This window comes from Arthrobacter sp. UYEF20 (genome assembly GCF_040546335.1).
Lineage (GTDB): Bacteria > Actinomycetota > Actinomycetes > Actinomycetales > Micrococcaceae > Arthrobacter.
On record NZ_JBEPNP010000014.1, the window covers coordinates 1 to 55,574 of the forward strand.

Below are 55,574 nucleotides of genomic sequence, written 5' to 3' on the forward strand. Positions count from 1 at the left end.
GCAGCCCTCACAGCCCACCAGATCCGCGACCAGGAATCCCTGGCAGCGTAACCGAAATAAAACGATGAAACTGTCTCAGAAACTTGACGTGCGCATATGGAGCAAGAAACATACGTCGGGACACACTAACGGTGTATCCGGCGGTTTCATCAGTAGCTTTCAGCTGCCGGGAATCGGTCGCTGAAAGTGATGGCGAATACGTTCAGAGCGGGCTTCCAACGCACGGCCATCGGGTTTTGCCGGCTCCGGTCGAATCGAGTGATTGCCGCAGGCATCATGCCTTTCATAACCGAGATGCTCGCTCATTTCCTCATCAAGCGCCGTCTCGAAAACCGTCTTGGTCAGCTGTTTCAACAGCCCGTCAGGACCGGTCAGGGGACAGCCCCTGTTCCTTCGCTATCCTGACCAGCTCGCGAGCAGCATCAGCCTCGGAAGTCTCTTTCTTTTTCGTGGCGGTTGCCGTGTGTTTCACAGCATCCAGTGTCGCCGTCACATCGGCTCCTTCCCGCCAGGCTCACAGCCTGGCGTGTTGGGCGCCGGATACACCGTTATTTACACAGTCCCGTGGCCTACTATCGGGTGAGTTCGAGGGTGTTGAAGAGGAGGGTGAGGAGCTCGGCGAGTGTGCGGGTTTCAGTTGGTTCGACCCACGTGGTGAGGGCGATGTCGAAACACCCCAGGCTGGCGCGCACGAGAGCTTGAGCCCGTAGCAATGCGTCGGCGCCTTCAATTCGCTCGGCCACTACTGGGGTGAGCGCTTGTTCCCACAGAAGCTGTTTCTCGAGGTTGCGTGCGCGGAGGGATGGGGTGCCGGCGATAACGCGCATGATGCGTTTGCGCCGTTCACCTTGGCCTTCGGCCAGGTCAAGGAGCGCCAGGTAGGCGCCCTGCAGTGATGCCCAGGCCGGTTCCTTGGCCGGGCGTGATGTGAAAGCTTCTGTCAGGAATTTGCCCCAGGGTCGGACGTCTCCGAGGATCGCGTCTTCTTTGGTGGGGAAGTACCGATTGAAACTGCGGGTCGAGATCCCAACTGCAGCGGCAATTTGTTCGACGGTGACCTGATCGAACCCGTGCTTGGCGACTAGATCGATGACGGTCTCCGAGATCTGAGTACGCACGGCGTCACGCGTCATCTCGCGAAGGCTCCGGGTCTGTTGAGGTGCTGTCTGTTTCACGGTTTCCATCTTATATGGCCTAACCTGTCTGAATCAGACACTTTGGGCGTATAGTGACTGAAAGAGTTCCGTCGAGCGGCGACCACATAAAGCGCGCGCTTCGACTGGCTGGGCCGCGCTTTGACGGCGGCCATCACACGACCGGATTACTGACCAACGCAGGGAATGGAGATCGCATCATGACGGAGATGACACGGGGGGTATACAGGCTCGGAGATGACGCGGTCTCGTTCTACGCCCTCGTAGAGGAGGGCGAGGTAACCCTGGTGGATGCCGGTTTGCCCATTCACTACAGGCAGCTGACTGAGTTGCTCGGTGGTATCGGGCGATCAGTACAGGATGTACGCGCAGTGCTGCTCACTCACGCACACCTAGACCACGTCGGGCTGGCCGAACGCTTGCGGCAGGAGGCCGGCGCGATTGTCTGGGCACACGCCCGCGACGTTCCGGCGCTTGCAAATCCCCGCCGGACACCACCGGAAGCAAAGCCGGAGGCGAACCTTGGGGCCTATCTCCTTCGACACCCCACGGCGCTCCGAGCACCACTGCACATGGCGCGATCCGGCGCGCTGCGCACGCCGGGGATCACCACGGCCAGTTCCTTCAGTGGCGGCGAAACACTCGATGTTCCAGGCCGGCCGCACGTCGTCGCGGTCCCTGGACATACCCCCGGCAGCGTCGTGTTCCATTTGCCCTCGCAGGGAGTCGTTTTCACCGGGGACGCGCTGGTGACCCACGACGGGCTGATCGGCCGCACCGGGCCGCAACTCATCGGACCGGTCTTCTCGCACGACACAACGCAAGCCCGTGTTTCGCTGGAGAACCTGGTGGCATTGGACGCGGATCTGATACTCCCCGGCCACGGCGAACCGTTCCGTGGACCCATCACCGACGCCGTCCAGCAGGCACGACTGACCTCGTTCTGACTTCCAGGGTAGGCTCGATAGGCCTAGCTGTACTGCCCAGGGACGTTGGTTGCAGGAAGGCAAGAGGAATCGGGCAGGTACGCCTGACAAACCGCGTAGCAGCTACCGCGGCCCGCTGATCGGGACCGCCTACGTGCACACCGTCATTGATGACCATTCCCGGGTCGCGTACGCCGAGATCCATGGCGACGAAACAGCGGCCACCGCTGTGGGAGTGCTCAAGCGGGCCGTGTCGTGGTTCTGCGCACGTGGCGTCACCGTGGAGCGGGTTCTGTCCGACAACGGCTCAGCCTACAAATCCCGCCTCTGGCGGGACACCTGCCGGGAGCTGGACATTAAGGTCAAAAAAGACCCGCCCCTACCGGCCACAGACCAACGGCAAGATCGAACGGTTCCACCGAACACTCGCCGAAGGACGGGCATTCAAGCGCTTCTACGCCACAGAATCAGCCCGCAGAAACGCCCTCCCGGCCATGGCCACACCACTACAATCACCACAGGCCCCACAGCGGGAGGCTGTCGCCAACGGCCCTGTTGATTTCGCTACCTCTCCTTCCCTTCCCGACGCCATAGAGGAGATCATTTACACGGCCGGGGACGGACATCAGAAAGCCATCAACTCATTGTTGGAGATGGCTGACATCGGCAAGTTGGTCGAAGTGCTCATCCGCGGCGGCCTCCAGCAGCGCCTCCGAGACCGGGCCGAACAGGAAGCGCTCGTCGCCCAATAGGACAGCTGACCCTATAGCATCTCCAACGCCTCCATCTCGGCGGCGTCGAGCAGCGCGGCAGAGTCGACCCCGGTGGCCCGGGCCAGATCGTCCAGGGCTTTGAAGTGGACCCGGGCGAGGGCGATGGCCACCAGTTCCAGGTAGGCCGGGCCGTTGCGGTGTTCGAGGCCGGCCAGGTAGTCGTGCATGCGCCCGTCCAGGCCGCCGGGTCCTTCGGACTCTTCGGCGGCGAGCCGCGTCAGAGTCAGGGCTGCCAGGTCCGGATTGTCGTAAAGAAGTCCCATGGGCCAACGCTACGCACGTCACCGGATCGGTCAAGAGGGCTGGCCTACCGCCGGCCGAAGGCTTCCAGAGCTCGAAGCAACGGGGCGGGGTTGTTCTTGAAGAGGTCCACGGGGCGGGCGCCGGCAAGTTCCCGGGACGGGGTGACCATCCAGGTGGTGAAGCAGTTGTGCGGGATGTTCAGCTCCAGCGCCCGCTGGAACAGGATCATCACCGTCGGGTGGAGCCGTCCGCCGGGGAGGAACTGGAATCCGGGGCAGAAGGTGCCGTCGTCGATAAAGACGCGGATGAGCTGCTGCATGACCGGTTCGGGGTCCTCCATGAGCTCGGCGAGCCGGCGGTGCACCTGCTCTAGGGCCGGGAGGGTGAATTCCGCCCTGATCTCTTCCCACGTCTGGTTGCTGACCGGCTGTCGGTTAATGGTCACCTAGCCGGCGTCGCTGATGGACTCCAGGAGCCACCAGGTGGAGAGCGGGTTCCGGCGCAGCGTGAACGTCCGCAGCGCCGAGTTCGAGGACCCGGGACGGACCTGGACCCGCCAGTATTCGACGCTTACCAGGTCACCGCTGCCCACGGCCGCCGTGCGCCGGGTCTCCCACCATGCGTCCCGGGCGTACCAGTGCACCGGATCGGCCGCGACGGCCCAGATCCGGCCGTTATGCCGGACGGCCAGGGGAGTGCCGGCCGGGGTAAACCGGACATCCACGGTGGCGTCCAGAACTGTTTCATTCGCTGTTGCTGTCACAGTCTGCGCGTTCTCCCAGGTTCCTGTTCATCATTTCTTCTCGGCGGGTGACCGCCGAACTCCACACCCACGTCCGGTACGTCACCGGACCGTCCCTCCACGTCACTTCCACGGCCCTGGCGGTCCAGGCATAGACCTCCCCGTCCACCAGCTCTGCGCAGTCCGGGAAGCGGATCCATGCCTTCACCGGGATCCCGGGGAACCCGTTTTTCGCCGGGAAATGCGCGAAGTCCAGCTCCTCCACGGTGAGCCCGATCGGGCCGGCACGCCGGGCGTACCGGGCCTGCAACCGGGCCGCCTGCTCCGGGTTCATAACACTATTTTAGGACTTATATTTGAGTTCATATTTCTAGTCTAGAAAATGTATTCGGATTGGTGGGCTGAAGAAAGCGGCCGGCCGGCCGCTGTGAAGTACTCTGCACGAGGGCACCGACATTACAGCCCGGTTGCACCCGGTGTGGACAGGGCGGTTTCTCACAAACGTCGCAACACCAACTGAAAGTGGTGTTGATTTATGCGCAGTTCGACGTGCCGGTCAAGGAAAATGGGCCCAGAGGGCTTGGTTGAGAAGAAGCCTTTGTACGTTCAGCTCATGAAAAAAGGGCACTCCAACTCAGCAGCATGCAGGATTCTTGGTATCCACAAGAACACGGGCCAGCGTTGGTTGCATGGACGCAACGGGGTTGAGGGCTTGGTACAGCAGGGCTTGGATCCGCGGCCCCGTAAAGCGGTTCCGATGGCAAGCGGGTCCAGCCGCTATTTGTCAGAGGACGAACGCATCTACATTGCCGACCGGTTGCTGGTGCGGGCGAGTCTTCAATCCATCGCTCGTGATCTTGGGCGGTCGCCGTCCACAATCAGCAGGGAGTTGGCCCGGAACCGCCCCGACTCACGTCGCTATCATCCGTTCCGAGCCCAGAAAATGGCACAAACGAGAAAGCCCAGGCCAAGGCTGGCCAAGCTTGCTATAGATAACGAGCTGCGGCATTACGTTGTGGGGTGTCTGTCGAAGCGCTGGAGCCCTCAGCAGGTCTGCCGAGCCCTGAAGCAAAGGTTCCCAGAGCAAAAGCACCGGCATCTCGCCCATGAAACGATCTACCGGGCGCTTTACCATTTGAGCATCCGTCCAGTTCCAACTGGATCTGCCCGGCTGCTGCGTTCGGGCAAGTTCAGCAGGCGGCCGAGGTCCCGGACCAAGGTCAAGCCACGCCAGTACATTACCGATGCTTTAAAAATCGGTGACCGCCCAGCCCACATCGCTACCAGGGAAGAAGCCGGCCACTGGGAAGGTGACCTCATCATGGGGAAGGGCAACAAATCAGCGATAGTGACGCTCGTTGAACGCTCTTCCCGACTCCTCGTCGCCTTTGCCCTCCGCCCGGGAAACAGGTCCGATAACATGCGTGACCAGCTCATTGAGGCGCTCGGGGTTATGCCGGTCACCTTGCGAAGGACGTTGACCTGGGACCGGGGATCAGAGATGGCCAAACACGCCGAGGTCACCGCCGCCCTGGGGACGCTCGTGTACTTTTGCGATCCGGCCAGCCCGTGGCAGCGTGCATCGAACGAAAACGCCAATGGCTTGCTCCGTCAGTACTTCCGGAAGGGAGATGACCTAAGCACGGTTGAACCGGCAGATGTCTTGTTCGCCGCTCAGGAGATCAACAGCCGGCCACGGGCTGTCCTGGATTGGTCAAGCGCGTCCGCAAAGTTCGCGGCTTATCATGCCGCCGCGGCCAAGTTAGATGACCCTCCACGGGTGCAGAATGTGGCTGAGCCGGCAGACACATCGACCCTCCCCGCCAGGAGGGCAGTCTTGGAAGGCTAGGGTTCCGAGGCAGTGAAGTTTCGAGACGGGTCCAGAGGCTGAAAATAGAGATAACCGATTGAAGACGGCGCCGGAATCTTGCCCGGGCCGTCGCAGGTCCCTTCCTCGGCCGTTTCAGTCGGTGCAGTTCTCGATACAACCTTCTTGCGATCCGTCGTTTGCAAGAACAAGAATCTTCGGAATGATCAGTCCACCATTTCGACACCGGTGAGGCGTTGTTCTTCGACATCGAGCCTGGTCTGGATTCTCCGGGCGACGGTGTCATCGACCGTGCCCGCCAGCCGGAGTTCGAGAAGTACCTCCCGCTTCCGCTCGAGGACGGCTTGGCGGAGGGCTGTTTCTTCCTGGCGCGACTGTGTAGTCCCCAGCGGATCGGATCCTTCCTTCAGCGCCTGCGTGACCGATAGGTGGGACCGATACTCGGCCGCCACGCGGCCGTGGATGTCCGCGCTGGTCCCCAGTTCCTGGGCGATTTGATCGACGGCGGTAACGGCGGCGGAGGCAATGGCAAGTTCGGCCACGCGGAGCTCTTCCTCCTCGGGTTCGTCGGGAAGCTTGGCCCACCGGACGACTATGGGAAGCAGGGGGCCTTGGACGAGCATGGTCAGCACGATCACGCCGGCGCTGATGAAGATGAAGTCGTCGCGGCCCGGGAGTGGAGTGCCGTCATCGAGTGCCAAGGGCACGGACAGGGCTATTGCCAGCGAGACTGCTCCGCGGAAGCCGGCGATGGAGCTGACGATTCGTGCCCGGTAGGTCATCCTGCGTCCGCGTTGGGATGGGCGCCGGTCCAGGACCCGGATGACGGCGACGCTCACGGTTTGGAACACGAACCGGATGATGATGAGCGCCAGCCACACGGCAACTGTGGTCAGCAGAAGCCGGCCCACATCGCGGGCATCGATCTCGTGCATGGCGGCCTGCACCTCGAGGCCGATGAGGACGAACAGGGCACCGTTGAGGAGGTAGGAGCCCAGAGGCCATGCAGATTCGGTTTGGCGGCGCGATGCTGCCGTGCTGATCCGGCCGGAGGTATAGGAGATGATCAGCCCCGCAGCAACAACGGCTAGCACTCCGGAAGCGTGAACGGCTTCGGCGAGCAGGAAAGAGGCAAAAGGGGTGATCAGCAGGGCGATGTTAGTAATGAGCGGGTCGCGTACCCGGACCAGGAGCAGGTAGGCCGCAGTCGCCACCAGGATGCCCGCGACCGCCCCTCCAACATAGGAGAGGGCGAATAGGCCAGCGATATTGACCGGGGTGTAGCTACCGCCAAGGGTCGCGCCAACGGCAATTGCGTAGAGCACCAAGGCTGTGCCGTCATTAGTCAGGCTCTCTGCCTTAAGCAGCATAAAATTCCGGCGTGGCAGCATCCGGCCCAAAGCCGCAACGGCTGTCGCGTCCGGAGGAGCGAGGGCGGCACCGAGGATAAGGGCAGTGTTCCATGGCAGGCCGAGGAGGTGTGCCACTCCCGCGACGGCGAGGGCGGAGGCGACAACCAGCAGCGTGCTGAGCAACACGATGCCACGGAGGTCACGCCGGATGGACCGGAGCGAGGTGGTCAGGCTTTCCCAGAACAGCATCACCGGCAAGAAGACCAGCAGCACCGTCTCCGGTGGCAGCTCAATCTGCCGCACCTGCGGAACCAGGCCGAGGAGGAGGCCGAAGACCAGCAGCAGTAACGGTGCGGCGACTCTGAGCCGGGGAGCCAGGATCGCGCCGGCCAGCACGGTCATGCCCAGGAGTACGACGGTTTCCAGGCCCTCCATGGCATCTCCTTTCAATATGGTGGTCTATTGCCCGCGTCTGAACGCGGGTGTGTCCTGTTACCAGGTTGATGCGACCGTGCGTGTGATGACCCAAGTGTCTCCGCGGGGCTCGAACCAGGAGCGCAACGTGAGGCGCCAGGTGGCTCTGGAACCCCAGATCGTGGCGTCGGTAAGCGTTCGGGCGCTCAGCGCGGGCACGGTCCCATCCCTGCTTCGGGTGGCCTCGACCGTTTCCATCCGGTGGTACTGCATCTCGCCGGATTCAATCGCTTCCAGCCATTCCGACCTCGACTGCACATATCCGGTCATGTGGGTGAGGGTGAATCCGCTGGCAAGGATGGAGCCCAGTTCTGCCAGGTCCCCGGCTACCATCGCCTCGAACATGGCCTCATGAAGGGCTTCAATGGCCTCATTGGTCATGGTCGTGTCTGTCGTCGTGCCTGCGCTGTTAGTTCGTGCGCGCCGTAGCTGTTGTCGTCCGGGTTGACGGTCACACCGGGGGCGACGAGCTTGTCGATGCGGTCCAGAACGTCGCTGGACAAAGTGATGTCGGCCGCCGGCAGGTAAGACTCGAGCTGTTCCATGGTGCGTGGTCCCACGATGGCGGAGGTGACGCCGGGGTGGTTGATCACGAACGCGATCGCCAGTTCAATCAGTGTCAGCCCGGCCTCTTCGGCCAGAAGAGCCAGGTCCTCCACGACGTCGAGCTTGCGCTGATTGGCCGGGCTTGTCAGGTCGAACCGGGCACTCGGGCGAGCGGATGAGGTCGGTGCGGATGCGGAGTCCTTGCGCCAGCGGCCGGAGAGCCAGCCGCCGGCCAGCGGGCTGTAGGTGAGGGTGCCCATACCGTGCCGTTGGACCGTGGGGAGGATGTCTTCCTCGATGCCGCGGACCAGGATCGAGTAGGGCGGCTGTTCTGTGACGAACCGTTCCAGGTTCCGTTCCCGTGACGCCCATTGGGCTTCGACGATCTGGGATCCGGAGTAGGACGAGTATCCGATGTACCGGACCTTGCCCTGGCGGACGAGGTCGGTGAGCGCGCCGAGGGTTTCCTCGACGTCGGTGTCCGGGCTGGGCCGGTGGACCTGGTAGAGGTCGATGTAGTCGGTGTTCAGCCGACGCAGCGAGTTCTCCACCTCCCGGATGATCCACCGGCGGGAGCCGCCGCGCTGGTTGGGGTCATCCTGGTTCATGGGCATGAAGAACTTGGTGGCGAGGAAGACGTCATCACGCCGGCCTTCCAGCGCCTGCCCGACGATTTCCTCGGATACCCCGCCGGAGTAGACGTCCGCGGTGTCGACGAAATTGATCCCTGCATCAAGGGCACGGTGGATGATGCGGATGCTGTCAGCGCGGTCCTCGTTGCCCCAGGGGCCGAACATCATCGCACCGAGGCACAGGGGACTGACTTTGACTCCGGTGCGGCCAAGCGGGCGGTAGTCCATGCCGGTTCCTTCTCTCTGGTCTGGTTCTGCCGTGCTTAGGCTTCGGGGATGGACACGTCGAACCACTGGTCGCGGGAGAGGTCCGGGTCCGGGCCGTTGCGCACGCCGGTGTCCAACGCGTCGATGGCCGCAAGCTCGTCCGAGGACAGGTCGAAGTTGAAAACGTCGAAGTTCTCGGCGATGCGTGCCGGGTTGGTCGATTTCGGGATGGCTGAGCGGCCCTGCTGGCGGTGCCAGCGGAGCATGACCTGCGCCGGCGTCTTGCCGTGGCCTTCAGCGATCGCGGCGATGGCGGGGTCCTGCATGACGTTCTTCCGGTCCTCGCCCCAGCCGGGGTAGAAGGTGATTCCGCCGATCGGTGACCATGCCTGGGTGGTGATGCCGTGTTCGGCGTCCGCTGCCCGGACATCCGGTTGGCTGAAGTACGGGTGCAGCTCCACCTGGTTCACGGCCGGGACGATGTCGGTCGCAGCGAGCAGCTGCTTGAGGTGGTGCGGCATGAAGTTGCTGACACCGATGGCCCGCACACGCCCGTCGGCGAGCAGGGTCTCCAGCGCCTTGTACGCGGCGATGGTGTTCTCGAACCGGCCCGGCACCGGCTGGTGCAGGAGCAGCAGATCCAGGTAGTCCACCCCGAGCTTCCCGACTGCCTTCTCCCAGGCGTGGAGGGTTTCGTGGTAGCCGTAGTCGCTGACCCAGACCTTGGTCTCGATAAACACGTCGGACCGGTCGAGCCCGGAGTTGCGGATGCCGTCGCCGACTTCGCGTTCGTTGCCGTAGGCGGCGGCAGTGTCGATGTGCCGGTAGCCGGCAGCCAGGGCGGCTTCGACCGCGGCTGTTGTTTCTTCCGGTGGGCTTTGGAAGACGCCGAGCCCGAGGGCGGGCATGATGACGCCGTTGTTGAGTGTGATGTCCATAAGGTCCTGGTCCTTTCGTTAGGGGCGGACGAGCACTTTGAGTGCTTCGCGGTCGGCCATGGCCTTGTAGCCGGCCGGGACGTCGTCCAGGCCGATGGTGCGGTCGAAGACCTTGCCGGGTTCGATGGTGCCGTCGAGCACGAGCGGCAGCAGCTCCTCGATGTAGGCCCTGGCCGGTGCGACGCCGCCGGTGAGCGTGATGTTGCGCATGAACTCGCTGAACCCGAGCGGTACGTCGGAGAACTGGGGCGCCCCGACGCGGCTGATCACGCCGCCGTCGCGGACGACGCCGATCGCCATCTCGATCGCCGGCTTGAGGCCCACGGCTTCGAGCACGGCATGGGTTCCGTCGCCGTTGGTGAGTTCCCTGACCCTGGCGATGCCTTCCTCGCCGCGCTCGGCCACCACGTCGGTGGCGCCGAATTCGCGGCCGAGGTCGGTGCGGGCCTGGTGGCGGCCCATGAGGATGATGCGTGAGGCGCCCATGAGCTTGGCGGAGAGAACCGCTGAGAGGCCCACTGCGCCGTCACCGATCACGGTGACCGTCTGGCCGGGCTGGATACCGGCCTTTTTGGCTGCGTGGTATCCGGTGGACATGACATCGGAGAGGCTCAGCAGTGACGGGATCAGCTTCTCGTCGAAGCCCCCCGGCACCACGACAAGGGTGCCCGACGCCTGCGGGACCCGGGCGAATTCGCCCTGGCCGCCGTCGTCGTGGCCGCCCCAGTGCGCGCCGTGGCGGCAGGAGGTCTGCAGTCCTTCCTTGCAGAAATCGCAGGTGCCGTCGGAGGCCACGAAGGGCGCGATGACAAAGTCACCCACGGACAGGCCGATCACCTCGGAGCCGAGTTCTTCGACGATGCCGACGAACTCGTGGCCCATCCGGGCCCCTTCGGAGGTCTCGGGCTTGGAGCCGTAGGGCCACAGATCGCTGCCGCAGATGCAGCCGGCGAGGATGCGCACGATAGCGTCAGTGGGCTCCTGGATGGTGGGGTTGGGGACGGTTTCGACGCGCACGTCTCCGGCGCCGTACATCAGTGTTGCTCGCATGGTCAGGGTTCCTTAGTGGTTGTTGCCGGCTTCCAGTCAACACCGGTCACGGACCGCTTGGGAGTGCATGTCAGTACCCCCATGAAGTGCAGGTGTGTTGGTTCAGCGGGCGGTTTCGGTGAGAGTCGGGGCTGGCCAATTGTCGGCGCCCCGGGGGGGGGGGTACCGATGATTGGCCAGCAGTTGACCCTGGGGTTAGCGGTCGCGGTCGATGGCGGCGTCCAGCCCTGCCGAAAGCGGTGCGCCGACGAGGTCGAGCGCGGCGAGGGCTTCGTCGATCCGCTGCAGGTCGGATGCGGTGAGTTCGAGGTCGGCCGCGGGCAGGTTGTCGTCCAGGTGGGTCAGGCGGGTGCCGCCGGGGATCGGAACGACCCACGGTTTCTGGGCCAGGAGCCAGGCCAGTGCCAGTTGCGCCGGGGAGGCGCCTTTTTCGGCTCCGAAATTCTTGAGGAAGTCGACGAGGGCGAAGTTCGCCTCAAGTGCCTCAGGCGTGAAGCGCGGGAAGTCCGCCCGGAGATCATTTGGGTTGTCGAACTTCATGTCCCGGGTGATGCCGCCGGTGAGGAATCCCTGTCCGAGCGGGCCCCAGGCGACCAGCCCGATCCCCAGTTCTTCGCAGACCCCGAACTTCTTGGTTTCCGGTTCCCGCATCCACAGTGAGTAGTGGTCCTGGATGACGGCGATGGGTTGGACGGCGTGGGCACGGCAGATGCTTGTCTCGCTCGCCTCGGACAGGCCAAAGTGGCGTACCTTGCCTTCGGCGATGAGTTCCTTGACGGTGCCTGCGACGTCCTCCATCGGGACGTTAGGGTCGACCCGGTGCTGGTACAGCACGTCGATGTGATCGGTGCGCAGCCGGCGCAGTGACGCCTCAACCACGTCCCGAATGTGTCCGGGGCGGCTGTTGAGTCCGACGGTTTCCCCGTCGGCGTTGATGTCGAACCCGAACTTGGTGGCCACTTGAACGCCGTCGCGGATGGGCTGCAGCGCTTCGCCGACCAGCTCTTCGTTGACGTAGGGGCCGTAGCCCTCGGCGGTGTCGAACAAGGTGACGCCGCGTTCGGCGGCGGAGCGGATGGCGGCAAGGGCGTCGGTCCGGTCGGTAGCGGGGCCAAGGCCAAAGCTCAGTCCCATGCAGCCGAGGCCGATGGCCGATGTTTCAAGGCCGTCGCCGAGCTTACGTGTTTTCATTGCATTTTTCCTTTGTGGTGTTGAACGCTTGGGTTGAGGGAAATGAAGGGCTTGCCCTTCAGGAGGTAGAGAACGCGGACAAGTTCTGTCCGTGGAGCCCAGAGGACCGGGTCTTAGACAGTTCAGCGGGCCGGCTCAGCCTCCGGTGCGGGTACCGTCGACCGTGTTTTCCCGGCTCGCCGGACCGCGAGATCTGCGGGCAGGATGAGGGCCGCTGTGGTGACCCGGGCCAGGAAGAGGAGGACGCTGCCCGTGGTGAGTGCGGCGCTGACCTGCGCGGCCAGGTGCTCCGCAGCAGGGTCTCCGGTGGGGACGGTGGCGGCGGCCGCGACCGCGATGCCGAGGCCCAGGCAGGTACCAACCTGGTGGAAGGTGTTCACCAGGCCCGAAGCCGCGCCGGCGTCGGCCGCAGGGGCACCGACGATGCCGAATGAGGTCAGCGGCGCGAAGGCGAAGCCCTGGCCGGCGCCAATGAGGGCCATCGGCAGGGCGACTCCTGTCCAGTAGCTGGAGTCGGCACCGGCGCGGCTGAGCCAGAACATCCCGGCGAGGGTGATCAGGATGCCGGCCAGCAGGGCAGCCGAGCCCGGTATCCGCCTGAGGAGCGGCGGAATGCTCATGGCGACGGCGAAGTTTACGGCGGTCATGGGCAGGAATCCGATCCCGGCCTGCAGCGGGTCGAATCCAAGGACTTCCTGCAGGAACTGGGTGGTGAAGAAGAAGAACCCGATCATCGCACCGAGGTAGAGGAACCGTGCCACGTAGGCGCCGGTGCGCCGGCGGCTCGCGAACAGGCGCAACGGCATGATGGGCTGGGCCGCTTTGCGTTCGATCATCACGAACAGGACCAGGAGTACGACGCCGGCGCCCACGGCCGTAACGGTGACCGGCGAGGTCCAGCCCACTTCCGCGGTGTTGATGATCCCAAATACCAGTGCACCGACGCCGAGGGTCGCAGTCAGCGCTCCGGCCACGTCGAAGCGGCCGCTGGCACGGCCGGTTTCCGGGAGGAATCGGGGAGCAAGGGCGATCATCGCCGCGCCGATGGGTATGTTGACGAAGAACCCGGCGCGCCAGGAAATCCAGTGCGCCAGTGCGCCGCCGATGACCAGGCCGAGGCTGGCACCGATCCCTGCGGTCGCACCGTAGAGGGACACCGCCCGGGTGCGCTCACGGCCTTCCGGGAAGCTCGCCGTGAGCAAGGACAGGGACGCGGGGGCCACGATCGCAGCCCCGATACCCTGCACGGCCCGGCCGGCGATCGCCCACCAGCCCGCCGGGGCCAGTCCGATCAGCAGCGACGCGAGTGAGAACACCACCAGCCCGAACACGAACACGCGCCGCCGGCCCAGCAGGTCACCGGCCCGTGCGCCGAGGAGCAGCAGGCCGCCGAAGACCAGCGTGTAGGCATCCTGGACCCAGGAGAGCTCACTGGTGCTCAGCTGCAGGTCGGCTTGAAGGCTGGGCAGTGCGGTGAAGATGACCGAGTTGTCCAGCAGGATCATGAAGTAGCTGGCGAGGATGATCGCCAGGATCGCTCCCGGATGAGGGGCGGTGGTGGGTGCCGGTTTCATGCTTTCCATGCAACCGTGAATTCTTAGGGTCCGGGAGTCACTGTCGTTCCGGGTAATGACAGTCCCTCCCTCGCCTTCGGACGGCGGCGTAGCGTGGCTGCCATGACACACAGCGAAGACGTGCGGAAGTTCCTCAGCTCCCGCCGTGCAAGGATCACGCCCGAGGAAGCCGGGCTTCCGGCCTATGGCGGCAACCGCCGCGTCACGGGCCTGCGCCGCGAGGAAGTTGCCATGCTCGCCGGGATGAGCATCGATTACTACATCCGCCTTGAGCGCGGAAACCTCTCCGGCGCCTCCGACAGTGTCCTCGAGGCCCTCGCCCGCGCCTTGAAACTTGACGACGCCGAAACGGCCCACCTTTTCGACCTGGCCCGCGCCGCGACCGCTTCCCCTCGGGTCCGGCGCAAGCGCAGCCCGCACACAGTTCGGCCGAGCGTGCAACGCGTCATCGATGCGATCGCGACGGCGCCCGCCTGGGTACGCAACGACCGCGGGGATGTCCTCGCCGCCAACGAGCTGGGCCGGGCACTATATCTGGACATGATGAAAGAGGGGGACTCTCCGCCGAACAGCGCCCGGTTCACCTTCCTGAACCCCAAAGCACGCGAATTCTTCATCGACTGGGAACGCAGCGCCGACGACGTCGTCGCTGTCCTGCGGTCCGCCGCCGGGAAAAACCCCTACGACAGAGACCTCACCGACCTGGTCGGTGAACTCTCGACCCGCAGCGAAGAGTTCCGCACCCGGTGGGCCCGGCACGATGTGAAGTACCACCGCACCGGCCGCAAACGCCTGCACCACCCAATCGTCGGCGACCTGGACCTGAGCTACGAGGCAATGGAGCTCCCCGCGGATCCGGGACTGCGCATCAACGTCTACACGGCCGATCCCGACACGCCGTCCGAAGACGCCCTCAAAGTCCTCGCCAGCTGGGCAGCTACCCAGCGTGAAACGACCGAAACCTCAGTCAAGGAGAAAAAGTGACAGACCGACCGTCAAAGGTATTGATTGCCGGTGCCACCGGCAGCATCGGCCGCCACGCCGCGGCCGAAGCGCTGCGGCAGGGCTACACCGTGCGGGCCCTCGTCCGCGACAAGGCCCGCGCCGCCAAAATCCTTCCCGACGGCGTCGAACTCGTCGTCGGCGACCTGACCCGTCCCGAAACCCTTGCCGCGGCTGTCCAGGAGGTGGACGCGATTGTCTTCACCCACGGGTCCACCACCAGCGAACGCGACGTCCGGGATAACGACTATGCCGGCGTCGCCAACGTCCTCAAGGCTCGGCGTGGCCGGCGGGTCCGTATCGCCCTGATGACAGCCATCGGCACTACCCGCCCGGGAGTCGCCTATGCTACTTGGAAGCTCCGGAGCGAGCGGCTTGTCCGGGCGAGCGGAAACCCGTACACGATCGTGCGCCCGGGTTGGTTCGACTACAACCAACCCGACCAGCGCACCATCGTCATGCTCCAAGGCGACAAACGCCAGGCTGGCTCACCCGCAGATGGCGTCATCGCCCGGGACCAGATCGCCCGCGTACTCATCGATAGCCTCCACATCGACGCAGCCAACCACAAAACACTCGAACTCATCGCCGACCACGGACCCGAACAAGACGAGCTCACCCCCGTCTTCGCCTCACTCACGCCAGACTCGGGCGAATCCCTCGACGCGGCCGAAGACGATGTGAATCTGCCGGTCACCAATGAGCCCGAAACATTCCGCCATGACCTCGCTACAATCACAGCAGGAAACCACAAAGTTGGCGGCTAGAGTCCGAGCTTCGACCGCCCCGCGCCGGACGCGACGCGCGGACACGGCGCGCACCCGCACGCGGGCGCGCCTCCGGTTATCAGTAGTCCGCTTTTTTGTCCTAGTGTCTACTCCTATGAGTGATGTTCTTGAAATGGCCGCCGTCAGCGTTGTACGTGGGGCGAAAACGCTCCTGGACAAGGTGGACTGGCAGGTCAAGGAAGGCGAGCGTTGGGTGATCCTGGGCCCCAACGGTGCCGGTAAGACCACACTGCTGCAGATCGCCGCCGCCCGGATCCACCCCACGAGCGGCATGGCCGGCATCCTGGAGGAAATCCTCGGCGCCGTCGATGTCTTCGAGCTCCGGCCCAGGATCGGCCTGTCCTCGGCAGCCCTGGCCAACCAGATCCCCGAGCAAGAGAAGGTCCTCAACGTCGTCGTGACGGCCGCCTACGGTGTCACCGGCCGCTGGCGCGAAGGCTATGAGAGGGACGACGAGCGCCGCGCCTTCGGCCTGCTCAACGAATGGGGCATGGGCCCGCTGCTCAACCGTCCTTTCGCCTCGCTGTCCGAGGGGGAGCGGAAGCGCGTCCAGATCGCCCGGGCCCTCATGACGGACCCGGAACTGCTGCTCCTCGACGAACCCGCCGCCGGACTCGACCTCGGCGGCCGCGAAGACCTCGTCCACCGTCTCAGCGAACTCGCCCGCGACGCGGCCGCCCCGGCGATCGTCCTCGTCACGCACCACCTCGAAGAGGTCCCGCCGGGATTCACCCACGCCATGCTGATGCGCGACGGCGGCGTGGTGGCCCAGGGTCCGCTAGCGGAGGTCCTCACCGCGGAAAATCTGAGCGAGACGTTCGGGCTGCCGCTGGACGTCAGCGTCACAGCCGGACGCTACACCGCCGCAGCCCGCCGCTGACCGGCCCCTGACAGCGCGTGGAGTTCCTCAATAGCGTCCTCATCTTCTTCGCCGGGCTCTGGGCAGGCACCATCAACAGCGTTGTCGGGTCCGGAACCCTCGTCACGTTCCCGGTGCTGATCGCCCTCGGCTACGCGCCCGTCACGGCGTCCATCAGCAACGCGATGGGGCTAGTGGCCGGCAGCGCCGCCGGGGCCTGGGGCTACCGGAAGGAACTCACCGGTCGGGGCAGGCAGTTGCTCCGGCTCCTGCCCGCCTCGCTCCTGGGCGGCGTCAGCGGAGCCTACCTGCTGCTGCACCTGCCCGAGAAGGTCTTCCACTACGCCGCCCCGGCCCTCATCGTGGTGGCCCTGCTGATGGTGGTGTTCCAGCCCAAGCTCCAGCAATGGGTGCGGAACCGGGAAGAGAACCCCGAACACGCCATCCGGGACCGGCGCCACAGCATCCTGCTCGTGGTCCTGGTGTATCTGGCCGGCGTCTACGGCGGGTACTTCGTCGCGGCCCAGGGCATCCTGCTGGTCGGCATCCTCGGCGTCTTCATGACCGGGACCATCCAGAACGCCAATGCCATGAAGAACATCCTGGTCCTGGGTGTGAACGTCGTCGCGGCCGCCTCGTACCTGCTCTTTGCCTTCGGCCGGATCAACTGGGCCGTCGTGGGGCTGATCGCCGTCAGCTCGCTGATCGGCGGCGTGATCGGCTCCAAGGTGGGCCGCCGCTTGTCGCCGGGGGTCCTGCGCGGGGTCATCTTCGTCCTCGGCCTCGTCGCCCTGGGCTTCATGATCGCCAACCTGCCGAAATGACCTGCCGAAGTGACCGCCCGTGACCTTCCACTATCTTGAATCGGCCGACGACCCGCGCGTCTCCGATTACACCCAGCTGACGGACGTCCACCTGCGGAAGCTGCGCGAACCCGCCGAGGGCATGTACATCGCGGAGTCCTCGCGCGTGTTGCGCCGGGCGCTGGCGGCAGGGCACCGGCCGCGCTCCTTCTTCCTCGCCGAGAAATGGATCCAGGACCTCGCGGATGTCTTCGAGGAGTACCCGGATGTGCCGGCCTATATCGGCTCCGCCGGGCTCCTCGAGGACATCACCGGCTTCCACCTGCACCGCGGAGCCATGGCGGCCATGCACCGGCCGGCTCCGGTCCCGTTGCCCGAACTGCTCGCCGGTGCCCGCCGGGTTGCCGTGCTGGAGGACATCGTGGACCACACCAACGTCGGCGCGATCTTCCGTTCCGCGGCCGCACTGGGCGTGGACGCCGTCCTCGTCTCGCCGCGCTGCGGGGACCCGCTCTACCGCCGCAGCGTCCGGGTCAGCATGGGGACGGTGTTCCAGGTCCCGTGGGCGCGGCTGGAGGACTGGCCGGGGGACCTGGCCATGCTCCGGGACCTGGGCTTCACCGTGGCGGCCATGGAGCTCACCGAGGATGCCGTCTCCCTCGAGGACCTGGCGGTCCGGAACCCGGAACGGCTGGCGCTCGTGCTCGGAACGGAGGGCGCCGGCATGAGCGAAGGCACGCTCGCCGCCGTCGACCTCGCCGTGAAGATCCCGATGCGCGCCGGCGTCGATTCCCTGAACGTTGCGGCGGCGTCGGCCGTCGCGTTCTGGGAGCTGCGGCCCCGGGACTAGGTGTTCGGCAGTGGCGCTGACTTTCGGCTATGATTGATAGCTGGCCGTCCGGTGCATTCCGCAAGCCATCCCATTCATACCTGGCAGCTGGCAAAATCCAGCTGTGCGAACAAAGGTCCAATTATGAAGTCTGATACCCACCCGAAGTACGAAGCTGTTGTTTTCAACGACCTGGCTTCCGGCGTCAAGTTCCTGACCAAGTCCACCGTGTCTTCCAAGAAGACCATTGAGTGGGAAGACGGAAACACCTACCCGGTTATCGACGTCGAAATCTCCTCGGAGTCCCACCCGTTCTACACGGGCAAGCAGCGCATCATGGACTCTGCTGGCCGCGTCGAGCGCTTCAACGCTCGCTTCAAGGGCTTCGGCGGCAAGAAGTAGTAACTTCTTCTCCCCAAGGTCTTTTGGAAAAGCCCGCACCGTTTACGGTGCGGGCTTTTTGCGTCCGGCGTAGGGCACTGGACGCAGCGGCGTCGTGGCAGGATTAAGCGCATGACAACCATCCCCTCGGCTCCCGCATCCGAGAACGCGAACGACGGCGGCGCCCGCCACCACGGGGAGTACAAGGTGCCCGGCGGAAAGCTCGTGGTGGCCGACTTCGACGTCGTCGACGGGCTCCTCGCAAATGTCTCGGTGAGCGGGGACTTCTTCCTGGAGCCGGACGAAGCGCTGCTGGAGATCAACAGGGCCCTGACCGGCCTGCCGGCGGACGCCGGCGCCGCGGACACTGCCGCGGCGGTGGAAGCTGCCCTCCCGGCCGACGCGGTCCTGTTCGGCTTCTCCGCCGACGCCGTGGCGGTCACCGTCCGCCGCGCCCTCGCGAAGGCCACCGGCTGGGCGGACCACCACTGGAACATCATCGGCCCCTCCGTGCTGCCCACCCACGTCAATGTCGCCCTGGACGAGGTCCTCACCGAAGAGGTCGGCGCCGGGCGCCGCAACCCGACGCTGCGCTTCTGGGACTGGGAAGAGCCCTCCGTGGTGATCGGCAGCTTCCAGTCCGTCCGCAACGAACTCCACCCCGAAGGCGTGGCCCGGCACGGCATCAGCGTGGTCCGCCGGATCAGCGGCGGGGGAGCGATGTTCATGGAGGCCGGCAACTGCATCACGTACTCGCTGTACCTCCCGCAGACCCTCGTGGACGGGATCAGCTTCGCCGATTCCTACCGCTTCCTGGACGCCTGGGTGATGGCGGCACTCGAGAAAGTGGGCATCAGCGCTTTCTACGTCCCGCTCAACGACATCGCCACGGAGCAGGGCAAGATCGGCGGCGCGGCCCAGAAACGGCTCGCCAACGGCGGGATGCTGCACCACGTGACCATGAGCTACGACATCGACGCCGACAAGATGGTTGAGGTACTGCGCATCGGCGAGGAAAAGCTTTCCGACAAGGGCACCAGGAGCGCCAAGAAGCGGGTGGACCCGCTCCGGCGCCAGACCGGCCTGGCCCGGGGCGAGATCGTCGCGGCGATGATGGAGGTGTTCACCGAACGCTACGCCGCGACGCCGTCAGAGCTCACCGAGGCCGAACTCGACGCCGCCCGCCGGCGTGTCGCGGACAAGTTCGGCACCGCGGAGTGGCTGCACCGGGTGCCCTGACACCTGGACCCCGCGCCCAGCTCCGCACGTCGCTCCCTCGTATGCTCAGCCGAACGTGCAGTTGACGATGACTTTTCTCAGGGCGGTCTCGAGGACGGCGAGTTCCTGATCGTTGAGCCGCTCGACGAACAGTTTCGACACACCGCGAAGATGGACCGGCACGGTTTCAGTCACACGTACGACACCGGCGTCGGTCAAGGCGACAACCACGCCGCGCCCGTCCTCAGGGGCGTTCGCCCTGCGTACCAGGCCCTCATCGACTAACCTCGCGACGCGGCGCGTCAGCCCCGAGCGCGAGAGGAGCGTGCGGGCAGCCAGGTCAGTCATCCTCAGCTGCCCGCCTGCCTCGGCCAGCTGAGCCAAAACGTCGAAATCGGCCAGGCGCAGGCCGGTGTCCGCCCGGAGATCGGTGTCGAGCTGGCGCAACAGCGTCGCCTGTGCCTGCAGCAACGCCCGCCAGGCACCCTCACCGCGCCCGCCCGGGAGCGATTCCCCGACAAGCCGGGCGAAGGGAGGAGCTACATCACCAGGTGCGGAATTTTTGTGCACATCCACCAGTTGACCCCTTAGGTGCTTGCAATCGCAAGTACATGGGAGCGGTGGGGAGGACCGTCTCATGAGTGAAGTCCAACCCCTCGACAGGGCACTCCGCCGGGGATTCCCGGTTTCGGCGGAGGAAGCGCGCGTGCCGCGAACCGCCGCCGCGCTGGAAGCGAACGGGATCACCGTCGTCCCCTGCGATGAGGCACTGGGGTTCTAGCCATGCCTCAAACGATGCTGGGTGTCGGGATCCTCGGGGTCAGCCCTGCCCGGGGCTGGGCCGCCACCGCCCACATCCCGGCACTGCGCGCACTGCCGAACTACGAGATCCGGGCGATCAGCGCGCACAGCGCGGAATCCGTGCACGCAGCAGGCGAAGCGTTCGGGGTGCGTGCGGTGTTCTCCGACCACGCACAGCTGCTGGCCCGGCCCGACATCGACGTGGTCGCTGTGACGGTCAAGGTCCCGCACCATCGGGAGCTCGTCTCCGCCGCACTTGCCGCCGGCAAGGCCGTCTACTGCGAGTGGCCACTTGGCCGCGATGTCGACGACGCCAGGGCGATGGCCGCACTCGCCGCCGGGCACAGGGTGCATACGGCCGTCGGGCTGCAGGCCCGCCAGGCCGCCGCGATCCAGTTCCTCCAGGAGCTGCTCAGCGGCGGATACGTCGGCGAGGTCCTCTCAACGACCATGGATCGGCACTCTCACGTCAGGAGCGACCGCTAGTGTCCACATCCGTGAGGGAGTGGCCGGCGGCACCGGGTTCCTCTGGGAAATCAACGGAACCGACGGAACACTCCGGATCACCGCCGACGCCGCATACCCCGAAATCTACCCCTTGTCCGTCCGGGGAGCGCAAGGGCGGAACGAGCCCGCCGAACTTGACGTCCCGGCGCTGGCACAGAAATGGCCAGCGCTCAGCAGCATGGAAGGATCGCCGGCATATAACGTCGCGCGCGCCTACGCGGCGTTCGCGGCCGACATCGAGAACGGGACCCACGCCGTGCCGGACTTCGCCGACGCCGTCGCCCGCCACGAGACAATTGCCGCCATCGAGAAGTCTGCGGCATCAGGGGAACGCGTCAAGACATGACCCGCTGCGCCACGCCGGGCCGAACTATCACGAGATTTCATGAAAGGAGTCGACCATGAGACTCAACCACATCCCTCTCCGCCTGACCACGGGAGCATTCATCCTGAATGCCGGTTGGGGCAAACGCCACCTGGACAAAGACACCGCGGCCGGGCTTCAGGCCATGGCAGCCAGGGTTATTCCGCCGGTCAGCAGAATCGGCGCCGAGAAGTTCGGCAGGATCCTCAGCTACGCGGAAATGACCCTGGGTGCGGCACTGCTGACACCCTTCCTGCCCAGCCGCCTGGCCGGGATCGGTCTCGGGATCTTCTCCGGGTCCATGTTCACCATGTACCTGAGGACACCCGGCATGACCCTGGAGGATGGCATCCGTCCCAGCCCGCAGGGAACTGCGCTGGCAAAGGACATCTGGATGCTCGGCATCGCCGCGGCCCTGGTGGTGGACCGCAAGCCCAAGCCTGGAAAAGCAACCCGGCGGATCCCTTTCTGAAGCGTCGCTAAGACCGGCCCTGCGCGAGCGGCTGTGCTGTCAAGGCCTGTGCTGTCAGGGCCTGTGCTCTTAAGGCACGGTGCAGCTGGCTGCGCTGTTCAATGATGATGCGGCGCAGCGCACGGGGCGCGTCCGCGTGTTCGGCCAGCCAGTTGTCGCTCCGGACAATTACGGCGTGGGTATCTGGATTCCCGCCATGCCCGTCGAGGTCCTGCGCGGCCGGGTAAAGGCCACGGACGATCCGGCCGGCAATCTCGATGCTGCGTTCCGCCCACACCTGGCCCAGGCACTCGAAGTAGCGGTCGATGAAGTCCCCGAGCAGTGCCGCCGGCCCGGTGTTGAAGCCGGCGATGGTGGCGCTCAGCAGCTGGTTGGACAGCGCGGTGCCGTGGACCGCCGCATTCCAGGCAGCTTCCTTGACGGCCGCTTCGGGGCGGGCTGCCAGGGCCGTGGCGTGGCCGGACTTGCCCGCCGCGGTGTTGTCCCGGACCAGCTCGTCATCGAGCTGAGCGGGGGTCGCCTGTCCGTTGGCCGCCAGGGCGTGCCAGAAATTCCAGCGCAGTTCGGCGTCGACGGCGAGGCCTTCGACGACGGTGCTGCCGGCCAGGATGCCGCGGAGCAGGTCCAGCCGGCCGGCGTCGTAGCGGCTGGTCGCGGCCAGGGTGCGGGCCCAGGCCAGCTGCCGGTCGGAGCCCGGTGCGGCCGTGAGCAGCTCGGTGGCTGCCACGGTGAGGAATTCGTGGCGCACGTCGTCGCGCTGCGCTCTCGGAACGTAGCGTTCGATCGCGGTCGCGGCATTGCCCAGCACGTTGAGCAGCACCCCGATGCCGGTCTCGGCCGGGCCGAAGCGCTGCACGGCCTGGACATACAGCGTCGACGGCGTGACGGCGTCGCGGGCGGAATCCCACAGCGCGGTCCAGCACAGGGCCCGGGCCATCGGGTCGCTGAGCTTGTCGAGGGAGCTCCGCACGGTGGCTTCGGAGCGCGCGTCCAGCCGCACCTTGGCGTAGCTGAGGTCGTCGTCGTTCACCAGCAGCAGGGCCGGCCGATTCTTGCCGGCCAGCTCAGCCACCTGCGTGCGGGGGCCGCTGACATCGGTCTCCACACTGTCCCCGCGGACCAGGGCGCCGGCGTCGTCCATGTCGTAGAATCCGATCCGCAGCCGGTGCGGCCGGGGTTCCTGCCGGCCGGTGATCGGATCCTCGGCGTCCTGCACGAGCGTCACTGTGGCCAGGACGCCGTCGTGCTCGTCGATCTCGCTGGAGAGGGTCGAGATGCCCGAGGTCTGGAGCCACTGGCGGGCCCAGTCCCCGAGGTCGCGGCCGGAGGCGGCGCCGAGCGCTGCCAGCAGCTCGGCCAGGGTGGTGTTGCCGTAGGCGTGGTCCTTGAAGTACTGGCGTGAACCGGCGATGAAGGCCTCGAAGCCCACATAGGCGACCAGCTGCTTCAGCACGGAGGCACCCTTGGCGTAGGTGATCCCGTCGAAGTTCTGCTTGGCCGCCTCGAGGTCGGGGATATCGGCGACGATCGGGTGCGTCGTCGGCAGCTGGTCCTGCACGTACGCCCAGGCCTTGCGGTTGTTGGCGAAGTTCACCCACGCCGTGTCCCAGTCCGTGGTCCCATCCACTCCGAGGGTGCCCATGTAGTCCGCGAAGGACTCCTTGAGCCACAGATCGTCCCACCACGCCATGGTGACGAGGTCGCCGAACCACATGTGCGCCATCTCGTGCAGTAGCGTGTTGGCGCGGGCCTGGTACTGCGAATCGGCGGCCCGCGAGGTGAACACGTAGCTTTCGGTGAAGGTCACCAGCCCGGGGTTCTCCATCGCGCCCAGGTTGTACTCCGGCACGAAGGCCTGATCGTACTTGCCCCAGGGGTACGGGAAGTCGAAGAGCGCGTTGAAGAAGTCCAGGCCGTTCCGGGTCAGGCGGAAGAGGGCGTCGGCGTCGAAGGAGGACGCCATGGATGCCCGGCAGTACAGCGCCAGCGGCACCTCCAGGACCGTCCCGTCCCCCAGCGTCCCGTGCCAGGAGTCTGCGGCCTTGAAGTACGGACCGGCGAGCACGGTGGTGATGTAGGTGGACATCGCCTTCGTGGGGGCGAAGTCCCAGCGGCTCGTGGCGGGGTCGCTGGTCAGCCGGGTGCGCTGGGTTTCGACGCCGTTGGAGGCGACCTGCCACTGGGAAGGGGCCATGACGTGGAAGGTGAATTCGGCCTTGAGGTCGGGCTGCTCGAAGTTCGCGAAGACCCGGCGCGCGTCGGCCGGCTCGTACTGGGTATAGAGGTAGCACTGCCCGTCAGCCGGGTCGAAGAAACGGTGCATGCCCTCGCCGGAGGTGCTGAACAGCGCCGTCCCGGTGACCGAAACCTGGTTTTCGGCCTGCAGGTTGTCGAGCCGGATCCGGGCGCCGTCCGCGATGTCCTCAACGGCCAGCCCCTTGCCGTTGAGGAAGACGCTGTGTACCTCGCTGCTGATGAAGTCCAGGAAGGTGGAAGCCCCGGGCTCGCTCGCCGAAAAGTTGACGACGCTGCGGCTGGTGTAGCCGGCAACGTTCGGATCCGCCGCCTGCCGCACGTCCAGGGACACGTCATAGCTGTGCGTGGTGATCAGGGCTGAGCGTGTTGCCGCTTCATCGCGGCGCAGGTTCTGGTTCGACACCCAGCTATCTAATCATGATGACGGCGGCGCCCAGCCCCAGCAGGGCAATCAGCAGCCAGGAAGCCAGCGCGGCCAGCAACGGCCGGACCCCGGTATGCAGCAGCTGAGCGACCCGCACAGCAGAACCGAGGCCGAAGAGGGCCATGCCCAGCAGCAGGTCCTGGAGGACGGCGGCCGCCTCCAGGACGGCCGGGGACAGCCAGCCCGTCGAGCGCAGGGCGGCCAGCGCCAGGAAGCCGACGACGAACAGCGGGACGATCGGGGGCCGCCTGCCCCCGGCAGCTGCGGAGCCGTTGCGGTGCTGGCCGTTGCGGTGGTGCAGTCCCGCGGCGGCCACCATCGGCGCCAGCAGGACCACCCGGGTGAGCTTGACGACGACCGCCACCGCGAGCGCCGAGGCCCCGGCCGTCTGCGCGGTGGCCACCACCTGACCGACGTCGTGCACCGATGCCCCGGCCCACGCCCCGAAAGCTTCCGGGCCCAGTCCCAGCGGCTGCATCAGCAGCGGCAGCACGCCGATGGCCAGCGTGCCGCACAACGTCACCAGCGCGATCGGCAGCACGGTGTCCTGCTGCCGGATCCGGCGCACCGCGGCCATGGCACCGATGGCCGAGGCGCCGCAGATGGAAAAGCCGGTGGCGATCAGCAGCGCAACCGGGGGCGGCAACCGGAAGAGCCTGCCGATCCCGTAGGTCCCGGCGAATGCGGCCAGCACGACGCCGGTGATCAGGAGCAGCGCTGGCCCGCCCAGGCCCAGCACGTCCACGAGGCTGACCTTCAGGCCCAGCACCACGATCCCGCTGCGCATCAGGTGTTTGCCGGCGAAGTCCAGCCCCGGCCGGGCACGCCCGGCGCTCCAGCCGGCCACTCCCGGCAGGTTCGCGGACAGCAGACCGAGCACCACGGCCAGGGTCATCGCCGGCAGCACGGGAACAAGGGCATGGATGGCAAGGGCCACCCCGACGGCGGCCGCGGCCGCCAGCAGGCCGGGCGCTGCTCGGTAAAGGGCTGTTTCATACATCGCTGCTGGGGACTTCGGGCTGAACAGGGGCACGCCCTCAACCATGCCGTATGGCCCCCGGAATCCCGTAACCGCCACCGTAACCGCCACTGCAACCGCCACCGCCGCCGACCCCGGCCCGCACGCCGCGCCGACTCCGCCCGGCAGGCGAACTCGACACGCACCCCGGAAATGATTTCGTAACAAAAAGGTGGTTGGCTAGTGGCCATGTCTGACCTTTTCCAGGATTACGCCGAGGCCGCCGGACGCACCGGCGCCTACGACGAGATGTTTACCCCCGGCCAGCTGGCCAGGAAGTCCTACGGGCAGGTTGCCGGCGCCCTGAGCGAACTCTCGCTGGCCGACGTCACCGCCCGCGCCGATTCCATGGCCCGGACCTTCCTAGACCGCGGCGTCACCTTCGACTTCGCGGGGGAGGAGCGGCCCTTCCCGCTGGACATCGTGCCCCGGGTGATCCCGGCCGATGAGTGGGCCGTCCTGGAGAAAGGCGTGGCCCAGCGTGTCCGGGCCCTCGAGGCTTTCCTCAACGATGTCTACGACAAGATGACCGTGGTGTCCGACGGCGTCATCCCGCGCCGGCTCGTCACCACCAGCGCCCACTTCCACCGCCAGGTGCACGGCTTCGAGCCGGCCGGCGGCGTCCGGGTCCACATTTCCGGCATCGACGTCGTCCGCGACGCCGAGGGGACCTTCCGTGTGCTGGAGGACAACGTGCGCGTACCCTCCGGCGTCAGCTACGTCCTGGAGAACCGCCGCGCCATGGCCAAGGGCCTGCCCGAGGCCTTCGGCCAGCAGCTGATCCGGCCGGTGGAGGAGTACCCCCGCCGGTTGCTGTCGGCCCTGCGGAAGACGGCGCCGTCCGGGGTCGATGATCCCACGGTGGTGGTCCTGACCCCTGGCGTGTTCAACAGCGCCTACTTCGAGCACACCCTGCTCGCCGGCCTGATGGGCGTCGAACTCGTCGAGGGCCGGGACCTCATCTGCCGCGGCAACCGGGTCTACATGCGCACCACGGCCGGCGAACAGCGCGTTGACGTCATCTACAAGCGCATCGACGACGAATTCCTCGACCCGCTGCAGTTCCGGGCCGACTCCATGCTCGGCTGCCCGGGCCTGGTTAACGCGGCCCGCGCCGGCGGCGTCACCATCGCCAACGCCGTGGGCAACGGCGTCGCCGACGACAAGCTGGTCTACAGCTACGTGCCGGACCTGATCCGCTACTACCTGAACGAAGAGCCCGTCATCGCCAACGTGGACACCTTCCGGCTGGAAGAGCAGGAAGCCCGGGAATACGTCCTGGACAACCTGGCCGAGCTCGTCGTCAAGCCCGTGGACGGCTCCGGCGGCAAGGGCCTGGTCATCGGCCCCGACGCATCCAAGGACGAACTCGTTGCCCTGCGCAAACGCGTCATCGCCGACCCCCGCGGCTGGATCGCGCAGCCGGTGCTGCAACTCTCCACCGTCCCCACGCTCAGCGGTGACAAGTTCGGCCCCCGCCACGTGGACCTGCGGCCCTTCGCCGTGAACGACGGCGACGACGTCTGGGTCCTGCCCGGCGGGCTGACGCGCGTGGCGCTCAAGGAAGGCTCGTTGATCGTGAACTCCAGCCAGGGTGGCGGCTCCAAGGACACCTGGGTGCTGGCGGATTCCCCGCAGGTTCCGGTGGAAGTGGTCCCGCGACCCACCATCGCGGTCCGCGAGCGGGTTTCGGTCTGGCCGGTGGAGAGCAACTGGCGCGACAGCCAGAAAGAGCAGCAACAGCAACAGCTACTGGTTTCGGACGCGCAGGAGGTAACCGCGAATGCTTAGCCGTATCGCCGAATCACTCTTTTGGATCGGCCGCTATGTGGAACGGGCCGACGGTACCGCCCGCATCCTGGACGTCCACCTGGAGCGGCTGAACCATCTGCCGATGGAGGAACAGCGCAGCGTCGCGCAGGAGCTTCTCGCGGTGATGGGCGCCCGCCCGCAAAGTGACGAGTTCGGCCTCAACGAGCTCCTGAATGCGCTGGCCTATGACAAGCACAGCGCCACCTCGATTGCCGGTTCGCTGGGCGCGGCGCGTGAGAACGCACGCCGGGCGCGGGAGACCGTCTCGTCGGGGCTCTGGGAGAGCCTGAACACGACCTACTACGGGCTGAACCAGCACCGCAAGGATGTTGTGGGAACGTACCGTTTCTGCAACTGGGTGCTGGAGCGCACTGCCATGGTCAGCGGGCTCGCGGACACCACCGTCAGCCATGACGAGAGCTGGCTGTTCCTGGTCCTGGGCCGTTCGCTGGAACGCGCCGACATGACGGCACGGATGCTCTCCACCCGCGATGTCCTCTCCGCCGGGATGTCCTGGGTGAACATGCTGCGCTGCGCCGGCGCCTACGAGTCCTTCCTGCGGACCCGGCGGGCGGCCTTCGGCGACCAGCACGCGGCCGAGTTCCTGCTCCTGGACCGGCTCTTCCCACGCTCCATCGTCTACGCCCTCAGTGACGCCGACGAGTGCCTCGCCAAGCTGGACCCCTCGGCCCAGCGCGTCGGATTCATCAACGACGCCCGGCGGATCGTGGGCCAGGCCCGCACCTTCCTGGAGTTCCACCGCACCGACGACCTGATGTCGGAACTGCCGGAACACATGGAACGGGTGCAGAAGGCCGTCTCGCAGGCCTCCGACGCCATTTCCCGTAAGTACTTCAATCAGGCAGACGAACTGGCCTGGGTGGGAGAAGTTTCATGACCCGGCTGAGCATCATCCATAAGACCGCCTACAAGTACAACAAGCGCGTCACGCTCTCCTACAACGAGGCCCGCATGACGCCGCTGACGGATCCGCAGCAGGTGGTGCTCGAGTCCTCGATGAAGGTCTCGCCGTCGCAGGCCGCGCTGAGCAGCTACCGCGACTACTGGGGCACGCGCGTGACTGCTTTCGACATGCAGATGCCGCACGAGCACCTGGAGGTGCTCTCCACCACCACCGTCGAGGTGCACCGGGTGGAGAAGATCCCGGCCGAGGCGGACATCGTCGGCTGGGATGTCCTTGACGCCCCGGAGACCCACAACAAGTTCAGCGACTGGATCCCGCAGTCCCAGCTCACCGGGCCGGGCACCCAAGTGCTGAGCATCGTCCCCGGCGTCGTCGAGGGCCGCAACCCGCACGAGGCGGCCCTCGCCGTCGTCGAGTGGATGCGCGGTGAGATGACCTACATGAAAGGCAGCACCGGGGTCACCACCAACGCCGAGGAAGCCTGGACCCAGCGCCAGGGCGTGTGCCAGGACCTCGCGCACCTCGCCATCGGCGCGCTGCGCAGCTGCGGGATTCCCGCCCGCTACGTGTCCGGATACCTGCACCCGCGGGCGACGGCGGAACTCGGCGAGACGGTCGCCGGGCAGTCGCACGCCTGGCTCGAGTGGTGGGACGGCGAATGGCGGAGCTGGGACCCCACGAACCACAAGCCGGCCGGTGATTTCCACGTCACGGTGGCACGGGGGCGGGACTACCGCGATGTGCCGCCGCTCAAGGGCATCCTCTCCGGCGGCGGCGGCTCAGCCCTCAGCGTCAGCGTCGAGATCACCCGGCTCGCCTGAGGCCCCAACCAGCTGGCAATAGTTGCCGTTCTCCGCCCCGAAAACGACAACAAATGCGAGCTACTTGGGTGCACACGGCTGCCCCGGTTATTCGAGTCCGGAGCTATTCGAGTCCGGAACGGGTGGCGTCGTCCAGCGGCGTCCACCAGGTCAGGGGCGGGGCCACCTTGAAGCGCCGGCCGGTGACCGCGTCCGGGGTGATCCGCACGAAGTGCTCCTTCTTGCCCGGCTGCCAAGGGAACAGCTGAAGCCCCACGGTGTCCAGGACCTCCTGCTGGTTCTGCACCGGCGCGGCCTGTCCCTTGACCACCACACTCCAGGCGATGCCGCTGTCCGCGTCGACGCCGTCGGCCTCCACCGCCACCGGGGTGTCGCCCGTGGCCGCCTGGAGCTTGGTCCCGTCTGCCGTGCGGAACACCAGGGAACCGTGGTCCACCGTGTAGTTGATCGGGAAGATGTCAGGATGATCGTCCACCCATACCGCGAGCCTGCCCACGCTGACGCTGCGCAACAGCCGCCAGCATTCGTGGGCGTCAAGGTTCTCGACGCTATGGGGGTTCTGGGCTGGGGAGGGCTTGCCGGCCTGGCTGGGATCAGTACTCATGGCGTCGAGCCTACGGCCCGCCTGCGCCGCGGAACTAGGGCCCAAGGTCACAAGGGGGCGACAGGCCACGGCATCAAGGGGCGTTCGGCACCGGCGCGGGGTATTCTGGCATCACGTCGTCAGCGCCGATGCGCGGGGTACTGAATTGGGGCCAGAACATGCAGTCAATGGGTGAAAGTCCGGAGCAAGCCGAAGCCGAGCCACAACCCAGGATCGACGGTGTGTTGAAGGGAATCGTGTCCCGCGCCGAGGAGCTGCTCCAGTCCCAGGCGCGGATGGCAGGCCTGCTGGAGGCCGTCGTGGCCGTGGCCGAGGACCTCAGCCTGGACGCCGTCCTGGAGCGCGTCGTCCAGTCGGCCTGCCGCCTGCTTCATGCCCGCTACGGCGCTCTTGGTGTCATCGGCGACGACCGCGCGCTCAGCCACTTCATTACCATCGGCATCGACAATGGGCTGGCGCATCAGATCGGCCCGCTGCCCACCGGCCATGGCGTCTTGGGTCTGCTGATTTCGGAACCCAGGCCGCTGCGCCTGCATGATCTGCGCAAACACCCGGAATCCTATGGCTTTCCTGCCCACCACCCGCCGATGAAGTCATTCCTCGGCGTCCCCGTCCGCGTCCGGGACGTGGTGTTCGGCAACCTGTACCTGACCGAGAAGGAAGACGGCAGCGACTTCACCGTCGAAGACGAGGGCCTGGCCGTCGCGCTGGCCGCCGCTGCCGGCGTCGCCATCGAAAACGCCCGACTCTACGACGACGCCCGCCGCCGGGCGCGCTGGCTGGAAGCGTGCATGGACGTTTCCGGGCTGATGCTCAGCAGCGACCGGGACTACACCGCCGGCGGTCTCGACCCGATCGCGAGCAGGGCGCTGCAGGAGTCCGGATCACAGCTCGCGCTGCTGGTGGCACCCGCCGTCAATGGCCCAGGCTACATTGTGGCCGGCGTCGCAGGTGAGCGCCGCTCCGTCTTTTCCGGCCGGTCCTTGACGTTGGACGCGCCGCAGCTCCAGGACGTCCTCGACGGCGGCGAGCCGGTACTGCTGGACGACGCCGCCGCGCTCTTCGGTGAGATCGACGGCGGGATCTCGGGCCCGCTCCTGGCGGTGGCGCTGAGTACGCAGGGTGCGCACCACGGGCTCCTGCTGCTGGTCCGGGAACCCGGCGAGGTCCAGTTCGCCCGGACGGACATTGAAATGGGCGCCGTCTTCGGCTCCCACGTGGCCCTGGCGCTGGAGCTGGCCCGCGTCCACCGGCTGCGCGAGGAACTGCTGGTCTTCACGGACCGCGACCGGATCGCCCGGGACCTGCACGACCTCGTCATCCAGCGGATATTCGCGGCAGGACTGAGTGCGCAGAGCCTGACCCGCTTCACCAAGGACGAGCTCGCCCTGGAACGGATCCGCAACATCACCGGCGAGCTCGATGAAGCGATCCGCAGCCTCCGCGACACCATCTACTCGCTCAAGAGCAGCAACGGGGAAACCGAGCTGCTGAGCGGACGGATCCGCCGCGTGGCCCGGAGTTCCGCAAAGTCCATGCCGTTCACGCCCCGGCTGACCATCACCGGCCCGGTGGACGCGGTCACGCCGGACAAGGCGGACAACGTGGTGGCCGTCGTGTCTGAAGGTCTCAGCAACGCCATCCGGCATTCCGGCGCCGATGCCATCTCGGTGTCCGTTGCCGTGATCAAGGGCCGCGTGACCGTGGTCATCACGGACAACGGCTCGGGCTTTGCTGATCCGGAAAAACGAAATGGGCTGGCCAACCTCGAAGACCGGGCGCGGATGCTCGACGGCGAGTGCACCATCACCAGCGCGCCCGACGCCGGAACCAGCCTGGAATGGTCCGTCCCGCTGTAGCGGACGCTGTCCTTAGCGAATACTGTGGCGGCTTCCCTCGCCGGCGTGGCTTCCGGGGGCCACCGGCGAGGCGGGGCTCGCGATGAAAACGGCGGCCTGGGTGCGCCGCTCGAAGCCAAGCTTGGCCAGCAGCGAGGACACGTAGTTCTTGACGGTCTTCTCCGCGAGGAACATCTCGGCCGCTATCTGCCGGTTCGTCAATCCGCCGCCGACGAGTTCCAGCACGCGGCGCTCCTGCGGTGTCAGGGACGCCGTCCGGGGGTCCACCTCTTCGGCCTCGACCAGGCTGTCGACGATGCCCGCCGCGACGCCGTCCTCGAACAGCGATTCTCCGCGGGCCGCCCGCCGCAGCGCCCCGATCAGGTCCGTGCCGCCGATTTCCTTCAACACGTAGCCGCTCGCACCCGCCAGCACGGCGCCGCGCAGTGCTTGTTCGTCGTCGAAACTCGTGAGAATGATGCAGTTGAGCGAGGGGTCCACGGAACGGACGTCCCGGCAGACCTCGATGCCGGTCCCGTCCGGCAGCCGGGCATCCAGGACACAGACGTCCGGATGCAATGCGGGGATGCGCCGTGCCGCTTCGACCGCGGACCCGGAGCTGCCCACGACGAGGAAGCCTTCGCCCTCCAGGAGTTCCTGCAGCCCCCGCCTGACGAGTTCATGGTCGTCGAGAATGAAGACGCGGATGACGGCCGGAAAGCCGCCGTGCGCAGAGAGACCAGCGTCTGCCCAGGCCATCATGATTCTCCCGTCCGGCCGCTGACGCTGCCTCGTGTGATGCGGTGCTCCCCAGCCTGCCGTGCCGATCGGGTCTGCGGACTGCGCGTGCTGCTGACTTTGCCTGCCGAATGATTGTCGCCGATTTCACTGTGACTGCTCGAATTGTCACTGACTCCATTGTCACAGACTGCATTTGTCACCGAATCCATTGTCACTGTCCGACGGCGTTTTCCGTCAGCGGACTCTGCAATTCTTCCCCCCACCCTGATGCCGGACAAGGGCCGTTGGACCCAGAGGGCGGCGCCGCCACCGCTTCGGCGGGAACCGCTACCGGACTGTGGACCGTGACTTTCGGCCCTAGCTCTACCCCGGCGCTGGCGGGATGCTGGGGCAGGACGCGCCACCAGCACGGGAAAGGGATCCGGCATGAGCGACGCCAGGGTTGTCAAGACCATCGTGGTCGGCGTTGACGGGTCCGATGCCTCCATCGCGGCGCTCCGCTACGCGCAGAACCTGGCCGGCCCGCTCTCGGCCTCGGTGATCGCGCTGGCCTGCTGGGACATCCCGGCGGTCTATGACGGCTATGTTGCGATGGGGATCGACCACTTCGACGTCCGGGCCGGTGAAATCCTGCAGGAGGCCGTCGAGAAAGCCCTCGGCGCGGAGATTCCGGCCAACCTGGACACCCGTCTCGTGCAGGGCCACCCACGGCACATCCTGATCGAGGCCAGCCGGGACGCGGACCTGCTCATCGTGGGCCGACGCGGGCATGGCGGCTTCGGGGGACTGCTGCTGGGCTCGGTGAGCTCGGCCCTGGTGGCACATGCCCATTGCCCGGTGCTCGTCGTCCACACCCCGGAAGCCAAATAGGCAAGGACACCGCAACGGCCCCTCAGGCCCGATTTACTCGAAGGAGGCCCGGCGCGGATCCGAGAGACGCGTGGTCCAAAGATCCGGCTTGTTGACTTTGAACCGGCGGCCGGTCAGCGCCTTGGGCGAGAGCCGTACGTAGTAGTCCTTGTCGCCCGGCTGCCATGGCTCAAGCAGGAGGGCATCGACTGCCTGCTTTTCCGCCAGGCTCTCGATCAGTTCGATCTCGCCGCGGGCCACGACGCTCCACGCCATTTGTTCGTGCACGTCATAGCCGTCGATTTCAAAGGCGGCGGGCTTGGCGGTCACGGCACCCCAGAGCTTGGTGCCCCCGGCGGAGCGGAACACAATCGCCCGGCGCTCCAGCACGAAATTAACCGGGAAGATCTCCGGATGGCCGTCCACGATCAAGGCGACCCGCCCGACGACTTCGGTGTCCAGCAGCGTCCAGCATTGGTCCATGGACAGTTGGCCGTGTGGCGGCGTTGCGATCGTGTTCATACAGACCCACGTTACACGGACCGCCCGGCAGGTCCATTAGGGCCGTAAGGCCTGTACCCCAGCCCCAGAGGCCCTGTAGCCCGGGGATGCCTTACCAGGGGCTGGGCTTGTAATCCTTGAGGAAGACGCCGTACTGGTCCTCGCCTGACTCGCCCATAACGATCGGATCGTAGACCCGGGCGGCACCGTCGACGAGGTCCAGGGGAGCGTGGAAGCCCTCCTCCATGAGCCGGACCTTCGTGTAGTGCGGGCGTTCATCCGTGATCCAGCCGGTGTCGACGGCGGTCATCAGGATGCCGTCGGCGTCGAGCATTTCCTGGGCGCTGGTGCGCGTCATCATGTTCAGCGCGGCCTTGGCCATGTTGGTGTGCGGGTGGCCGGGGCCCTTGTAGGCGCGGGAGAACTGGCCCTCCATGGCGCTGACATTCACGATGTACTTGCGCTTCGCGGTGGAGCGCTTCATGGCTCCGCGCAGGCGGCTGACCAGCAGGAACGGAGCGGTGACGTTGCACAGCTGCACCTCGAGCAGCTCGAGCGGATCCACCTCGTCCACCACCTGGGTCCAGCTGTTGATGGTGGCCAGGTCCGGTACCAGGCCGCCGGCGTCGATGGCGGTGCCGGCTTCGATGCGCTCCAGCGACGCGGAGCCGGTGGACAGCGCGAGCGAGGTGACGGCGTCGCCGGCGAGGACGGGATGCTCCAGCACGCTGCTGGCCAGTGCAAGCGGGTGCTTGTCGTGGGCGTGGCCGAAGGTCACGAGTTCGGGCCCGCCGTTGGCCGCCTCGAGGGCAGCGGGCAGCGGCTCGTCCTCGGCATCGACGAGGGGCTTGTAGGCGTTCCCGGACCGGCGAACGGTCTGGGCCGCGTTGTTGATGATGATGTCCAGCGGGCCGGCCGCATCCAGGGTGTCCGTCAGCGCCAACACCTGGGAGGGATCTCGGAGGTCGATCCCGACGATCCGGAGCCGGTGCAGCCACTCGCTGCTGTCCTCCATGGCGGCGAAGCGGCGGGCGGCGTCCTTGGGGAAGCGGGTGGTGATGGTGGTGTGGGCGCCGTCGCGGAGCAGCCGGAGCGCAATGTACATGCCGATCTTTGCCCGGCCGCCGGTCAGGAGCGCGCGGCGGCCGCTCAGGTCCGTGCGGGCATCTCTTTTGCTGTGGCTGAAGGCGGCGCACTCGGGGCAGAGCTGATGGTAGAAGGCATCGACCTGGGTGAAATGCTGCTTGCAGATGTAGCAGGGGCGCGGCTTGATCAGGTGCCCGGCAATCTCGCCGGTGGCGGACGGTGCGAGTTTGTTGCCGCGGGTTTCGTCGTCGATCCGGTCCGGGGCCGCCGTCGCGGTCTGGGCGATCACGGCCCGGTCCGCGTCGGCAATCAGATCCCGCTTGCTGACGCGCCGGTGCCGCTTGACCGCCTTGAACATTTTGCCGGTGGCGCGGCGCACCGAGACGTAGTCCGGGTGCTCCTCGTCGTAGACGTGGATGCTGTTCAGGACCTTGAGGCAGGCCTGGATTTCCTCGGCGGTCAAATCGGCGGCCGTCAAATCGGCGGCGGCCAAGTCAACGGCCGCCAAGTCAGCGGGGGTCAATTCAGCAGAGATCAGTTCGGAAGGCAGATCGGGGGAGCTCATTGCTCCAATTTTACAGCCTGCAGGGAGCCCGGCCCGCCGTTGCCGCCGGCCGGGCTCCCGCTCCGGCAGATCCGGCTCAGCGCGTCTTGGTTGACTGCGTGCCGGGCACGCCGACACCCACGGCCGCAGCCTGGACGCCGCGGACCTTCTCCACGGTGTCCCGGATGGCGGGCCACTTTTCCGTGGCGGTCCTGACCGCATCCGGCACGAGGTGCAGGTTGGCGGCCGACAAGGCCCGCTCGGCGTCGTCCGGTTCCGGGACCAACTGACCCTTGGACAGCACGGTGATGCCCGAGTCCGTGACCTTGAAGCCGCGGGCCCGGTCCAGCTCGTGGTCCAAGCCGATGGCGGCGCCGGCCGGGACCTTGACGTTCTTGTCGATGATGGCGCGCTTGACCACGGCGCCTTCGCCGATGTTCACCTTGTCCATCAGCACGGAGTCGAGCACCCGGCTGGACGTGCTGACGTAGACATCGTTGGCGAGCACCGAGCCCTCCACGATGCCGCCGGAGACCACCACGCCGCTGGCAACGATCGAGTCCAGGGCCGTGCCCACGGTGCCGCCCTGGCCGCGGACAAACTTCGCCGGCGGGGAGATGCTCTGCCGGGTGTAGATCGGCCACTCCGAGTTGTACAGGTTGAACACCGGCACGGGGGAGATGAGGTCCATGTGCGCGTCGTAGAACGAGTCGATGGTGCCGACGTCGCGCCAGTAGGTGCGGTCACGCTCGGTGGAGCCGGGGATGTCATTAAGGGTGAAGTCGTAGACCCCGGCCTCGCCCTGGCTGACGAAGTAGGGAATGATGTCGCCGCCCATGTCGTGCTTGGTGTCCAGCCGCTCCGCGTCGACGTGCAGGGCTTCGACGAGGGCGTCGGCGTTGAAGACATAATTGCCCATGGACGCGAGGAACTGGCTGGGATCGGCGGCCAGGCCGGGCGTGGAGGAGGGCTTCTCGACGAATGCGGCGATCTTCTGCGGGTTGTCCTGGTCCACCTCGATGACGCCGAACTGATCGGCCATGTTCAGCGGCTGGCGCACGGCGGCCACGGTTGCCTTGGCCCCGCTGGCGACGTGCTGGTCCACCATCTGGGCGAAGTCCATGCGGTAGACGTGGTCCGCGCCCACCACGACCACAATGTCCGGGTTGGCATCGTGGATGAGGTTCAGCGACTGGTAGATGGCGTTGGCGCTGCCAAGGAACCAGCTCTTGCCCACGCGCTGCTGCGCCGGGACGGAGGCGACGTAGTTGCCCAGCTGCGTGGACATCCGCCAGGTTTCGGAAATGTGGCGGTCCAGGCTGTGCGACTTGTACTGCGTGAGGACAACGATCTGCAGGTACCGGGAATTCACCAGGTTGGACAGGGCAAAGTCGATGAGCCGGTAGCTTCCGGCAAAGGGTACGCCGGGCTTGGCCCGGTCGGCCGTCAATGGCATCAGCCGGTTTCCCTCGCCACCTGCGAGGACAATGGCCAGAACTTTCTTATTCGGCATGGTGTCGCTCCCTGTACGCCTTCGTAACTCCCCAACAGTCCGGCACGCCCGGACGTTCTTCACACTAGATGAGTTACACCGTACCGACTACCTTGGGGTTTGTGCGTATAGACATTGTGACTAAAGAATTCCCGCCCGAAATCTATGGCGGCGCCGGGGTCCACGTGGCCGAACTCAGCAGGGTGCTGGCCCAGCATGTGGATCTGCAGGTGCGCGCCTTCGGCGCGCCTCGTGAACCCGAGTACCACGGAGCGACGGTCACGTCCTACCCGGTGCCCGAGGACCTGGGCGGGGCGAACGCCGCCGTGCAGACGCTGGGGGTGGATTTACGGATCGTCCCGGACATTGCCGGCGCGGATCTGGTGCACTCGCACACCTGGTATGCCAACATGGCCGGGCACATCGCCGCGCTGCTGCATGGGATTCCCCACGTGCTCAGCGCCCACAGCCTGGAGCCGCTCCGGCCGTGGAAAGCAGAGCAGCTCGGTGGCGGCTACGCCGTGTCCTCCTGGGTGGAAAAGACCGCCTACGAGGCCGCCGCAGCCATCATCGCCGTCTCCGAGGGCATGCGGCAGGACATCCTGCGCAGCTACCCGGACGTCGACCCGGCCAAGGTCAAGGTGGTCCACAACGGCATCGACGTCAGCCTGTGGAACCGGGACGAGGGCGAGGACGTCATCCGTGCCCTCGGCATCGATCCGGAGCGCCCGAGCGTGGTCTTCGTGGGCCGCAACACCCGGCAGAAGGGCGTCCCCTACCTCCTGCGCGCCGCCGCCAAACTGCCGGCGGACGTCCAGCTGGTCCTCTGCCTCGGCGCAGCGGACACCCCCGAGCTGGCGGCCGAGACCGCCCGCCTGATCGAGGAGCTGCAGAGCCAGCGCAGCGGGGTCATCGTGGTCGAGCGGATGCTGCCGCGCAACGAGCTCGTCCAGGTCCTCAGCCACGCGACCGCGTTCGCCTGCCCGTCGATCTACGAACCGCTCGGCATCGTGAACCTTGAGGCGATGGCCTGCGGCGCCGCCGTCGTGGCCAGCGCCACCGGCGGAATCCCGGAGGTGGTCCAGCACGGCGAGACCGGGTTGCTGGTGCCGATCGAGCAGGTCACGGACGGAACCGGCACTCCGCTGGATCCGGAGAAGTTCGTCACCGAGTTCGCCGCGGCACTGACTGACGTGGTGTCCGATCCGGCGCGGGCCCGCGCCATGGGCCGGGCCGGCCGGCGCCGGGCGGAGGAGCACTTCTCCTGGGAATCCATCACGGAGACCACCCTTGAGGTGTACCGCTCGGTGCTCCCCGGCGGCTCCTGACGTCCCCTTCTGAAGAACGGACGACGACGGCGCCGCCCCGGCTGTGGGGGCGGCGCCGTCGTCGTCGTCGTCGTCGTCGTCGTCGTCGTTAATCCTGTCGACGTCCGGCAGGCTCGTCAGCTCCGGCGTGTCTTCGTCCCGTGGCTCTTGCGGGCCAACAGGATTTTTTCGTCCACGGGCGCCTGACCGCTGGCGCGTTGGACGCGGAAGTAGGCCCGGGCCTCGTCCTGGCGGAGCTTTTCCGCGCCGGTGGCGATCTCGGCGCGGAGATGTTCCGGGCCGAAGCCGAAGGCATCCACCAGATCCAGGGCGTGCGGGCGGATCTTCACCAGCAGCCGATTGATGTATTCGCCCACGGTGCGGCCACGCTGCATCGAGAGCCGGCCGTTCATCAGGTACCAGGCCAGGTTCTTCTCGACCAGGGACAGGCCGAAGAGATCCCGGAGCCAGGTCAGGACCACCTTGGTGCCCGGATCCGTGACTTGGCCCAGGGCTTCGGTGAACGCCTCCCACTGGAGCAGCTCGGCGTGCGCCTGGGCGGCTTCGATGAGTTCGTTCTGGTGCTGGTTGAACAGCGCGGCACCCTGGCGCTGCGGCAGCTTGTTCGCCCCCTTCAGGCCGGCGGCCACCTCGGCCACCATGGTCTGGACCCGGTCGGTCAGCAGGGCCCGCTGGCTGGCTTCGTCCTTGATCGCGAGGGCAGCCTTCTGCACCGAACCCGAGTCGGCCACGAACTGGGCAACGCCGCGCAGGCCGGTGCGGTGGAGCGCAACACCGGTGGCCTGCCCGACGACGTAGCGGGCCAGCACCCCGAAGTTCACGTTGCGGAAATCCTTGGCGTAGTCGGCCAGCAGGCGCTTGGCGACGAGCTGCAGCAGGACCGTGTTGTCGCCTTCGAAGGTGGCGTAGACGTCGAGGTCGGCGCGCAGCGAGGCGAAGCGGTTCTCGATCAGGAAGCCGGCGCCGCCGCAGGCCTCGCGGCATTCCTGCAGGGTGTCCAGGGCATGCCAGGTGCTGAGCGGCTTGAGGGCCGCGGCGAGGGTCTCAAGGTCCTGGCGGTCCTCGTCGGTGTCGTTCCTGCCGGAGAAGACGTCGTCGAATTTCTGCAGCAGCTGTTCACTGGCGAAGCCGGCGGCGTACGTGGTGGCGAGCCTGGTGAAGAGCCTGCGCTGGTGCCGCTGGTAGTCCAGCAGGGCCTCCTCATCAGTCTGGGAGGAGGCGTTGAACTGGCGGCGTTCGGTGGCGTACTGGATGGCGGTTTTCAGGGCCAGTTTCGAGGCCGTCACCGCGGCGCCGTCGAGCGACACCCGGCCCTGGACCAGGGTGCCGAGCATCGTGAAGAACCGGCGGCCCGGACTGGCGATGGGGGAGCTGTAGCTGCCGTCTGCCGCCACGGTTCCGTAGCGGTTCAGCAGGTTGGTGCGCGGGATCCGGACCTGGGTGAAGTGCAGCCGGCCGTTGTCGATGCCGTTGAGGCCGCCCTTGACGCCGTCGTCCTCGCCGCCGATGCCCGGCAGGAACTCCTTCGTCCCGGGGTCCCGGAGGTCCATATAGAACGCATGCACACCGTGGTTGACGCCGTTGGTCACCAGCTGGGCGAACACGACGGCGGCCAAGCCGTCGGCTGCGGCGTTGCCGATGTAGTCCTTCCAGGCGGCCCGGAAGGGCGTGTGCACCACGAATTCCTCCGTCGCGGGATCGTAGGTGGCGGTGGTGGCGATGCTGGCCACGTCCGAACCGTGCCCGGTCTCGGTCATGGCGAAGCAGCCCGGGATGTCCAGGTTCATGATGCCGGGCAGCCACTTCGCGTGGTGTTCCGCGGTGCCCAGGTGGTTCACGGCGGAGCCGAACAGTCCCCACTGGACACCTGCCTTGATCTGCAGCGACGGGTCGGCGATGACCAGCTCCTGGAAACCGGCCACGTTGCCGCCGTGATCATCCGAGCCGCCCACGGACTTCGGGAAGGCGCGGTGCACGGCGCCGTTGTCCACCAGGATCTTCAGCTGGCCGAAGGCGCGTTTGCGGTGTTCGGTGTGGGTCAGGCCCTCGGTCTTGTACAGTTCCGGGCGGCCGGCCAAGGCCCTGGACTTCAGCCGGGTGTCGGCCCACTTTCCCAGCAGCAGCTCACCAAGCGCCGCAACATCGACGGCGGCGGCTCCGGCCGCCGCTGCCGGGCCTGCCGGCGGCGTCCGGACCGGGGTGGACTGGGTGGTCGTAGGGAAGCCGGCGGTGCGGTCCGCTAGTTCAGTCATGTCGATTCCTTCGTTGGTTCTGACAAGGTTGGTTCTGACAAGGTCGGTTCTGAAGTCTGGGATTCGAGGTTCCGGAGCTCCGGCGCGATGCCAAGACACAGCCAGTCGGTGATCTGCCGCGCCATCGCCTCCTGGTCCGGTTTGCCGGGGGAGGCCGGACTCGCGAGCCATTGTTCGCCGGCGTTCCGGACCAGGCCGATCGCGGCGTTGGGCCAGTAGCCGATCACGGCTTCCCGCCCTGCGGAGGGCGCCAGGTGGCTGCGCATGGGCCGGGCAATCATGTCGCTGATGGCGGCGAAGAAATGCCCGAGGGCGCCGGCCGTGGCGAGCGAGCCGTTGGCAGCCTCCGCGTCGCCGGGCGCGTAGCGGGTGACGAAGGTGTAGACGCTGGGGCTCGTCTCGGCCATCTGCAGGTACGCGGAGACCATGGCAAACAGCCCCTGGCGGGGGGTCTGCGCGCCCTGCGCGGCTTCCTGGATGCGCCGCTGCATCTGGCTGAGCACCACTTCGCCCACCGCCTGCTGGAGCCCGGCCTTGTCCCCGAAATACCGGTAAAACACCGATTTGGAGGTTCCTGCCGCTGCGGCGATCTCCTCCATGGAGGCGTCGCTGCCCAGGGCGTGGACGGCCCTGCGGGCTGACTTGATCAGCTCCCGCCGTCGATCCTCGCGGTGCTGCTGCCAGCGCGAGGCACGGCCGTCCACGGCGGACGAAACGTCCGGGGCAGCACCGGAGTCCGGAAGATCAGCGTGGTTGTTCACGATACCCAGCGTATCAGGTACGCTGGGTACCGGTAACCGCTTTGATCTAAGGAGACAGCTATGTCCGTCCACGGACAGTCCGCACCCGGACTCACGGATTCGACCCCGTCCGCCGCCCCGCCGGCAGTGCCGCAACTCCGCAAAGCAGTGGTGGTCGGAGGCAACCGGATTCCCTTCGCCCGGACCGGCGGCGCCTACACCAAGTCCTCCAACCAGGACATGCTCACCGCAGCCCTGGACGGCCTGATCGCCCGGTTCGGCCTGCAGGACGAGCGCATCGGCGAAGTCGCTGCCGGCGCCGTGCTCAAGCACTCCCGCGATTTCAACCTGACCCGCGAAGCCGTGCTGGGCTCCCCGCTCTCCGCCGAGACCCCGGCCTATGACCTGCAGCAGGCCTGCGCCACGGGGCTGGAAACGGTCCTCGGCCTCGCCAACAAGATCAAGCTAGGCCAGATCGACTCGGCCATTGCCGGCGGCGTCGACTCCGCCTCGGACGCCCCCATCGCCGTGAGCGAGGGACTGCGCGAGGTCCTGCTGGATCTGAACCGTGCCAAGACGCTACCCCAGCGGCTCCAGATCCTCAGCCGGCTCCGGCCCAAGGACCTCGCACCCGATGCGCCGAACACCGGCGAACCGCGCACCGGCTTGTCGATGGGCGAACACCAGGCGCTCACCACCGCGCAGTGGAAAATCACCCGCGAGGCGCAGGACGAGCTGGCCTACAACAGCCACCGGAACCTCGCCGCCGCTTACGACGCCGGCTTCTTCGACGACCTGCTCACCCCGTACCGCGGACTCAGCAAGGACTCCACCCTGCGCGCGGACACCAGCCTTGAGAAGCTGGCCACGCTCAAACCCGTCTTCGGCAAGAACCTGGGTGCGGCGGCGACCATGACCGCCGGAAATTCCACCCCGCTCACCGACGGCGCCTCCACCGTCCTGCTCGCCTCCGAGGACTGGGCCGACGCCCACGATCTGCCGAAGCTTGCCGCCGTCGTCGACGGGGAAGCCGCTGCCGTGGACTTCGTGCACGGCAAGGACGGACTCCTGATGGCGCCCGCCTTCGCGGTGCCGCGGCTCCTGGCCCGCAACGGCCTCACCCTGGATGACATCGACTTTTTCGAGATCCACGAGGCCTTTGCCGGCACCGTCCTGAGCACGCTGGCGGCCTGGGAGGACGAGGAATTCGGCCGCACCCGGCTCGGCCTGGACGGCGCCTTCGGCAGCATCGACCGGTCCAAGCTCAACGTCAACGGGTCCTCGCTCGCCGCCGGCCACCCCTTCGCCGCCACCGGTGGACGGATCGTGGCCTCGCTGGCAAAACTGCTGCACACCAAGGGCCGGGTGGACGGACGCCCGGCGCGCGGGCTGATCTCGATCTGCGCCGCGGGCGGCCAGGGCGTCGTCGCTATTCTTGAAGCACTCTAGGGGGATTCGATGACCGACAGATACACCCAGCTGGTGAGCCGCGGCCTCGGCAAGGACATCGCCAGGAAACTCGGCCTGCCGCAGCCGGTGGTGCTCCGGCGCCACGAGCCGGGCCAGCCGCTGGTCGAAGGTCCGGTGCTGGTCCAGGGCTCCGGCACCGGCGCCGACGAGCTGGCCGCAACGCTCCTGGCCTGGGACCTGGACGTCCGCCGCCACGCCGTCCCCAAGGAAAAGCTCGGCGCCGTCATCCTGGTCCTGGACGAGCTGGAGCGCCCCGAGGACCTTTCGAAGCCGGTGCTCACGGCGGCCACCTCACTGCGGGACCTGGCCGCCAACGCCCGCGTGGTCACCGTGTCCCGCGCCGCCTCGGACACCACCGAACCCGCCGTCGCCGCGGCACGCCAGGGCGTCGACGGGCTGCTGCGTTCGCTGGCCAAGGAACTCCGCGCCGGGGCCACCGGCAACGGCATCCTGCTCGCCGACGGGGCCGGCACCACGAGCCCCAGCACTCTGGGGGCCCTGCGGTTCTTCCTCTCCGGCAGGTCTGCGTTCGTGGACGGGCAGTTCCTGACGGTCACCTCGGGTGCCGGGCAGCTGCCGGACGACGTCGAGAAGCCGCTGGCAGGCAAGGTCGCCGTCGTGACCGGGGCCGCCCGCGGAATCGGTGCCGCGATTGCGCGCACGCTGCGCCGCGACGGCGCCACGCTGGTGGTCGTGGACATCCCGGCCGCGGGGGACCGCCTCGCCACGGTGGCGAACGACGTGCACGGCACTGCCCTGCAGCTGGACATCAGCGGCGAGGACGCGGGCCAGCGGATCATCGAGCACGCCGTCCAACGCCACGGCCGGCTGGACATCGTGATCCACAATGCCGGAATTACGCGGGACAAGCTGCTGGTGAACATGGACCAGGGCCGCTGGAACTCGGTCATCGCCGTCAACATTGCGGCCCAGCTGCGCATCAACGACGCGCTGCTGGCATCCGAGCATTTCCGGAGCTCGCCACGGATCGTGTCCGTTGCCTCCACGAGCGGGATCGCGGGCAACCGGGGCCAGACCAACTACGCAGCCTCCAAGGGCGGCGTGATGGGCATGGTCCGGGCCACCGCACCGCTGATCGCCGCGCACGGCGGGTCCATCAACGCCGTGGCCCCGGGCTTCATCGAGACCGAGATGACCGCCCGGATCCCGTTCGCCACCCGCGAGGTGGCCCGCCGGCTGAACTCGCTGCAACAGGGCGGCCAGCCGGGCGACGTCGCCGAGGCGATCGCGTTCCTGGCGAGCGACGCGGCTGGCGGGATCTCCGGGGACGTGCTGCGTGTCTGCGGTCAGAACCTGGTCGGAGCATGACCGGCTCCCAGCCCGTCATTCTGGGCGAGATGCCGTCCCTCTCGAAGCTGTACCTGAACGCGGCAGCCACCGCGGCCCGGCGCCGGGTGCTTGGCACGCATACGGGCACCGGGCTTCCCGACGGCAGCCATGAGGTCCGCGGCGTGCGGGCAGGGGTCGCGAATCTCACGGCGTACCAGCACCTGATCGGCGAGACCGCGAGCGACATCCTCCCGGCCGGCTTCATCCATGCGCTGGCGTTCCCGCTGGCCATGAGCGTGATGAACCGGGACGACTTCCCGCTGCCCCTGCTCGGCATGATCCACCTGGGCAACCAGGTGGTGCAGTCCGCGCCGGTGCGCTTCACCGAGGCCGTGGACATCCGGGCCCGGGCGGAGAACCTGCGTGGCCACCGCTCCGGTACCCAGCTGGACCTCGTGGCCGAGGTGCGCGGCGCCGGGGAGGGCCGCCTCCGCTGGCGCGGCGTGTCCACCTACCTGGCCAAGGGCGTGTTCCTGCCCGGAATCGACAAGCCCTCGGCGCCGCCGGTGCAGGTGGACTTCAGGGCCCCGGACCCGACGGCGCTCTGGCAGCTGGGAGTGGACACGGGACGCGCCTACGCCGCGGTGTCCGGCGACTTCAACCCGATCCACCTGAGCGTCCTCTCGGCCAAAGCGCTGGGGCTGCGTCGGTCCATCGCGCACGGAATGTACCTCGCCTCGAGGGCGCTGGCCGATGTGGGCGCCGCCAAGGGGGAGGCCTTCCGCTGGGATGTGGCCTTTGAGGCTCCGGTTTTCCTGCCCGCCCGCGTGGCGCTGGACATCAGCACCGTCCAGGACGACGACGGCGGCTGGCAGCGCTCGGACTATGTCGCCTGGAGTCCGCGTTCGGGTCGCAAGCACTTCAGCGGAGCGGTGGCGGCACTGTAGGGTTTCTCGCCTGGATCGACGGCCAAGGCGGCGGTCCGCGGGAAACACCGCGGGCGGCCGCCGGCGCTTAGGCCCCTGGGGTCCTGACGACGCGGAGCACCCGGTAGAGGCTCAACAGGACCGATTCGACCGCACTGGGCGCGTCCGTAGCGGTTTCCTCCGCGCCGATGCGCCCGGTCAGTTCCTTGACGGCGGCGTCGGCTGCCCCGGCCAGCTCGAGCTGCCGTTCCGGGCTCTCCTCTTCGATGGAGCGCAGCACGTCGCCCACCGCTGACATCGCCTCGGCGAGCTGCGCGAAGTACTCGTCCGGCACAACGAAGGGTGTGTCCTCGGCCCAGATGACATCCGAGAGCACCTGCGTGACGTCCTGCACGTGGAACGTGACCCGTTCCAGATCCCGGAGATTGCGGTAGTCCAGGTCCATGTCCCGCGGATGCAGCAGCCGCCGGGGATTCGCCCGCCGGCTGGCGTCCGCTTTTTCCACGGCCAGGCGCACGGTGCGGGCCGAGGCCGCGAGCGCATCTGACCGGCGCGACCAGTCCTCGTGCTCGGGCGGCCAGTTCTCTTTGAGAGCCTTGCCCATGTCCCAGAGCTGCCGGGCGAGGGCCAGCCGCAGCTCCGCGATGCTGAGGGCCGCGGCCTTGAAGTGCAGCGGCGGGAAGACCAGGAGATTGACCAGGATGCCCACCGTGACGCCGGCGCCCATCTGAACCAGGTAGCCAAAGGAGAATTCGTCCGGGTTGTGGCCGCCGACCAGCAGGACCAGGAGTGCCGCCGTCGGAATCCAGTCGCTGCCGGAGCCGATCCGCGGCAGTCCCGCGAGGATGACACCCAGCCCCATGACGATGGCGACCGTCACCGGGGTCGGTTCCCCGAGGCTGAAGAGCATGAACGCCAGCCCGATCCCAATCGCCAGGCCCACGAGCGTCTGCACCCCCTGGCGCATGGAGCCGGAAACGTTCTCGTACATGGCGACCAAGGCACCGAGCGGGGCGTAGTAGGGGTAGTCGGCCGCGGAACCGGGCATAAAGGGGGCAATGAAAAAGGCAAGGCCCGCGGCGAGCGCCGCCTTCAGGGCCAGCTTCAGCCGGGGCCAGAGGAGCACCGAAGCCATTCTGCCTTTCACAACCCCCCAGTGCCGGCGGAGCGGCGGGGGGTGTCCGGTGTCTGTCGCCTCTGGTGTCGTACGCATCCCGGCTCAGCCTAGGCGGGGGGCATTGCTGCTACAAATGGAGGAACGTTCAGGCCGCGGGTTCCGCCGGCGGCGTGGGCGGCCTTCCGGACGGCGGCGGAAAGTCGCTGGGCGCGCCCGTTGGTGCGGCCTTCTTCGTTGCGGCGGGGAACGTATCCGAAGCCGAGCCCGTAGGCCGGGTCCGCGAAGCCAAGCGCGGCGCTGGCCCCCTCGTGGCCGAAGGCACGGTGGCTGCCGAAGTCGCGGCCCGGCTGCGGTTTCATGAACACGATGGCGAAGGCGTTGTCCTGGCCGGAGGCCCGGTCCAGCCCCCACACCTGTTCCTCGGACATGGTCCCGATGGTCCGCGGTGTCAGGAACGGCGCGCCGCCGTCGAGTCCCGTTGTGGCGGCGGCATAGAGCCGGGCGAGGCCGTCGGCGGACCCCACGCCGCCGGCGCTGCTCATCCCGCCGGCACGGATGGCGCGGTGGTTGGGGAGCTCCATGATGGTGCTGACCGGTGCGTTGCTGTTCAGGCCGGCCAGGCTGAGCGGGTCAAGCCACGACTGGTCCGGGTCTTCCGTATACAGGACGTCCCGGTAGCGCGGCTCCTGGTCCTCCGGGAGTCCGAGGAAGAAGTCGATCCCGAAGGGCCGGCGGATGCGGGAGTCGTACAGCTCCTGCAGGGTGGCACCGGCAATCCTGCGGCACAGCTCCTCCATCAGGATCCCCATGGTCAGCGCGTGGTAGCCGAACGCGGTACCCGGGCGCCAGAGCGGCACCGCGCCGGCGAGCCTGGCTGCTGCGGCCGGAGTGGTGAACTCGTCCAGGGCGAACCCGCCTTCGATGCCGGGCACGCCGGCCTGGTGCGAGAGTGCCTGCCGGACGCTGAGCCGGTCCTTGCCCTGGGCACCGAATTCGGGCCAGTAGGAGGACATGGTCCGGTCCAGCTCCAACGTCCCGTCCTGCACGAGCAGGGCGATCACGAAGGCCGCCACGCCCTTTGAGCAGGAGAACGTGCCGGTGATGTCACCGGGGCCAGCTGCGGACCGCCGGTGAGCTCGAGCACCTTCGCGCCGTCGCGGTACACCGCCAGCTGGGCGCTGTAGTCCGGATCCTCGGCCAGGAAGGAATCGAACAGCGCACGGACGGCAGAGAAGTCCGCGGTGGCGAACCCGGCGGACAGCGATGTGGTCGAGGGCCGCACCATTCAGGCCGCCCCGTTCAGGCCGCCCCGTGACCGGGTGCGACTTCTTCGCCCGCCCGGACGGGTCCGGGCGGCGTCCCGTCGCCGAAGGGCCGGCCGCCGAGCGCTTCGCGGCCGTGGTCGGTGAGCCAGTTGCCCAGCGCGGGCCCCTTCGGGACAACCCCGGTGGGGTTGATGTCCTCATGGACGATGTAGTAGTGCTGCTTGATCTGCACGAAGTCCGTCGTGTCGCCGAAACCGGGCGTCTGGAACAGATCCCTCGCGTAGGCCCAGAGCACCGGCATTTCGCTGAGTTTCTGCCGGTTGCACTTGAAGTGGCCGTGGTAGACGGCGTCGAAGCGGGCCAGGGTGGTGAAGAGGCGGACGTCGGCCTCGGTGATGGTGTCGCACACGAGGTACCGCTGGCCGGCGAGCCGCTCCTCCAGCCAGTCCAGGGCGGTCCACAGCCTGCCGTAGGCGGCGTCGTACGCCTCCTGGGAGCCGGCGAAGCCACAGCGGTACACGCCGTTGTTGATCTCCGTGAAGACGCGTTTGTTGACCGAGTCGATCTCTTCCCGCAGGTGCTCGGGGTACAGTTCCGGGGCGCCGGGGCGGTGGTACGCGGTCCACTCGGTGGAGAAGTCCAGGGTGATCTGCGGGAAATTGTTGGTGACCACCTGACCGGTGGGGACATCCACTATGGCCGGCACCGTGATGCCGCGCGGATAGTCCGGGAACCGGCGGAGGTAGGCGTCCTGGATCCTCTCGATTCCCAGCACGGGGTCCTTGCCGCCGGGGTCCAGGTCGAAGGTCCAGGAGCGTGCATCGTGGGTGGGGCCGGGCTGCCCGAGCGAGATCACGTCCTCCAGGCCCAGCAGCCGGCGCACGATCACCGTCCGGTTGGCCCAGGGGCAGGCGCGGGCAGCGACCAGCCGGTAGCGCCCCGGTTCCACGGGCCAGCCGGGTTCGCCGTTGCTGCCCGGGGTGCCGTCCAGCGTAATCCGGTCCTCGATGTAGTTGGTGTCCCTGCTGAACTCGGCTCCGCCGGTGACGTAGGCGCCCCGGGTGCTGAATCCGGCGTCGTCGGTGTGGGTAGTGCCGCCGTGGTCCGCACTGGAGGGGCTCTTGCTCGTGGATGTCTGGCTCATGGACCCAGCCTATGCCCGGGGAACGCCGTGACCCAGCAGGGCGGCCAGCACCCGCGCCATCGGCTGCCAGGCAAACCACCAGGCGCCCGCCACCACGGCGGCGAAGAGCACAATCCACACGACGGCGGGGATGGAGGTGGCCCGGAACAGCAGGTACGCGTCCGACGTCGGCAGCCGTTCCCGGCGCCGCAGATGGACGTTCGCCAGCTTTCCGAGGTCCCGGACGGCGGCAACCAACAGGGCGAGGCCGAGCACGATCATGACGTGGCCGGTGAATTCCGGCGGGACGAACAGCACGAGGAGCGCGGCGGCCAACACGGCAGCCGCAGTAATCAGCAGGCCCACCCCGTTGCGGATGAACACGAACGATGCCAGCAGCAGCAGGGTCCCCACGGACATCGCCGCCGGACCCCATCCGTTGAAGCCGCACCAGACCATGGCGGCCCCCACGACGGCCGGCACCGGATAGCCCCAGAACATGGACCAGACGGCAGACAGGCGGCTCCGGCTGTAGGTGGTGGTGGTGCCAGAGTGGTCCAGGCGCAACCGGATACCGCCGAGCCGCTGGCCCGTCATGAGGGCAGCGAAGGCGTGGCCGAGTTCGTGTGTCACGGTGGCCAGCAGGCCGAAGTATCGCCAGGTGGCGCGGGGCAGGGACATGGCGAAGGCCAGGAGCATCACGACGGCGAGCTCGGTGCCGGTGACGTGGGGGAGGGGCGACTGGCTGAAGCCGGCGATGATCCGGTCCCACCAGGTCCCGGCAGGGTTGTCCCCGAGGGGATTCGTCATGCCTTTCCCGAGGTGTGACGGATGCAGTAGGGAGTCCAGGGCCTGGCCTCAAGCCGCCCTTCCGCGATCTCCTCGCCGCAGACCTCACAGATGCCATAGCGGCCATCATCGATGCGGGCCAGGGCTGCGTCTATCTGGGCCAGCCCTGCCGTGCTCTGCTTCAGCAGCGCCGAGGCCTGGGACAGCTCGAACGCGATGGTCGCCCCCTCCGGATCGTGTTCATCGTCCACGTTGGAGTCCTGCCGGGCGGCGTTCACCGAGGTGATGTCCCGCTGGAGCGCGGGAAGGAGGGCTATTTTCCGGCGGCGCTCCTCCTGGAGGAGCATCCGGAACCGTTCGACGTCGACCATAGGCTGCAAGGCTAGCGCGGAACGAATCCCGTCGAAAAGCGGAAGCCGGCACCGAGCGGTCAGTAGACGGGCCAAAAGGCCCGTTCGCCGCGGACAGCCCGGCCCTACAGTGGGAAAAGAGCAGGAAATCGCGTGGGAAAAGAGCAGGAAATCGCGGGCTGGCCCCTGGACCGGGTCAGGTCAGGAGGGCAGCTTCATGGATGAGTCGGAGCCACGTGACCCCGGGCCGCTGAATCCTGAGCCGCTGAACCCCGCCGCCAAAGACACCGGGCCGCTGAACCCTGCCGCCAAAGACGCCGGCGAGGAAGCCGGCGCCCTTGAAGCCGTGGAGACGCATCATGGCAGCATGCTCAGGCGGCTCAATGCCCTCGCCTCCACGCTCACTCACGCCGTCAAGGCGGGGGATGCGGTGGCCGAGCACGATGCCCATGAAGTGCTGGTGGAATGGTGCGAAACCGAACTGGTCCCGCACGCGCTCGCCGAAGAAGGCCCCCTCTACGGAGGTGCCGGGGATACACCCGAGGGAAAACTGCTTGTGGAAGGAATGCTGGCCGAGCATCAGGTGATCGCGGGGCTGGTCGAGGACTTGCGCGGGGCCAGCGGGGTCGATGCCGCGGTGGCCGCCGGTGCCCTCCGGCATATCTTCGCCGTGCACGTGGACAAAGAGAACCGTCTCCTGCTGCCGCTCATCGAGGCGTCCCCGGGGCTCTCGCTTGCGCAGGCCGTGGGGGGCCTTTCCGAACTGGTCGGCGAAGCCCACGTGCGTCGATCACGCGCCGGCCGCGGGGGCACCGTCTAGAGTGGCCCCATGGCGGACGGTACGCACCACGACAACATTGACCTCGAAGCCGCGCTTTTGCGGGAGCTCGCGGCGGCGCACGGAGTAGGGACCACGTTCCGGGGGTGGGACGGCGTCGAACGTTCCGTACCGGACAGCACCCTCCGCGGTGTCCTGGCAGCGCTGGGTGTCCCGAGCCACGGGGCAGGGGTGATACAGCGGGCGCTGCACGAGTCCCGGCTGGCGCCGTGGCGGCGCGTCCTGCCGGCCGTCGTCGTCACACGCGAAGGGCAGGAAGCCCTCGTCAACGTCCACGTTCCGCACGGAAGCGACGTCAGCGTCTGGATTGTGGCCGAGGACGGCGGCCGGCAGGAGGCTGTCCAGCGGGAGAACTGGGACGAGCCCGTCGACGTCGACGGCGTCCTGACGGGACGGGCGACGTTCGCAGTCCCGGATGACCTTCCCCTGGGCTGGCACACGCTGCTGGCGGACGCCGCCGGCACACTGGCCGAGTGCGCGCTGGTGGTCACGCCGCGGCGGCTCCGCACCACCGAGGCGCTCGCGGGCCGACGGAACTGGGGACTGGCCGCACAGCTCTATTCCGTCCGCTCCTCCCGGTCCTGGGGGATCGGCGATTTCGCCGATCTGGCCGACCTTGCCGCGATCTCGGGGGAGGACGGCGCCGGCTTTGTGCTGGTCAACCCGTTGCACGCCGCCGAACCGCGCCCGCCGGTCGAAGACTCGCCGTACCTGCCCACCACCAGGCGTTTCTTCAACCCGCTCTACCTCCGGGTGGAGGAGATCCCCGAATGCGCGTACCTGGACCCGGCGGACCGGGCCGAGGTGCAGCGGCTGGCCGAACAGCAACATTCCGCCAACCTCTCCGCGGAGCTGCTGGACCGGAACGCCAGTTATGCGGCGAAACTGGCCGCCCTCGAGCTTGTGTTCCGGGTCCGGCGCGGACCGGCCCGTGCGCGCGGGTTCGAAGACTTTTGCGCCGAGCAAGGGCAAGGGCTCGCTGACTTCGCGCTCTGGTGCGCGCTGGCCGAGAAGTTGCCCCCGGAATCAACGGAATGGGCCGAGGAGGCAACAGCGCCGGATACCCCGTACTGCACCGAACAGCGGGCCCTGCTCGCAGACCGGATCGCATTCCACCGCTGGATGCAGTGGTGCTGCGACCGGCAGCTGGAAGCGGCGCAGCGCTCTGCCACGCAGTCGGGCATGGAAATCGGCGTCATTCACGATCTTGCCGTGGGGGTGAAACAGGGTGGTGCCGACGCCTGGTCCCTTGCCGGAGTGCTGGCCCGGAATGTCACGGTCGGCGCGCCACCGGACATGTTCAATCAGCAGGGCCAGGACTGGACCCAGCCGCCATGGCACCCGGTCCGGCTCGCGGAATCCGGTTATGCCGCCTACCGCGACATGCTCCGGACCGTGCTGCGCCATGCCGGCGGGATCCGGGTGGACCACATCCTGGGCCTGTTCCGACTGTGGTGGATCCCGGCGGGGGCAGGGCCGGAGCAGGGGACCTACGTCTACTACGACCATGAAGCGCTCATCGGCATCCTGGCCCTGGAGGCGCAGCGGGCCGGGGCGATCGTGATCGGCGAGGACCTGGGCGTGTTCGAACCCTGGGTCCGGGACTATCTGGCCGAGCGGGGGATCTTCGGAACGTCGATCCTCTGGTTTGAGCACGACGCGGACGGGCCGATCCCGCCGGAAAAGTACCGCCAACGGTGCCTGACCAGCGTCAACACCCACGATCTGCCGCCGACGGCGGGCTACCTGGCCGGCGAACACGTCGCCCTCCGCGAGTCCCTGGGGCTGCTGCAGCGTCCGGTTGACGAGGAACGCGCCGAGGCCGCCGCCGAGCAGGAGGCCGTGCTGGCCCTGGTCCGGGAGCGCGGGCTGTTGCCGGCCGGACCCGACGGCGGCCGGCAGGACGTGCAGGCGACGGTCGAGGCCCTGTACGCGTTCACGGCGCTGGCGCCGTCGTCGCTGCTGGGGGTGGCCCTCGTGGATGCGGTCGGCGAAACGCGGACGCAGAACCAGCCCGGGACCAGCGCGCAATATCCGAACTGGCGCATACCACTGGCTGGCCCCAACGGCCCTGTGCTGCTCGACGGGCTGCCGGACGATCCGCGGTTCCGTTCGCTGATCAGGACTGTCCGCACGTCACTGCAGCCAGGTATGAAAGAGTAAACGGGAAGGCACCCGCCGCTGCCGAACCCAACACCTGCGGTGGGTACCAGGCGGGTACCCAACGAAACGAGGAACACCATGACGCTGAAAGAGCGCCTGAAGGAAGACGTCGTCGGCCACATGAAGGCCGGCAACAAGACCGCACTGACGACTGTCCGCAACGTCCTGGGCGAGATCAGCACGCGCGAGAAGTCCGGCAAGACGCCCGTCGAGCTGGACGACGCCCAGGTGACGTCGCTGTTGCAGAAAGAAGCGGCCAAACGCCGCGACACCGCCCGCATCTACAACGAAGCAGGCGAGGCCGAGCGGGCCGCAGCGGAGGTGGCCGAGGCAGAGATCATCGAGGCGTACCTTCCGAAGGCACTGACCCGTGACGAGGTCGATGCCATCGTCGACGAGGCGGTCGCCGCGCTCAGGGCCGACGGCCAGGAGCTCTCCATGCGTTCCATCGGCGCAGTGATGAAGCCGGTCACGGCGAAGGTGGCAGGACGCTTCGACGGCAAGACCGTCAGCGAGATCGTCCGCGCCCGCCTGGCGTAGCCGGCAACGAGGGGGACCCGCGCAGCCAACCTGTCTGGGTCCTCTTTTTCAGGCCGCCAGGCTCGATTCGGACGGAGGCTCGGCGGACGTTCGGCCATCCGGGCCTCGCCGCTCATGGAGCAGTTCAGCAGCGCAGGGCGCCCACAGCTTTGGATGCAACCTGGATACTCATCCATCCGCGGCGGCCGGCATCCGCAGTCCGACTGTCGAGGTCCACACCCATGTTCTGCAGGATGGCGACCAGGGTCGCGTCGACGATGTCCTCGCGCAGCTCGCTCAGCCAGGCGTTCCGGATGTTCGGCATGACCGGCACCCGTGAATGGACGGTGATGAAGTGCCCGCCGATGAACGCCATAGCAATGCACGCCACGCCGACGACGACGAGCTTCAGCAGGTCCTCCCGGCTGGTTGCCACGATGGACGACGGGAATGCGATGAGGGCGCCCATCAGGACGAGCCGCAGCAGAAGGATTTCACGGGCGCTGCCAGAGGCGCGGCGCCGGAGCATGGTCGCGGCCAGGTGCTTGTCCCGCACGGACTGTGCCTTCAGCCGCCACTGCCGCTGGGAGCCGAGGTGCAGCGTGACCAGGGCGCGGCCGGCGGCCAGCTCCTCCGGGTGGGCTTTCCTCAACCCTTTCACGAGCGGGTCGGTCTTGTCGGCCCAGGAACTTGTCAGCCGGCGGTCGATGGCTGCGGCCATGTCATCCAGTCCCAGGCGGGCAGCCGCCTCGGCTGCTTCTTCGACGCGGACGACGGGCGCTGGCCCTGCCTGATTCGGTATGTGGGCTTCGGTGCGTGATCCGTACCGCGGCGAGCCGTCGGCAAGGCGGTATTCGTTGCTCATGGTTTCCCCCAAATTCGTCGCCTGGAGTGCTGATCGTTCGGTTGTCGCGCCGTGGCCGGTCCCGTCAACGTCGGCCGGTCCGGAATTCATTGTGCGGCATGGAGGCCCGGATGACGCTGACGGCCCGGTTTCGTTACGCCCCGCCCCGGAGCCGAAGGTGGTGCGAGTTCCTGGGCCACGGACGCGACGTAGCGGGTGTGGTTCCAGCCGCTGAGATCGACGCCCTCGCCTGCGACGGCCGCGGCCGTCACCTGGACGGCACAGGGGGTGTGCTCGAGTACGCGCGCTGGCGGAATCGTCCATCGCGCCGGCGCCATACTTCGAATCGCTGGAGATGCCGGCCTGGGATCGCCTGCCGGGTCAGGAAGTTTGGCGCGGCTCTTCGGTCGCGAGTTCCTTCACCCAAACAGGTGTGGGCTTGCCGAGGCGGCGGTCGGTAACGATGCGAAGCTGGGCCGCGGCGATCTGCATGGCCCGCTCGTCGTCGTCGACGTCGGAGGCCGCGGCCGGCTCGTTCCGGGAGGGTGCTGCGGCGAGGGGCTTTTTCCATGCAGCTTCCAGGACGGCCAGCTCACCGGGTCCTGCCAGGGGGCTTTCCCCAAGTACGCCGAGGACTTTCAGCCCGACGGTACCCCGCTTTTTGTCCCCGGACAGGACGGCGTCCAGTGCCCATTGGGTCCGCTTCCACCACTCGGAGCGGTTGTCAGCCTCGGACTTTTGGGTCAGGGCGCGTGCGTCGGCGGCAGTCCGCTGCCGGAGCGTGTTCCAGCCGATGAGCGCGGCGAGGGCGGCACCCAGGACGACCGCCAGAGGGCCCAAGGCAGCAAGAACCTGCCACCACTCGGCGGGCCCTGTGTGCACGAAGACATCGAGGGGGCTCGGAGACGGGGTCGGGTTCACGGGACCAGTTTAGGCCGCGGTCCGGACGGATTGCGGTGCTCCATTCAATGCGGCGTGCTCCCGGTGTGCCCGAGCGATCCCGGCGGCGATCTTTCCCAACTCCGGGGTGGAACTGGGCCTCGCGCTGGGAAGACACGAAAAAGCCCTGAAATCCTTGGATTCCAGAGCTTTTCCTGTTGTGCGCGGAGGGGGACTTGAACCCCCACCCCCTTTCGAGGACTAGCACCTCAAGCTAGCGCGTCTGCCATTCCGCCACCCGCGCAGGTGGTAATTCGGAGACGATTTCCGCCTTTCAGCGTTTCGCTTTTCTCCGAAGCAGCGAGAAAGACTCTAGCATGAAGTTTCCGGAAACAAATAATCGGGGCTTGTGGGTAGGCTGAAGCCAGCAATCAGCCCCCGCCACAAGGAGTGCCCCATGACTGAAATCCGGCCCGAGGACGAAGTTGTCAGGATCTGCCAGGAACTGATCCGGATCGACACCTCCAACTACGGCGACGGGTCGGGTCCGGGGGAGCGTGCGGCCGCCGAATACACGGCGGGACTTATGACCGAGGTGGGGCTGGACGCCGAAATCTTCGAGTCTGCTCCCGGCCGGGCCAGCGTGGTCACCAGGCTCGCGGGGGAGGACCCGTCCGCCAGCGCCCTCGTGGTCCACGGGCACCTGGACGTTGTTCCGGCCCTTCGTGACCAGTGGTCCGTTGACCCCTTCGGTGCGGAACTCAAGGACGGGCTGATCTGGGGCCGCGGCGCCGTCGACATGAAGGACATGGACGCCATGATCCTCTCCGTGCTGCGCAACTTCGCCCGCACGGGCCGCAAACCCAAGCGGGACCTGATCTTCGCGTTCTTCGCCGATGAGGAAGCCGGCGGCAAGTACGGTGCCCACTACGCCGTCGACAAACGTCCGGAACTGTTTGAGGGCGCCACCGAGGCGATCTCTGAAGTGGGCGGCTTCTCCGCCATCATCGGCGGCCAGCGCACCTATCTGCTGCAGACCGCCGAAAAAGGCCTGTCCTGGCTCCGACTCGTGGCCCACGGACGCGCCGGCCATGGCTCCCAGATCAACACGGACAA

56 protein-coding genes, 1 tRNA gene and 2 pseudogenes (1 of these 59 running past the window's edge) are annotated in these 55,574 nt (G+C 67.1%); 27 read left to right on the plus strand and 32 right to left on the minus strand.

Annotation, left to right across the window (positions count from 1 at the left end; genetic code table 11):
- Positions 1–255: 255 nt before the first annotated feature.
- A pseudogene (locus tag ABIB26_RS15430) lies at positions 256–493 on the minus strand (transposase); the annotation flags it as partial.
- Between the two features lie 79 nt (positions 494–572).
- Complete coding sequence (locus ABIB26_RS15435; protein ID WP_354244868.1) at positions 573–1,175, minus strand: acyl-CoA-like ligand-binding transcription factor; 603 nt, start codon at positions 1,173–1,175, stop codon at positions 573–575.
- A gap of 188 nt (positions 1,176–1,363) precedes the next feature.
- Here ABIB26_RS15435 and ABIB26_RS15440 point away from each other — a divergent pair, with 188 nt between their 5' ends.
- Entirely contained in the window at positions 1,364–2,101 is a 738-nt protein-coding gene (locus tag ABIB26_RS15440; RefSeq protein WP_354245177.1) for an MBL fold metallo-hydrolase, read from the plus strand.
- Between the two features lie 52 nt (positions 2,102–2,153).
- A pseudogene (locus ABIB26_RS15445) lies at positions 2,154–2,674 on the plus strand (DDE-type integrase/transposase/recombinase); the annotation flags it as partial.
- A 169-nt stretch (positions 2,675–2,843) separates the two neighbouring features.
- Here ABIB26_RS15445 and ABIB26_RS15450 read toward each other — a convergent pair.
- Genes ABIB26_RS15450 through ABIB26_RS15465 form a run of 4 tightly spaced genes read right to left on the minus strand, consistent with a single transcriptional unit; the run spans position 2,844 to position 4,172 of the window.
- A complete protein-coding gene (locus tag ABIB26_RS15450) occupies positions 2,844–3,116 on the minus strand; it encodes a hypothetical protein (protein WP_354244871.1) in 273 nt (90 codons plus the stop codon).
- Positions 3,117–3,160: 44 nt separating this feature from the next.
- The gene (locus ABIB26_RS15455) at positions 3,161–3,541 is read right to left on the minus strand and encodes a hypothetical protein (protein WP_354244874.1); all 381 of its coding nucleotides are present in this window, start codon (positions 3,539–3,541) and stop codon (positions 3,161–3,163) included.
- On the minus strand, positions 3,542–3,859 hold the full coding sequence (locus ABIB26_RS15460) for a hypothetical protein (RefSeq protein ID WP_354244876.1): 318 nt from the start codon (positions 3,857–3,859) through the stop codon (positions 3,542–3,544).
- Complete coding sequence (locus ABIB26_RS15465; protein WP_354244879.1) at positions 3,840–4,172, minus strand: hypothetical protein; 333 nt, start codon at positions 4,170–4,172, stop codon at positions 3,840–3,842. The genes ABIB26_RS15460 and ABIB26_RS15465 overlap by 20 nt, the downstream gene beginning before the upstream one ends.
- 246 nt (positions 4,173–4,418) lie before the next feature.
- On the opposite strand from ABIB26_RS15465, the gene ABIB26_RS15470 reads away from it, so the two are divergent.
- Positions 4,419–5,687, plus strand: coding sequence for an IS30 family transposase (locus ABIB26_RS15470; protein WP_354244882.1), 1,269 nt, complete (start codon positions 4,419–4,421; stop codon positions 5,685–5,687).
- 185 nt (positions 5,688–5,872) lie between these two features.
- Here ABIB26_RS15470 and ABIB26_RS15475 read toward each other — a convergent pair whose 3' ends face one another.
- The 7 genes from ABIB26_RS15475 to ABIB26_RS15505 all read right to left on the minus strand — a co-directional run bounded on the left by ABIB26_RS15475 (position 5,873) and on the right by ABIB26_RS15505 (position 13,639).
- A complete protein-coding gene (locus tag ABIB26_RS15475; RefSeq protein WP_354244884.1) occupies positions 5,873–7,453 on the minus strand; it encodes a Na+/H+ antiporter in 1,581 nt (526 codons plus the stop codon).
- A gap of 57 nt (positions 7,454–7,510) precedes the next feature.
- On the minus strand, positions 7,511–7,873 hold the full coding sequence (locus ABIB26_RS15480; RefSeq protein WP_354244887.1) for a nuclear transport factor 2 family protein: 363 nt from the start codon (positions 7,871–7,873) through the stop codon (positions 7,511–7,513).
- Entirely contained in the window at positions 7,870–8,898 is a 1,029-nt protein-coding gene (locus ABIB26_RS15485; protein ID WP_354244890.1) for an aldo/keto reductase, read from the minus strand. Before ABIB26_RS15485 ends, ABIB26_RS15480 begins: the two co-directional genes overlap by 4 nt.
- Positions 8,899–8,933: 35 nt before the next feature.
- Entirely contained in the window at positions 8,934–9,815 is an 882-nt protein-coding gene (locus ABIB26_RS15490) for an aldo/keto reductase (protein ID WP_354244892.1), read from the minus strand.
- Between the two features lie 18 nt (positions 9,816–9,833).
- Positions 9,834–10,865 carry a zinc-dependent alcohol dehydrogenase family protein gene (locus ABIB26_RS15495; RefSeq protein WP_354244895.1) on the minus strand — a complete coding sequence of 344 codons (1,032 nt, stop codon included), beginning with the start codon at positions 10,863–10,865 and terminating at the stop codon, positions 9,834–9,836.
- 195 nt (positions 10,866–11,060) lie between these two features.
- Positions 11,061–12,056: an aldo/keto reductase gene (locus ABIB26_RS15500; RefSeq protein WP_354244898.1), complete on the minus strand. Its 996-nt coding sequence runs from the start codon at positions 12,054–12,056 to the stop codon at positions 11,061–11,063.
- Positions 12,057–12,178: 122 nt separating this feature from the next.
- On the minus strand, positions 12,179–13,639 hold the full coding sequence (locus tag ABIB26_RS15505) for an MFS transporter (RefSeq protein WP_354244900.1): 1,461 nt from the start codon (positions 13,637–13,639) through the stop codon (positions 12,179–12,181).
- 93 nt (positions 13,640–13,732) lie between these two features.
- Between ABIB26_RS15505 and ABIB26_RS15510 the strand changes: the two genes are divergently transcribed.
- The 7 genes from ABIB26_RS15510 (at position 13,733) to lplAB (ending at position 19,531) form a co-directional block, all read left to right on the plus strand.
- A complete protein-coding gene (locus ABIB26_RS15510; RefSeq protein WP_354244902.1) occupies positions 13,733–14,614 on the plus strand; it encodes a helix-turn-helix transcriptional regulator in 882 nt (293 codons plus the stop codon).
- A complete protein-coding gene (locus ABIB26_RS15515) occupies positions 14,611–15,399 on the plus strand; it encodes an SDR family oxidoreductase (protein ID WP_354244903.1) in 789 nt (262 codons plus the stop codon). Before ABIB26_RS15510 ends, ABIB26_RS15515 begins: the two co-directional genes overlap by 4 nt.
- Positions 15,400–15,514: 115 nt before the next feature.
- Positions 15,515–16,300, plus strand: a complete 786-nt coding sequence (locus ABIB26_RS15520) for an ABC transporter ATP-binding protein (protein WP_354244906.1) — start codon at positions 15,515–15,517, stop codon at positions 16,298–16,300.
- Between the two features lie 17 nt (positions 16,301–16,317).
- Complete coding sequence (locus ABIB26_RS15525; RefSeq protein ID WP_354244909.1) at positions 16,318–17,103, plus strand: sulfite exporter TauE/SafE family protein; 786 nt, start codon at positions 16,318–16,320, stop codon at positions 17,101–17,103.
- A gap of 19 nt (positions 17,104–17,122) precedes the next feature.
- Positions 17,123–17,932, plus strand: a complete 810-nt coding sequence (locus tag ABIB26_RS15530; protein ID WP_354244911.1) for a TrmH family RNA methyltransferase — start codon at positions 17,123–17,125, stop codon at positions 17,930–17,932.
- A gap of 123 nt (positions 17,933–18,055) precedes the next feature.
- Positions 18,056–18,313 carry a type B 50S ribosomal protein L31 gene (locus ABIB26_RS15535; protein ID WP_024365679.1) on the plus strand — a complete coding sequence of 86 codons (258 nt, stop codon included), beginning with the start codon at positions 18,056–18,058 and terminating at the stop codon, positions 18,311–18,313.
- Positions 18,314–18,424: 111 nt separating this feature from the next.
- Complete coding sequence (lplAB, locus tag ABIB26_RS15540) at positions 18,425–19,531, plus strand: lipoate-protein ligase LplAB (protein ID WP_354244914.1); 1,107 nt, start codon at positions 18,425–18,427, stop codon at positions 19,529–19,531.
- A gap of 45 nt (positions 19,532–19,576) precedes the next feature.
- On the opposite strand, the gene ABIB26_RS15545 is transcribed toward lplAB, so the two are convergent.
- Positions 19,577–19,981, minus strand: coding sequence for a MarR family winged helix-turn-helix transcriptional regulator (locus ABIB26_RS15545; RefSeq protein WP_354244917.1), 405 nt, complete (start codon positions 19,979–19,981; stop codon positions 19,577–19,579).
- Between the two features lie 166 nt (positions 19,982–20,147).
- Between ABIB26_RS15545 and ABIB26_RS15550 the strand changes: the two genes are divergently transcribed.
- The 4 genes from ABIB26_RS15550 to ABIB26_RS15565 are packed head-to-tail and all read left to right on the plus strand — an operon-like array spanning position 20,148 to position 21,654.
- Positions 20,148–20,291, plus strand: a complete 144-nt coding sequence (locus ABIB26_RS15550) for a hypothetical protein (protein ID WP_354244920.1) — start codon at positions 20,148–20,150, stop codon at positions 20,289–20,291.
- Between the two features lie 2 nt (positions 20,292–20,293).
- Positions 20,294–20,797 (plus strand): Gfo/Idh/MocA family protein, encoded by a 504-nt coding sequence (locus ABIB26_RS15555; RefSeq protein WP_354244922.1) that lies wholly within the window; start codon positions 20,294–20,296, stop codon positions 20,795–20,797.
- A 19-nt stretch (positions 20,798–20,816) separates the two neighbouring features.
- Positions 20,817–21,164: a hypothetical protein gene (locus tag ABIB26_RS15560; protein WP_354244924.1), complete on the plus strand. Its 348-nt coding sequence runs from the start codon at positions 20,817–20,819 to the stop codon at positions 21,162–21,164.
- 55 nt (positions 21,165–21,219) lie between these two features.
- Positions 21,220–21,654, plus strand: coding sequence for a hypothetical protein (locus ABIB26_RS15565; protein ID WP_354244926.1), 435 nt, complete (start codon positions 21,220–21,222; stop codon positions 21,652–21,654).
- A 7-nt stretch (positions 21,655–21,661) separates the two neighbouring features.
- Here ABIB26_RS15565 and pepN read toward each other — a convergent pair whose 3' ends face one another.
- Together pepN and ABIB26_RS15575 are read right to left on the minus strand one after the other, a co-directional pair.
- Positions 21,662–24,313: an aminopeptidase N gene (gene pepN, locus ABIB26_RS15570; RefSeq protein WP_354244929.1), complete on the minus strand. Its 2,652-nt coding sequence runs from the start codon at positions 24,311–24,313 to the stop codon at positions 21,662–21,664.
- Positions 24,314–24,317: 4 nt separating this feature from the next.
- Positions 24,318–25,334: a YeiH family protein gene (locus ABIB26_RS15575; protein ID WP_354245179.1), complete on the minus strand. Its 1,017-nt coding sequence runs from the start codon at positions 25,332–25,334 to the stop codon at positions 24,318–24,320.
- 207 nt (positions 25,335–25,541) lie between these two features.
- Here ABIB26_RS15575 and ABIB26_RS15580 point away from each other — a divergent pair, with 207 nt between their 5' ends.
- From ABIB26_RS15580 to ABIB26_RS15590, 3 genes are read left to right on the plus strand one after another with little or no spacing between them, the layout of a single operon-like run.
- Complete coding sequence (locus tag ABIB26_RS15580; protein ID WP_354244931.1) at positions 25,542–27,143, plus strand: circularly permuted type 2 ATP-grasp protein; 1,602 nt, start codon at positions 25,542–25,544, stop codon at positions 27,141–27,143.
- Positions 27,136–28,062, plus strand: coding sequence for an alpha-E domain-containing protein (locus ABIB26_RS15585; protein WP_264353791.1), 927 nt, complete (start codon positions 27,136–27,138; stop codon positions 28,060–28,062). The genes ABIB26_RS15580 and ABIB26_RS15585 overlap by 8 nt, the downstream gene beginning before the upstream one ends.
- Entirely contained in the window at positions 28,059–28,910 is an 852-nt protein-coding gene (locus ABIB26_RS15590; RefSeq protein ID WP_354244934.1) for a transglutaminase family protein, read from the plus strand. Before ABIB26_RS15585 ends, ABIB26_RS15590 begins: the two co-directional genes overlap by 4 nt.
- Positions 28,911–29,013: 103 nt before the next feature.
- On the opposite strand, the gene ABIB26_RS15595 is transcribed toward ABIB26_RS15590, so the two are convergent.
- Positions 29,014–29,514 (minus strand): pyridoxamine 5'-phosphate oxidase family protein, encoded by a 501-nt coding sequence (locus ABIB26_RS15595; protein ID WP_354244936.1) that lies wholly within the window; start codon positions 29,512–29,514, stop codon positions 29,014–29,016.
- Positions 29,515–29,681: 167 nt separating this feature from the next.
- On the opposite strand from ABIB26_RS15595, the gene ABIB26_RS15600 reads away from it, so the two are divergent.
- Positions 29,682–31,373: a GAF domain-containing sensor histidine kinase gene (locus ABIB26_RS15600; protein WP_354244939.1), complete on the plus strand. Its 1,692-nt coding sequence runs from the start codon at positions 29,682–29,684 to the stop codon at positions 31,371–31,373.
- Positions 31,374–31,385: 12 nt separating this feature from the next.
- On the opposite strand, the gene ABIB26_RS15605 is transcribed toward ABIB26_RS15600, so the two are convergent.
- Positions 31,386–32,114, minus strand: coding sequence for a response regulator (locus ABIB26_RS15605; RefSeq protein WP_354244942.1), 729 nt, complete (start codon positions 32,112–32,114; stop codon positions 31,386–31,388).
- 405 nt (positions 32,115–32,519) lie between these two features.
- Between ABIB26_RS15605 and ABIB26_RS15610 the strand changes: the two genes are divergently transcribed.
- A complete protein-coding gene (locus ABIB26_RS15610; protein ID WP_354244945.1) occupies positions 32,520–32,963 on the plus strand; it encodes a universal stress protein in 444 nt (147 codons plus the stop codon).
- 33 nt (positions 32,964–32,996) lie between these two features.
- On the opposite strand, the gene ABIB26_RS15615 is transcribed toward ABIB26_RS15610, so the two are convergent.
- The 3 genes from ABIB26_RS15615 to glgC form a co-directional block, all read right to left on the minus strand.
- Positions 32,997–33,464, minus strand: a complete 468-nt coding sequence (locus tag ABIB26_RS15615) for a pyridoxamine 5'-phosphate oxidase family protein (protein ID WP_354244948.1) — start codon at positions 33,462–33,464, stop codon at positions 32,997–32,999.
- A 91-nt stretch (positions 33,465–33,555) separates the two neighbouring features.
- Positions 33,556–35,007: an SDR family NAD(P)-dependent oxidoreductase gene (locus ABIB26_RS15620; protein WP_354245182.1), complete on the minus strand. Its 1,452-nt coding sequence runs from the start codon at positions 35,005–35,007 to the stop codon at positions 33,556–33,558.
- Positions 35,008–35,170: 163 nt separating this feature from the next.
- A complete protein-coding gene (gene glgC, locus ABIB26_RS15625; RefSeq protein WP_354244951.1) occupies positions 35,171–36,586 on the minus strand; it encodes a glucose-1-phosphate adenylyltransferase in 1,416 nt (471 codons plus the stop codon).
- Between the two features lie 101 nt (positions 36,587–36,687).
- Between glgC and glgA the strand changes: the two genes are divergently transcribed.
- Complete coding sequence (gene glgA / locus ABIB26_RS15630; RefSeq protein ID WP_354244954.1) at positions 36,688–37,893, plus strand: glycogen synthase; 1,206 nt, start codon at positions 36,688–36,690, stop codon at positions 37,891–37,893.
- Between the two features lie 116 nt (positions 37,894–38,009).
- On the opposite strand, the gene ABIB26_RS15635 is transcribed toward glgA, so the two are convergent.
- A complete protein-coding gene (locus ABIB26_RS15635) occupies positions 38,010–40,145 on the minus strand; it encodes an acyl-CoA dehydrogenase family protein (protein WP_354244957.1) in 2,136 nt (711 codons plus the stop codon).
- Positions 40,142–40,906, minus strand: a complete 765-nt coding sequence (locus ABIB26_RS15640; protein ID WP_354244960.1) for a TetR/AcrR family transcriptional regulator — start codon at positions 40,904–40,906, stop codon at positions 40,142–40,144. Before ABIB26_RS15640 ends, ABIB26_RS15635 begins: the two co-directional genes overlap by 4 nt.
- Positions 40,907–40,966: 60 nt before the next feature.
- On the opposite strand from ABIB26_RS15640, the gene ABIB26_RS15645 reads away from it, so the two are divergent.
- Genes ABIB26_RS15645 through ABIB26_RS15655 form a run of 3 tightly spaced genes read left to right on the plus strand, consistent with a single transcriptional unit; the run spans position 40,967 to position 44,592 of the window.
- Positions 40,967–42,334 carry an acetyl-CoA C-acetyltransferase gene (locus ABIB26_RS15645; protein WP_354244963.1) on the plus strand — a complete coding sequence of 456 codons (1,368 nt, stop codon included), beginning with the start codon at positions 40,967–40,969 and terminating at the stop codon, positions 42,332–42,334.
- Between the two features lie 9 nt (positions 42,335–42,343).
- Positions 42,344–43,684, plus strand: a complete 1,341-nt coding sequence (locus ABIB26_RS15650) for a 3-oxoacyl-ACP reductase (protein ID WP_354244966.1) — start codon at positions 42,344–42,346, stop codon at positions 43,682–43,684.
- The gene (locus ABIB26_RS15655) at positions 43,681–44,592 is read left to right on the plus strand and encodes a MaoC/PaaZ C-terminal domain-containing protein (protein ID WP_354244969.1); all 912 of its coding nucleotides are present in this window, start codon (positions 43,681–43,683) and stop codon (positions 44,590–44,592) included. Before ABIB26_RS15650 ends, ABIB26_RS15655 begins: the two co-directional genes overlap by 4 nt.
- A gap of 67 nt (positions 44,593–44,659) precedes the next feature.
- Here the strand turns inward: ABIB26_RS15655 and ABIB26_RS15660 are convergent, their stop codons facing one another.
- From ABIB26_RS15660 to ABIB26_RS15680, 6 genes are all read right to left on the minus strand, one after another.
- Positions 44,660–45,706, minus strand: a complete 1,047-nt coding sequence (locus ABIB26_RS15660) for an FUSC family protein (protein ID WP_354244972.1) — start codon at positions 45,704–45,706, stop codon at positions 44,660–44,662.
- Between the two features lie 89 nt (positions 45,707–45,795).
- Positions 45,796–46,761: a serine hydrolase domain-containing protein gene (locus ABIB26_RS15665; protein WP_502913687.1), complete on the minus strand. Its 966-nt coding sequence runs from the start codon at positions 46,759–46,761 to the stop codon at positions 45,796–45,798.
- Positions 46,746–46,973: a hypothetical protein gene (locus ABIB26_RS23765; RefSeq protein ID WP_502913688.1), complete on the minus strand. Its 228-nt coding sequence runs from the start codon at positions 46,971–46,973 to the stop codon at positions 46,746–46,748. The genes ABIB26_RS15665 and ABIB26_RS23765 overlap by 16 nt, the downstream gene beginning before the upstream one ends.
- A gap of 14 nt (positions 46,974–46,987) precedes the next feature.
- Positions 46,988–48,097, minus strand: a complete 1,110-nt coding sequence (locus ABIB26_RS15670) for a glutathione S-transferase family protein (protein WP_354244974.1) — start codon at positions 48,095–48,097, stop codon at positions 46,988–46,990.
- Between the two features lie 9 nt (positions 48,098–48,106).
- Positions 48,107–48,886 (minus strand): M50 family metallopeptidase, encoded by a 780-nt coding sequence (locus tag ABIB26_RS15675; protein ID WP_354244977.1) that lies wholly within the window; start codon positions 48,884–48,886, stop codon positions 48,107–48,109.
- Entirely contained in the window at positions 48,883–49,236 is a 354-nt protein-coding gene (locus ABIB26_RS15680; protein ID WP_354244980.1) for a TraR/DksA family transcriptional regulator, read from the minus strand. Before ABIB26_RS15680 ends, ABIB26_RS15675 begins: the two co-directional genes overlap by 4 nt.
- Positions 49,237–49,432: 196 nt before the next feature.
- Here ABIB26_RS15680 and ABIB26_RS15685 point away from each other — a divergent pair, with 196 nt between their 5' ends.
- From ABIB26_RS15685 to ABIB26_RS15695, 3 genes are all read left to right on the plus strand, one after another.
- A complete protein-coding gene (locus tag ABIB26_RS15685) occupies positions 49,433–50,035 on the plus strand; it encodes a hemerythrin domain-containing protein (protein ID WP_354244983.1) in 603 nt (200 codons plus the stop codon).
- 9 nt (positions 50,036–50,044) lie between these two features.
- Positions 50,045–52,216, plus strand: a complete 2,172-nt coding sequence (gene malQ, locus ABIB26_RS15690; protein ID WP_354244986.1) for a 4-alpha-glucanotransferase — start codon at positions 50,045–50,047, stop codon at positions 52,214–52,216.
- 78 nt (positions 52,217–52,294) lie between these two features.
- Entirely contained in the window at positions 52,295–52,756 is a 462-nt protein-coding gene (locus ABIB26_RS15695; protein ID WP_354244989.1) for a GatB/YqeY domain-containing protein, read from the plus strand.
- Between the two features lie 124 nt (positions 52,757–52,880).
- On the opposite strand, the gene ABIB26_RS15700 is transcribed toward ABIB26_RS15695, so the two are convergent.
- The 3 genes from ABIB26_RS15700 to ABIB26_RS15710 form a co-directional block, all read right to left on the minus strand.
- Positions 52,881–53,600, minus strand: coding sequence for a hypothetical protein (locus tag ABIB26_RS15700; protein WP_354244991.1), 720 nt, complete (start codon positions 53,598–53,600; stop codon positions 52,881–52,883).
- A gap of 360 nt (positions 53,601–53,960) precedes the next feature.
- Entirely contained in the window at positions 53,961–54,500 is a 540-nt protein-coding gene (locus ABIB26_RS15705) for a hypothetical protein (protein WP_354244994.1), read from the minus strand.
- Between the two features lie 179 nt (positions 54,501–54,679).
- Positions 54,680–54,762: transfer RNA gene (locus ABIB26_RS15710), tRNA-Leu, on the minus strand.
- Positions 54,763–54,915: 153 nt separating this feature from the next.
- Here ABIB26_RS15710 and ABIB26_RS15715 point away from each other — a divergent pair.
- Positions 54,916–55,574 carry the 5' portion of a M20/M25/M40 family metallo-hydrolase gene (locus ABIB26_RS15715; protein WP_354244997.1) on the plus strand. 646 nt of this gene lie beyond the right edge of the window, so only the first 659 of its 1,305 coding nucleotides appear in the window; it begins with the start codon at positions 54,916–54,918; its stop codon lies off the right edge, out of view.

Coding starts and splice junctions, on each gene's coding strand:
- ABIB26_RS15590 (WP_354244934.1), top strand. CDS start 28,059: ATGACCCGGCTGAGCATCATCCATAAGACCGCCTACAAGTACAACAAG.
- ABIB26_RS15440 (WP_354245177.1), top strand. CDS start 1,364: ATGACACGGGGGGTATACAGGCTCGGAGATGACGCGGTCTCGTTCTAC.
- ABIB26_RS15475 (WP_354244884.1), bottom strand. CDS start 7,453: ATGGAGGGCCTGGAAACCGTCGTACTCCTGGGCATGACCGTGCTGGCC.
- malQ (WP_354244986.1), top strand. CDS start 50,045: ATGGCGGACGGTACGCACCACGACAACATTGACCTCGAAGCCGCGCTT.
- ABIB26_RS23765 (WP_502913688.1), bottom strand. CDS start 46,973: ATGGTGCGGCCCTCGACCACATCGCTGTCCGCCGGGTTCGCCACCGCG.
- ABIB26_RS15610 (WP_354244945.1), top strand. CDS start 32,520: ATGAGCGACGCCAGGGTTGTCAAGACCATCGTGGTCGGCGTTGACGGG.
- ABIB26_RS15480 (WP_354244887.1), bottom strand. CDS start 7,873: ATGACCAATGAGGCCATTGAAGCCCTTCATGAGGCCATGTTCGAGGCG.
- ABIB26_RS15595 (WP_354244936.1), bottom strand. CDS start 29,514: ATGAGTACTGATCCCAGCCAGGCCGGCAAGCCCTCCCCAGCCCAGAAC.
- ABIB26_RS15670 (WP_354244974.1), bottom strand. CDS start 48,097: ATGAGCCAGACATCCACGAGCAAGAGCCCCTCCAGTGCGGACCACGGC.
- ABIB26_RS15555 (WP_354244922.1), top strand. CDS start 20,294: ATGCCTCAAACGATGCTGGGTGTCGGGATCCTCGGGGTCAGCCCTGCC.
- ABIB26_RS15685 (WP_354244983.1), top strand. CDS start 49,433: ATGGATGAGTCGGAGCCACGTGACCCCGGGCCGCTGAATCCTGAGCCG.
- ABIB26_RS15600 (WP_354244939.1), top strand. CDS start 29,682: ATGGGTGAAAGTCCGGAGCAAGCCGAAGCCGAGCCACAACCCAGGATC.
- ABIB26_RS15505 (WP_354244900.1), bottom strand. CDS start 13,639: ATGGAAAGCATGAAACCGGCACCCACCACCGCCCCTCATCCGGGAGCG.
- ABIB26_RS15550 (WP_354244920.1), top strand. CDS start 20,148: ATGAGTGAAGTCCAACCCCTCGACAGGGCACTCCGCCGGGGATTCCCG.
- ABIB26_RS15660 (WP_354244972.1), bottom strand. CDS start 45,706: ATGGCTTCGGTGCTCCTCTGGCCCCGGCTGAAGCTGGCCCTGAAGGCG.
- ABIB26_RS15615 (WP_354244948.1), bottom strand. CDS start 33,464: ATGAACACGATCGCAACGCCGCCACACGGCCAACTGTCCATGGACCAA.
- ABIB26_RS15575 (WP_354245179.1), bottom strand. CDS start 25,334: ATGTATGAAACAGCCCTTTACCGAGCAGCGCCCGGCCTGCTGGCGGCC.
- lplAB (WP_354244914.1), top strand. CDS start 18,425: ATGACAACCATCCCCTCGGCTCCCGCATCCGAGAACGCGAACGACGGC.
- ABIB26_RS15485 (WP_354244890.1), bottom strand. CDS start 8,898: ATGGACTACCGCCCGCTTGGCCGCACCGGAGTCAAAGTCAGTCCCCTG.
- glgC (WP_354244951.1), bottom strand. CDS start 36,586: ATGCCGAATAAGAAAGTTCTGGCCATTGTCCTCGCAGGTGGCGAGGGA.
- ABIB26_RS15490 (WP_354244892.1), bottom strand. CDS start 9,815: ATGGACATCACACTCAACAACGGCGTCATCATGCCCGCCCTCGGGCTC.
- ABIB26_RS15655 (WP_354244969.1), top strand. CDS start 43,681: ATGACCGGCTCCCAGCCCGTCATTCTGGGCGAGATGCCGTCCCTCTCG.
- ABIB26_RS15520 (WP_354244906.1), top strand. CDS start 15,515: ATGAGTGATGTTCTTGAAATGGCCGCCGTCAGCGTTGTACGTGGGGCG.
- ABIB26_RS15535 (WP_024365679.1), top strand. CDS start 18,056: ATGAAGTCTGATACCCACCCGAAGTACGAAGCTGTTGTTTTCAACGAC.
- ABIB26_RS15635 (WP_354244957.1), bottom strand. CDS start 40,145: ATGACTGAACTAGCGGACCGCACCGCCGGCTTCCCTACGACCACCCAG.
- ABIB26_RS15495 (WP_354244895.1), bottom strand. CDS start 10,865: ATGCGAGCAACACTGATGTACGGCGCCGGAGACGTGCGCGTCGAAACC.
- ABIB26_RS15465 (WP_354244879.1), bottom strand. CDS start 4,172: ATGAACCCGGAGCAGGCGGCCCGGTTGCAGGCCCGGTACGCCCGGCGT.
- ABIB26_RS15605 (WP_354244942.1), bottom strand. CDS start 32,114: ATGATGGCCTGGGCAGACGCTGGTCTCTCTGCGCACGGCGGCTTTCCG.
- ABIB26_RS15700 (WP_354244991.1), bottom strand. CDS start 53,600: ATGAGCAACGAATACCGCCTTGCCGACGGCTCGCCGCGGTACGGATCA.
- ABIB26_RS15675 (WP_354244977.1), bottom strand. CDS start 48,886: ATGACGAATCCCCTCGGGGACAACCCTGCCGGGACCTGGTGGGACCGG.
- ABIB26_RS15585 (WP_264353791.1), top strand. CDS start 27,136: ATGCTTAGCCGTATCGCCGAATCACTCTTTTGGATCGGCCGCTATGTG.
- ABIB26_RS15500 (WP_354244898.1), bottom strand. CDS start 12,056: ATGAAAACACGTAAGCTCGGCGACGGCCTTGAAACATCGGCCATCGGC.
- ABIB26_RS15680 (WP_354244980.1), bottom strand. CDS start 49,236: ATGGTCGACGTCGAACGGTTCCGGATGCTCCTCCAGGAGGAGCGCCGC.
- ABIB26_RS15650 (WP_354244966.1), top strand. CDS start 42,344: ATGACCGACAGATACACCCAGCTGGTGAGCCGCGGCCTCGGCAAGGAC.
- ABIB26_RS15695 (WP_354244989.1), top strand. CDS start 52,295: ATGACGCTGAAAGAGCGCCTGAAGGAAGACGTCGTCGGCCACATGAAG.
- ABIB26_RS15510 (WP_354244902.1), top strand. CDS start 13,733: ATGACACACAGCGAAGACGTGCGGAAGTTCCTCAGCTCCCGCCGTGCA.
- ABIB26_RS15565 (WP_354244926.1), top strand. CDS start 21,220: ATGAGACTCAACCACATCCCTCTCCGCCTGACCACGGGAGCATTCATC.
- ABIB26_RS15580 (WP_354244931.1), top strand. CDS start 25,542: ATGTCTGACCTTTTCCAGGATTACGCCGAGGCCGCCGGACGCACCGGC.
- ABIB26_RS15450 (WP_354244871.1), bottom strand. CDS start 3,116: ATGGGACTTCTTTACGACAATCCGGACCTGGCAGCCCTGACTCTGACG.
- ABIB26_RS15645 (WP_354244963.1), top strand. CDS start 40,967: ATGTCCGTCCACGGACAGTCCGCACCCGGACTCACGGATTCGACCCCG.